A 57,671-nucleotide genomic window follows, 5' to 3' on the forward strand; every position below is an offset into this window, starting at 1 on the left:
AAGGGGGTCAGCTTAACGCGGAACTAGGGGACCAGTTTGCGCGTATTCTCCACATGACATCCGGGCAGAGGAAACCTCTTTGTTTGTATTTGCCAAGTCCACTATGCATATTTTGATGCTGTTGTTTTTATGTTTTAGCGGCGGATGCAATAAAGACCTTGCCGATGTAACACCAAGTATCTTTAATTTTAAAGTAGTTGATTATTATTCCGGTCTGCCTGTTCCGAATGCCTATGCTATATTGAGATGCGATGAAGGTTGGGCAAATTATTATTATGATGAGGTAATAGGCCAAACGGACGTCAACGGTGAGTTTCAATACACCTACAACGTTATTGACAACAGGCCTGAAGATACCATTCTAAAGTATTATATTTTATTCACGAATCAGAATTATTCAAATCCTTCCGTCAGTCCGAATTTCCCCGACAAGACTCATGTGTATAAGTCGCAAACCACTGCAGCAATTGATGTGAAGATATTTCAGTGTTCCACAATTAATCTGACCACGAAAAGAATATCACAAAACCCCTTGAATTTAGGAATGTCTTATTGCGGGTTTTGTGTTAAATCATCCGATAAACCCGATTCTAATCATGTAAACCTTCATAAGCATTATAATGAAGGGAATGTCAATGACGTTCATAGTGAGACTTTTTATGTGCCGTCCGAAATGACGCAAATTATTTTCTCAAAAGTTTGCTGGATGTGTACAACGTTTCAGGATAATGACTGGGACGGAACAGGATTTTCAAGAGACAGTCTGCATCTGGGATATCACGAATCCCGTAATTATTATATCGAATATTAGAAACCGGGAATAAAAGAGATGAAGTTAAAATCAATATCATTTTCGCTCATTTTAATTCTGCTGTTCTTAGGCAGTTGTAAACTTGATCAGGATCTTCATGCTCCTACCGTTTTCAATTTAACGGTAGCTGATGAATATACCAATGAGCCTTTATCGGGTTGCCGAATCATCCTTCATCATCACAAGTGTGCAGGTTGTGACGACACTTGCACACTTGGGTATACCGATGCCGGCGGGCAGTTTCAGTACACTTTTGATACACAACCGTCAGAAGTAAACACATATGCTCTCAGCTTCACAAAACCTGAATATTTTGATGTCAGTTGGGGATTGGCGCTGACAAACAAAACCACGGATGAATTAATCAAAATGAGTAAAAAAACCACGCTGGGTGTAAAAATCAGACGTATCACACCACCCATTGGGTGCCCTCCGGAAACTTATTTTTTAGTCTACAGTGTTTATCAGGATGGGTCATGGGATATAAGCACTTCCTTTCAAACAGATACCGTAAGCCCGACAATCTATCATTACCGATATTATAATATCCGTGCGAAAACTACGTACACCACTACCTGGTTTAATCATCTCGAATCATCGTGTACCGGAATTGTTAACTCTGCCCGCAGTTACGGCACCTTAACAACCGGCTATAATGACACCACCTATTTCAATCTTGATTATTAACAGCAAATGAAATACCTCCTTATGATGAAAAAAACTATTGTGATAATCATATTGAACCTTCTTTTCTTTTCATGCTTTGGTCAGGATTCAGTGACGAAGATATATCATCGTTTCGGAGCCGGCGTTTGTACACAGTTTTCTGTTCAAAGTATGTTTAGCAAGACGCCTTACGTGTCGTATGCGTTACCCAACCATAAATTTGCACTGGGAGTGATTATCAGCAAGAGGCCGGTTAACCAAATCACTAACATATGGCATGAATATTACAATTCCTCAATGACTACTGAAGATAAAAACAGGGTAATAGGTGCCAGTGCATCATACAGGTTTTTTCCCAATCCTGCCGGAAAGGTATTTGACCTTTACTTTGAATACAAGCTCAACTGGGTAATGATGCGCTCAATAATAGATTATCATATTGCTGAGGCGTATTTTCATTCATTCGAAAATCTTATCAGTTATGGAATGGTAATTAAACTGCCGAGATACGTTAGCTTTTTTGTCGGTCAGGGTGTAGGCATTATCTTCAATGCAGGTCGATATAGCCATTATGATAGAATCTCTCTTTATGATAAAAACAAATTCTCCGTTGGTATGTATGGAGGACTTGATTTTCATCTATGACCCGGAATTCAGAGGATCATTTTGCCCCCACCCAGACCCTTCCCCGTAGAGTGGAAGGGAGTCAAACTGTCAACTTATTTCAGGGCAAGTCAAGGTAAACCCCCTGTTAACTACTTTCTTAATAAAATTTCACACTATTATAATATACTTTTTCAAAATCATTTACTTTTGCACCAATAAATTGGCACCGATTTTGGGAAGCCGCATGAAATCTTAAACACCTCAAATATGAAAACATCAGGAAAAATCTTTATTGCAATCTTTGCACTTTGTTTGATTGTTACCTCAGCGGCATTTGCCCAGAAGGCAGCGAAGCCCTTCAAAGGAGTTATCACTTATTCAATGAGTTACTCCGGCACCATTGATGCAGCAACAGCAGCACAACAACCTAAAATGATGGTAGTTTCCGTACTTGGCAATATTACAAAAACTGAGATTAACGCCGGACCGGTTGTTATTGACATGATTACCAACGGAGACGCCAAAACCGCGACCACACTGATTGATATGATGGGTCAGAAAAAATATTACAAAATGACCACCGCGGAGATTGATGCTAAAGTTGCGGAAGCCGGCACACCCGACATCAAATACACAGAGGAAACCAAAGTAATTGCCGGTTATACCTGCAAAAAAGCTGAATATACTACCAAAGACGCGGAAGGCAACGCTACCACAACCGTTATTTATTACTGCGAAGAACTGGGCGGTGTTGATGCCAATTACGGCGGACAGTTCACCGGCCTCAAAGGAATGCCGCTTGAATACGAAGCCACACAAAACGGCGTTATTACTAAAATAAGCGCTACCGAAGTGAAAAAAGGCAAAGTAAAAGATACCGATTTCCTGGTTCCTTCCGATTATACCGAACTTACCCCGGAAGAAAAACAGCAGATTATTGACCAGTTCAGCGGAAAAGAATAACGTACAACGAATTAACAGAGTAAAATCCTCTTTGACAGGAGGATTTTATTTTTTTATTAAAAATATCCAACAGGATAAATGCCTAAAAAGGAAGCTACCAATATTAAAAATACGCTGAGGGAAGAACCTGAAGAAACTATTAAAAAGCCGGCTAAGGCGCCCAGGGAGAAAACTGCCCGTCCTAAAAAAGAACAAGCACCCAAAGCCAAGTCAGTCAATAATCCGTTCCGCGGTACCGGGCTTTTCCTGAAAAATGAGAAATTCCAGAAGGTTACCGGACTCTTCATGCTTCTTTTTTCCTTCTATCTGGCCGTTTCCTTTACATCCTACCTTTTCTCGTGGAAAGCTGACGATAACATTTTCAACCAATCACTCGGTCGCATCCTTATTGACAATACCCTGATTTCTGAAAACTGGATGGGGAAAATTGGCAGTCTGTTTGCCTACATCTTTATCAAACGCTGGTTTGGTATTGCCTCCTATTTCTTTATTTTCCTGTTCTTTATTTCCGGAATAAAACTGTTTCTCAATATCACCATTCTCCCTTTAGGAAAGTCGTACCGCTATTCCTTATTTGCCATGGTATGGATTTCCATTTTGATGGGACTCGTCTTTACGGCAGAAAATCAGCTTATTTTAGGCGGCATATTCGGGTATCAGGTGGACCTCTGGATGGCGAATGTAATTGGCAAGACAGGTATCGGACTCATTCTTTTCTTTTCACTGGCGAGCTTCCTTATTATTGAATATAACATTCACCTGAAGTGGAAGAAAAAGCCCGTTGTTATTGCTGCCGCTGAAGAAGATGATGATGAAGATGCTGTTCCGGGCAATACGCTGCGCGATGAGCTTCCGGAAGAAGAACCCGAAGTGGAGCCGGGCGAAATAGAACTTGTTGTAAATAATAAGCCCGTAGTGGAAGAAAAGCCCGACGAAGCCTTATTTGTTGAGCTGGATCCTTCCCTCGACGGTATTGAGTTTACCGTGCAGAATGCCATGGAGGAAGAACCGGAACCTGCACTGATAACAGATAATACAGAACATCCGGAACACTTCGGCATTGATACCGAATATGACCCTACGCTGGAGCTTTCATCGTATCAGTTCCCTCCTATTGAACTGCTTAAAGAATACGACAGCGGCAATGTTACCGTGCAGAACGAAGAACTTGAAGCGAATAAAAAGCGTATCATCACCACGCTGAACAATTATTCTATTTCTATTGACCGCATCAACGCTACCATCGGGCCCACGGTAACACTGTATGAAATTGTACCGTCGGCCGGCGTGCGTATTTCCAAAATCAAGAATCTGGAAGATGACATTGCGCTGAGCTTATCGGCCTTGGGCATTCGAATAATCGCACCTATGCCCGGCAAAGGAACCATTGGTATTGAAGTGCCGAATCAGAATCCGAAAATTGTTTCTATGCGCTCTATCATCACCAGCGACGATTTTCAGAATTCAAAATTCGACCTGCCTATCGGTCTCGGAAAAACTATTTCCAACAAGCCATTCATCGCCGACCTTGCCAAAATGCCTCACCTGCTTATGGCAGGCGCTACCGGACAGGGAAAGTCGGTGGGTTTGAATGCCATCATCACATCTATTGTATATAAGAAACATCCGTCGCAGGTTAAATTTGTGATGGTTGACCCGAAAAAGGTGGAACTGACGCTGTTTTCAAAAATAGAACGTCATTTTCTGGCGAAGCTTCCCGATGCCGCCGAAGCCATTATCACCGACGTACGTCAGGTGGTATGTACACTGAATGCTCTGTGTATTGAAATGGATGAACGTTACGACCTGCTGAAATCTGCCGGCGTGCGCAACATCAAAGAATACAACGGCAAGTTTATCTCGCGCAAACTGAATCCGAACGACGGTCATAAATTTCTGCCCTACATCATACTTATAGTGGATGAGTTCGCCGACCTCTTCCTGACAGCCGGAAAAGAGGTTGAATTGCCCATTACACGGCTTGCGCAGCTTGCACGTGCCATTGGCATACATCTGATTGTGGCTACACAGCGCCCGTCGGTGAATATCATTACTGGCACCATCAAAGCGAATTTCCCGGCGCGTCTTGCATTCAGAGTAATCTCCAAGGTAGACTCACGGACTATTCTGGATTCGGGAGGTGCCGACCAGCTGATCGGACGGGGCGATATGCTGCTTTCTACCGGCTCAGACCTTATTCGCTTGCAGTGCCCGTTTGTGGATACACCTGAAGTAGAAGAAATCACCGAATTTATCGGCAACCAGCGCGGCTATAACGATGCGCATCTGCTGCCCGAATGCAATGATGAAGAAGGCGAAAGCAGTAAATCTGTGGACGCCGGCGAACGCGATGACTTTTTTGAAGAAGCAGCACGCCTCATTGTTTCTCATCAGCACGGTTCCACCTCATTACTTCAGCGAAAGCTGAAACTTGGCTACAACAGAGCAGGCCGTATTGTCGACCAGCTTGAAGCAGCCGGCATTATTGGACCTTTTGAGGGCAGTAAAGCCAGAGAAGTGAAAATCAAGGATATGACATATCTGGAACAATATTTGAAAAGCCTTTCCGACAACAATATTTAATTTAATAAAACCTGAAATGAAAAAGTTGCTTTTTATCTTACCGCTCTTCCTGCTGCCCCTGATGAAGGTTCAGGCACAGGACACCAAAGCAAAAGCCATTCTTGATGGTGTATGCGCGCAAACCAAAACCTACACTACCATAGAAATCGAGTTTTCCTATACTATGGAAAACAAGAAGAAAAACATGAAAGAGACCAAGAAAGGTACTGCCTGTATGAAGGGCGATAAATACTGGCTCAGCTTTGCCGGACAAACCCTTATCAGTGATGGCAAGACCACCTGGACGTATATCAAAGAATCAAACGAAGTACAAATCAATAATGTGAATACCGGTGATGATCAGTCGCTCAACCCGAGCAAACTGCTTACTGCCTACGATAAGAGCTTCACACCAAAATTCATTAAAGAAGAAGTACGTACCGGAAAAACGCTGCAAATTCTCGACCTGACACCACTCAAATCGCGCTCGTATTATAAGATTCGTGTTGAGATTGATAAAGTGCAGAAGCAGATTGCAAACTCTATTGTGTACGATAAAGACGGCGCCACTACCTACACCTACAGTGTTTCGAAGTTCACAACGAATAAGGCCATTGCCGACACCAAGTTCACCTTTAAAACATCTGATTATCCGGGTGTTGAAGTAGTTGACCTGCGTTAATAATTGTTAACTTAGGTTAGATATCTTTCCACTGATTCTCAAAGTGACCAGAAGGTATTGTGTGCCGTTCAAACGGCACATAATACCTTGATTGTAAGCTTCCGCCATATAAAAAGAATGCGCAGCTTGTAAAAACAAGATAAATCTGTACATTTGAAATATGATTATGGATAAAGAACACATTGTTCAACTCGACGGAATTCGCTTTTTTGCTGTCAGTATGGTTATTCTGGCGCATTCCGTTCAATGGCAATGGGTGCAACCCTGGCTTACCATGCTTCCGCTGTCGCAGGGTGTCACGCTGTTCTTTGTCCTCAGCGGATTTCTGATTACCAAAATTCTACTCTCCAACCGCGATAAATACGCTGCACATAACATGGGCAAAAGCCCGTTGGTTAAGAACTTTTACATCCGGCGTTTTTTGAGAATTTTCCCTATCTATTACCTCACCATTTTCTTTCTCTATTTTATAGATTATGGAAATGCGAGAGCAATTTTTCCCTGGCTGGTAAGCTATACAACCAATATTTACCAATCGGTTCATAGTGTCGGGCTTATCAGTTTCAATCATTTTTGGTCATTGGCTGTCGAAGAGCAGTTTTATTTATTCTGGCCGTGGATAATCCTTTTTGTCAATCGTAAATACCTTGCCGGGATTATTATATCTACCATCGTTGCCGGGATACTTTCAAAGTTATACATCTTTCTTTTCGTTCAGAGCTGGATGGCAGGCGCCTATTTTACACTCAGCTGCATGCATGCACTGGGACTCGGTGCCCTGATTGCATGGATAGCGCTTTACAGGAAACCGCTCTTTCTGCAGTTGTCAAAATACTACTGGACCTACGGAAGTATGATAATTTATTTTATACTCATCTGGGTACAGCACACCTATAAAATAATGTGGTACAAGGAAATCTTTGAAGATTTTATGTTTGCAATAGCTTCAGGATTTATTGTAATCAGGGCAGCCCAGAATAAATTCACCTTCCTCAGCAGAAAAATTCTTGAACATCCGTTTGTAGTTTATGTTGGTAAAATTTCATACGGCATGTATGTTTACCACCTCTTCATGCAGCCTCTTTTTTATTACATTTCACCGCATATAGGTATCATGGTAACGGATAAATATTCAATGTTTGCGTTTACCTATCTTCTTACGTTTATACTGGCGCACATCTCATGGAAGCTGATAGAAAACCCGATTAATAATCTAAAAGGCAAATTCCCCTATTTCACGGCTCCCGGTGAAGCGTCAATCAGAAATTCATAATCCGACAGCTGTTTGCTTTGAACAGTCTTCATGAAAGCTTTTGGCGATTCAAGGGCGTGTATCTGTTTTTACAAACTTTATTCAATTCACTGTAAATCATTTTTTGCCTTGCGGCGAATTATTATCTTTGCACCCAATAATTTATCAGAAACCAAATCCAAAACCAGATAATTATATGAGCGAAACAACGATTGGAAGTGCGGCGGCACAAGCTGCTATTGGTCTTGAAGACAAATACGGTGCACACAATTACCACCCACTGCCGGTAGTGCTTGCCAAAGGCGAAGGCATTTTTGTATGGGATGTAGACGGAAAAAGATATTTTGATTTTCTGTCGGCTTACTCAGCCGTGAATCAAGGGCATTGCCACCCTAAAATTGTTGAAGCCATGGTTGAACAGGCTCGTACGCTTACCCTTACCAGCCGCGCGTTCTACAATGACTCACTCGGACCTTACGAAAAATTTGTGACGGAATATTTTGGCTACGACAAAGTGCTTCCGATGAATACCGGAGCCGAAGGCGATGAAACCGCCATCAAACTCACCCGTAAATGGGGCTATACCGTAAAAGGAATTCCTGAGAATCAGGCAAAGATTATCTGCTGCAACGATAACTTCCACGGAAGAACGACTACCATTATTTCTATGTCAACGGACCCTGACGCCTATGCCGATTTCGGACCGTTTACTCCCGGCTTTATAAAAATACCTTACAACGATTTGAATGCTTTGGCAAAAGCACTGGAAGATCCGAATGTAGCAGGTTTTCTTGTTGAGCCTATTCAGGGCGAAGCCGGTGTTTTTGTACCGGATGAAGGTTATCTGAAAAAAGCCTTTGAACTCTGCAAAGCAAAAAATGTATTGTTCATCGCCGACGAAGTGCAGACAGGCATTGCACGCACGGGCAAGCTGCTTGCCTGCGACCACGAAGGCGTGCGCCCCGATGTTCTGATTCTTGGCAAAGCACTGTCTGGTGGTGCATATCCGATATCTGCAGTATTGGCTGACGATGCAATTATGCTAACCATAAAACCCGGTCAGCATGGTTCAACTTTCGGCGGAAACCCGGTAGCAGCAAAGGTTGCTATTGCCGCACTTACCGTTGTGAAAGACGAAAAGCTGAGTGAACGTGCCGAAAAAATGGGCAACATATTCCGCGAAGGCGTAAAAGCTATAAAATCAGACATGATAGAACTGGTTCGTGGCAAGGGATTGCTGAATGCCGTCATCATCAAACCTAAAAACGGCAAGGAAGCATGGGATGTTTGCATGAAGATGGCTGAAAACGGACTGCTGGCAAAACCCACACATGGACATATTATCCGCTTTGCACCTCCTTTGATTATTACCGAAGAACAGGTTCTCGAAGCTGTAAAAATTATAGAGAAATCTATACTTTCATTTGGATAACAAATGTTTGAAAAACGAAAGCCGCATCTTCAGGGTGCGGCTTTTTTATTTTATATGACGAAATAACCCGGTTTACCTCTGCTGCAATTATTCTTCAAAATCGATGCGTACGCTGTCGGCAATCTGCAGACCAAGCAAACCTGATGCACAGCCCTGATTGATGGCAACTTCAAGGTAGCCGGTGGTACCAAACAAGGTCACGATTTCACCGGGAGGCACGTCGCTGTATGCTTTCTTTATTTCATCCGTTTCGTCGGTGCGGAAATATACAGTAAACCTCCGCCCTTTCCCGATTTCTTTAAAAGCAGCTTCGGTAATATTGGTAATACAATTATCGAAAGAGTCAATGTAGGTTACCACTCCGCGAATAATATTTTCTTCATACACGGGTTTAAAAGCCACGAGCCGGTTATAATCATTCATGGGTGAACCGGTACTTTCAATAGATGCACCGGAAGCAATCATGCAGGCCACTTTTACAAAAACATCGCGCGACGAAAAAGTGAAATAATCAGAATCCTGCGGAATGGAAATCTCAATCATTTTTTCAGGTTTCTCATCAAAAATAAGAGAGAAAATGCCGTTATCGGCTCCAATGAAATAATGTCCTTTATATAATGCAACAGCATGAACGTGTTTTACAGATGCTTCGGTATTTACGGCAATGATGTGTATGGTGCCTTCCGGAAAATGATGAAAGGCATTACGGAGTACAAAAGCTGTTTCGGTAAGATTGAAATTACCAATAGTATGCGAAATATCTACTATAGTAATAGCCGGGTCTCTGGAAAGAATGGCGCCTTTAACCGCAGCAGTGTAGTGATCTTTTGTTCCCCAGTCGCTTGTAAGAGTAATAATTGCCATATGCACACCTAATCTTGAACATTTCAAAATTAATAATATATAGGATAATACTGCCGTATTTTTTTTATAATTTTGATTTGGCGTACCTTTGTTGTTCATATTCCAATACTACCTACATCACGCATGAGCGAGAAAAATATTGTTATTGAAGTTTTCGACCCAAGAGATATTTACGGAGTTAATGAAGCCAACATCAAGCTGCTGAAAGATTTTTTTCCGAAACTTAAAGTGGTTGTAAGGGGCGATACCATTCGCCTGATTGGTGATGAAGAAGAAATAAACCGTTTCGATAAGTGCTTTGAAGCGATGATGCGCTATTACGAAAAATTCGGTATGATAAACGAACACGTCATCACGGAACTATTAAGTTCGGCCGATAACAGCGCCACAAACCCTGAGAATGGTGATGATATTCTGGTTCATGGTCGTAATGGGAACTTTATCCGTGCCAAAACGCCTAACCAACGCGTCATGGTAAGCAGCATCCGTAATCACGACATGCTTTTCGCGATAGGACCTGCAGGCTCAGGAAAAACATATACCGCAGTTGCACTTGCCGTTCGTGCATTGAAAAATAAAGAAGTAAAACGAATCATACTCACCCGACCGGCTGTAGAAGCTGGCGAAAACCTCGGTTTCCTTCCGGGTGACCTTAAAGACAAGCTCGATCCGTATCTGCAGCCCTTGTATGATGCGCTTTGGGATATGCTCCCAGCGCAGAAGCTGAAAGATTTTATTGAAGAAGGCATCATTGAAATCGCTCCGCTTGCCTTTATGCGCGGACGAACACTTGACAATGCATTTGTTATTCTTGATGAGGCGCAAAATGCGACTATCCCTCAGATGAAAATGTTTCTTACCCGCATGGGAAAATCAGCCAGATTCATTGTAACAGGCGACATCACTCAGGTTGATCTTCCCAAAAATCAGGCAAGCGGACTCATCCACGCGGCAGGAATTCTGAAAGGCGTTGAAGGTATTGCGTTTGTGATGCTGGATGAACAGGACATCATCCGACACGGATTGGTTACCACCATATTGAGAGCATACAATAACGGAGAATCGAAATGAAACGATTAATACTGGCATGTACTGCACTGCTGCTGATGCTCTCGGCTTGCGATAAGCGCTATCCCGAAGGGCCATGCCTGAGTTTTATAAAGGCTGATAACCGCATAGCGGGAAAGTGGGCAATTGCAGAATTGGCGGTAAACGACAGCACCGAAAATGTTCAGGCATTCGCTAATTATACACTTTCATTTTTCTTCAACATTGAACACCTATGCTTTGTTAATCTGGTGAGCAATAACAATGATTCTATTGTTGCACAAGGAAATGTTATTGTAAATGACCGCCGCACTATCATAGAATTTGAGATGCTGCGTACCTCCGGTAATGAAGCTGCAGCCGACAGTATTTTGCTGCGCATTCCGCCATTTGAAAGCAAAAATGAATGGGCCATCACAAGGCTCAAGCGAAAAGAGATGCATATTGCTTCGATAGTCGGTGATAAAGAATATAAAATTTCGCTCGAACTAATCAGTGACTTTGATAACATTTGATGATTTGTAATTTTCTGAAACTAAAAAACATTTTTTATGAGAAGGTTCATGTTGCTTTTGGTTGCCATTCTATCGTGCCTGAACACACAGGTTTTTTCGCAGGGTACTGCCATTAACACAACAGGCAATACACCGGATGCATCTGCAATTCTGGATGTTTCAAGCAATGCGAAAGGCATGCTGTTACCGCGGATGACACAGGTGGAACGTCTTGCCATTCCTAATCCTGCCGAAGGGCTCACTGTTTTTCAAACCGACGACGGATGCTTTTATTACTTCCGTAACGGAATCTGGTGGCGTGTATGCGGCATTCCGGATTGTACCGGTTTTAATTTCTCGGTACTTGCCGGAATCACGGGACCCAATCCGGTATATGCAGGCAGCACTATTGCTTTGACTTCAACAGTGACAGGTGGCTCCAGCCCGATAACATTCAGCTGGTCGGGACCATCCGGATTTAGCAGCACAACTCAAAACCCTGTCATTGCAGGAGCGCAACCGGCCATGAGCGGTGTATATTATGTTACCATTAACGAAGGTCACGGGTGCACGGCGTCATCGTCCATTAATGTCGGAGTATGCGGCACCACAGTTCTTGCAGGCAGCAATTCCATAGTGGTTGTGGGCAGCACGCTTAATCTTAGTGCAACGGCTTCTAACGGCACAGCTCCTTACAATTATAGCTGGACCGGTCCAAACGGTTTTTCAAGTACCGTGCAAAACCCATCAATTAGCAATGCACAAACAAACAACTCAGGTTCATACATTGTTACGGTTACCGATGCGGGTAGCTGTGTTGCAAAAGACACCGCTTCGGTAACAGTGAGCACTTGCGTGACCAATGATTCTGTGGTTTTCACTTACACGGGCGGGTCACAGAGCTGGACGGTTCCTGCGGGCATTTGTGGTAATGTTACCTTTAAAGTTTGGGGCGCTCAGGGCGGAAACGGCGGTGGAAACGGCGGTTATGCCGAAGCGAAGAAAATAGCTACTTCAGGCGACGTATATACAATTTATGTCGGCGGTCAGACCGGATTCAATGGAGGAGGAACGGGCAGCAGCAATAAAAATGGCGGCGGCGCTTCTGATATTCGCTATGGCGGTTCATCACTGAACGACCGTATTATTGTTGCCGGTGGCGGTGGTGCTCGCGGCGGTGCCGGTGAAGGCGGTGCCGGTGGCGGTGGCAACAGCTGTTCAAATGGTGCAGGTGGTGCCGGAGGCTTTTATCCGGGTGGTGTTCCCCATGCCGGACCGGGTAATCCGGGCACTTGTACATCGGGTGGTTCAGGCGGAAGTTCCTATGGCGGATGGAGTGGTGGCGGCGGTGGCGGTGGCCTGACCAGCGGTGGTGGTGGAAGCCCCAGTGGTGGTTATGGAAATGCAGGAACCGATGGAACATTCGGGACAGGAGGAAACAGGGGTTTTAACACGGGCTATCCTACCTGCGATTCAGGTGCCGGTGGCGGTGGCGGATATTATGGTGGCGGCGGTTCCGCCGACGGTCAGTGCGCTGCACTTGGCGGCGGTGGTGGCTCATCATGGGCATCATCATCACTCAGTAATATGGTATTTGTTGGTGGAGTGCAAACCGGCGACGGTCGTATTGTCATCAGATGGTAATTTTTTTTTGTTTCTAATATACACTTTAAAAGGTATTTATATGAATCGATTTCTGCTTGTGGTCGTTTCCATTTTATTGCTGAGCAATCTTCAGCTTGCCGCGCAGGGTACTGCTATCAATACGTCAGGCACAGGGCCCGACTCTTCTGCAATGCTAGATGTTACAAGTACATCCAAAGGATTACTGATTCCGCGAATGACCCAAGTGCAGAGACTCGCCATTTCAAATCCTGCCGAAGGGCTTACAGTATTTCAAACAGACGACGGTTGTTTTTATTATTTCAGAAATGGTTTATGGTGGCGCATGTGCGGAGTTCCCGATTGCACAGGATTCAACTTTTCGGTCGTGGCCGGAATCACAGGGCCCAACCCGGTTAGTGTGGGCAGCACCATTAACCTGACGTCTACCCAAACCGGCGGTATAAACCCGATAACCTATAGCTGGACAGGTCCGTCAGGCTACAGCAGTACAACACAAAACCCATCGATAGCGGGAGCATTGCCTGCTATGAGCGGAAACTACGCGGTTACAGCTACTGAAGGGCGCGGATGCACGGCATCATCGACCATTAATATTGGTGTTTGCGGTACAACAGTTATTGCAGGAAGTAATTCTGTTGTGATGGTTGGAAGTACCCTCAATCTCACGGCAGCAGCTTCAAACGGCACAGCACCCTATAACTTCAGCTGGACCGGTCCTGCAGGTTTTACAAGCACTCAGCAAAATCCGGCAATCGGCAATGCTCAGTCCATCAATGCCGGTTCATATATAGTTACAGTAACCGATGCCGGCAATTGCATTGCTAAAGATACTACCGTAGTGATCATCACGACCTGCGTTACGAATGATTCTGTTGTATTCAATTATAACGGTGGTCAGCAAAGCTGGACGGTCCCGGCAGGGATCTGCAATAATGTAACCTTCAGAGTTTGGGGTGCACAGGGAAGTAACGGAGGTGGTAACGGAGGTTATGCACAGGCTCAAACTTCGGTAACAGCCGGTCAGGTATATTATGTTTTTGTTGGCGGACAAGCGGGATACAACGGCGGCGGCGTGGGTGCAACTAACAGGAACGGAGGTGGAGCTTCCGACATACGCTTTGGAGGCTCATCACTGAATGATCGAATTATTGTAGCAGGTGGCGGTGGTGCGCTGGGCGGTGCAAACGCAGGAAGCGGCGGAATTGGAGGTGGTGGCACATCGTGTTCTAACGGAGCCGGTGGTGGCGAAGGCAGTTGTCAGGGGTGTAATCCCTACGGAGGCCCGGGGACTCCCGGAACATGCACTTCCGGTGGCAGCGCAGGCACTTCATCGGGTGGATTCACCGGTGGCGGTGGCGGTGGCGGACTGACGAGCGGCGGAGCCGGAAGCTCAGGCGGCGGTTATGGCGGAGCCGGCACAACAGGCACACTTGGTACAGGTGGTAATCGCGGAGTCAATGGAAGTTACAATTGTAATTCAGGAGCCGGTGGCGGAGGCGGATACTATGGCGGAGGCGGTACCGGCGACGGTCAGTGCGCTGCAGGAGGTGGCGGAGGTGGCTCCTCATGGGCATCATCATCACTGATAAATATGGTATTTGCCGGTGGCGCAAGGTCAGGCGATGGTAAAATCGTTATTAAATGGTAATCTGAAAAATGAAATCCCGCCTAGGGAACTTCATTAAATTCAATAACAGAAATGTACTGAACACCGGCTCCGGTTTTGAGCGTAGTGCCTGCCGGAAGCCAGATTGGACTGCCCGTAATATTGGATGCTTCGATAGCGAATCCCGTCTGTCCGTTTCCATACAAAGAACCAATAGCATCAGAAGTTGCCACATAAATGTTGATACTGTTAACAATGATAATATGGTTGGTAGTGGCATTCCCATTGGTTACTGCTGTTGTAAGCCTTGACGAAGGCAAAATATTCTCAATTTTCCAGACTTTATCTGTTGGTACGGTTTCTTCCGTTGAAGATATCAGTTTTACTTTGTTATACTGAAGCGTGTGATTTTGTGACCAGGCCATAGGCGTGATGAAAAACAGCATGCCAATTGCGAATAAAAAAGTGGTTATAAATTTCATTTGTGATATTTATTTAGTCAATCAATGATTAATAGTCTATAGACACCGAACCGTTTGTTGTAACCACTCCCCCGCTGTTCACCTGTGCAGAACCGGCATTGTAGGAACCACCGCCACCACCACAGCCATAAGTGGATTGGCATGAATAAATGTTATTACCTGCGCCACCTGAATAGCCGCCACCACCACCACCATGTGCACTTCCGCTTCCTTCGCCGCCACCGCCATAGCCACCGTTGCTATATCCTGCACCACCGTTAAGGAATGACCTTCCGCCATAGCTGCCGCCACCGTTGGTAAGATAGCCGCCACCGCCGGTACCATAAGTCTGACCCGAACAATTCTCTGTTTGACCACCATTCCCGTTGGTGCCTCCAAGCTGATTGCCTGCACTTCCACCGGTTGTGGTAACATTTCCATGCTTATTAGGATTGTCGGACCCGCCGCTTGTACTTCCGCCTCCACCTCCGGCAATGATAAGCGGTGTTACATGGGTTCCGTCGTACATGATATCGGAAGAAGCGGGATCAACCTTCACAACAAAAGTGCCGCCACCGCCACCGTTAACACCGGTTGGCATCATTCCTACTAAAATTTTCAGTACAGTTCCGCCGGCAACACTGAATGTTCCCTGCATAGAGGCTCCGTTTCCGGCAGCAATTCCTCCATTAAAGCCGCCTGCCGCGCCCCTGGCTGTGATTGTGATACTACAAACATTCGCAGGCACGGTCCATGACTGAATACTACCGGTATAGTTAAAGCTTGCAGTCTGGCTGTAAACAGTGCAGTTTGATACCGTTATCTGAGATGATGAAGTTGATGAACATCCGTTCTGAGTTACGGTCAGACTGACATTATAAGTCCCTATGGAAGCCCACTGAACAACAGGATTCTGAGCTGTACTGGTAGCCGGTGTCCCGTTTTGAAATGTCCATGAATAAGCTGCCCCGGTTACTGTTGGTGAAAATGTAACATTCTGTGCAGGTTGCGGAGATATTGGATTCGCACTGTACGTTGATACAGGAAGCGCGTTGACAACAACATTTGTTACGGAAGCACCGGTAGTGCATCCATTTAAAGTGGCAGTAACAGAGTATGTGCCGTTGTTTGATGGAGTTGCCGCAACAATCAGCGGATTTTGAAGTGTTGAAGTAAATCCATTTGGACCGGTCCAGTAGTAGGTTGCGTTAGAAATACCGGAAGCAGTAAGTTTGAGTGTATCGCCTGCACAGAAAGGGCTGTTATTTCCTGCAATGGGAGCCGGCGGCGGAATACAGTTTCCGCACAACTGATACCATAGACCATTATGATAATAATTCACACATCCACTCGTAATATTGAATATCTGCAATCCTTCAGCAGGGTTTACAATGGCGTTCCGCTGAACATCCGTAAGTCGCGGAAGCAGTACTCCTTTATTAATGAAATCAACATCCAGCCCGGCAGACGGATTGGGTGGATTTCCTGTAAGGTTAATCGCAGTGCCCTGTGCCATCAGAGAGCCTGCATTCATAATTAACATCAGCAAAATAATGACGGATAAATTTCTTTTTAATAATTTGCCCATGGTCGTTGGATTTAACTGGATTTTTTTATCAGGTAAATAAATAAACATCAATTTGTTTGTAATAAAATATCAGGTTCAACGGCTCTGATCAACATAATTCCTCAGTTGTCTAAATCATTTTATCTTATACAAAGATAAATAATTGAAGTGAACGATGGTTATGAAAGAGAAAAGTATCCAATCAAGAATTTCAATTCCCTGCCATGAAAAATTCATCAATTTACGGCCGAAATAACCAATTATCAAATTTCAATCAGTTTAAAAAATTAGGTAATACAGGCGTATTTGTTTAATTTTGTAAGCCTATATTAATATTTTATTTATGAATTACTCACTAAGAATCAGCCTCCTCATCAGCCTGTCCTTAATTTCATTAATGGCCGTTGGTCAGGGAGCTGCCGTAAATAACAACGGTTCGGCCGCTGATCCATCAGCTATTTTTGATGTTTCCAGCACGACTCAGGGACAGCTTGCTCCGCGCATGACTACTGCGCAGCGCAATGCTATTATTAACCCCGCCGAAGGACTGTTTCTTTTCAATCTTACAACAGGTTGTTTCAATTACTGGCACAATTATACATGGTTCGAATGGTGCGGTAACTGTATCCCGCCAAATCCACCAACTGCAACGAACAACGGAGGTCTTTGTTCGGGCGACACGCTGAAATTATTTGCCACCCTGATTCCTAATGCGACCTACACATGGAGTGGTCCGAACGGTTTCAGTTCAACAGCACAGAATCCGATAATTTTCAATGCCGATATTAGCCGAGCCGGAACTTACACAGTATATGCTACGGTTGGCTCCTGCTCAACAGCCAATTCAACCACGAATGTTGCAATAAATTTAACGCCATCATCTGCATATACATTCAGCCCAACAATCGGTTCACTAAATTCTAACGTTGTTTTCTCCCCTTCAGTAACCGGTGCAACTTATTCCTGGACCTTCCAGAGTGGAAGCCCTGCAAGCAGCACAGCTCAAAATCCCGCGGTTCAGTGGGCACAAACAGGGACATTCAACACCAGCCTTTCCGTAACTATAAATGGATGTACATCGGTAACGACAACAAATCCGATTACAATTAACCTCATTTCACATGGCAGCCAGACTTTTACTTATACGGGCACTCAGCAATCATGGACAGTGCCTGCGGGAGTAACATCTGTTACGATTGATGCGTATGGCGGACAAGGCGGGCAAGATGGGAATACACCACCTTATGCGGGGTCGCTTGGAGGTAGAGCACAAGGCGCTCTTTCGGTAAGTGGAGGATCGACATTATTCATCTATGTTGGAGCCAGTGGCGATAACGGCGGATACAATGGCGGCGGTGTATGTCAAGGCGGATGGGCAGGTGGAAAAGGCGGCGGCGCATCTGACGTTCGCTATGGTGGAACGACATTGGGGAACAGAGTAATTGTTGCCGGAGGTGCCGGTGGAAATGCCGGATACAGTCATGGTTTTGGCGGATGGCAAGGTGGAGTTGGAGGCATCGGTGGCGGACTTACGGGAACTGACGGACAAAATAATCCGGGAAATATGCCATATCCCTGCGGCGGAATTGGTGGGTCGCAAAGCGGCGGCGGCGCCAATGGCTGTAACAGCGGAACCAGCGGATTTATTTCAGGTGTGCCCGGTACTCTCGGACAGGGTGGCAATGGCTCCGGTGAGTCAGGAAATACAACGCCTTGTGGAAATGCCGGATCGGGTGGTGGTGGATACTATGGTGGCGGCGGCGGTGGATGGAACAACTGCGGCGGCGGCGGCGGCGGTGGCGGATCTTCTTACATTGGAGGTGTTACCGGTGGCAGCACTACGTCGGGAGTTAATACCGGCAACGGCAGCGTAACATTGACCTGGTAAAACCGCTATTTAAAAAATTGGTGTTATTCTTACATAACAGCCGTATTTTTTTTCGGATTTCGTGTATGTGAAAATCCTGATTTGATGAAATTTTTGATTCTGTAAATAATAGATTTACAGGGCTTCTTATAAATTTAGACCAGCAAAATGGCGCACTTCAAATATTCACTTTATAGCGATTTTTGGGCAGCGACTAATAAATAATTCGTACATCTAACTTCAAATAATGAGTTAATACGCTCACAATTTGAAACTTATGTTTTCATTTGCGTTTATACTATTTATCTGTTATTAACCCTGAATCTTACAATTTAGTTATTGGAAATCAATGAGTAGTAAACGATAATGCTACTAAAAGTGCAATTAATATTCTATTTTTGCATATAAATATCTGATTTAAAGCTTAGATTAACCGCATTAAAATTTCTTTAAACGCACAAAATCCATCAATATCATGGCAACAACTTGTAATATTAATGCATTGAAATCTATAGTGAAGGGGATTTCAGGCAAACTTAAATTTTTCGTATTTGCCTCTCTCATGCTTATTTCAAGCCTGGGATACTCAGCCAATCTTTATTGGATTGGAGGAGGCGGATACTGGAGCGATCCAAGCCACTGGTCACTCACAAGTGGAGGCACGGCGGGAGTTTCCATTCCCGGACCTATTACTGATGTGTATTTTGATGCCAACTCCGGATTTACTCCCGGAAGTTATGTGTATTTTGACCTGCCCGATGTTTACTGCCACAGCATGGACTGGACAGGCGCTCAGAACAATCCGGTGATGGTGGCCTCGGGAAACAGCAATCTGCTGCATATCAATGGCTCCTTAACACTGATTAATGCTATGACCCTGGCCTACTATTCATACATCTATTTTGATGGTACAAACACCGGAAATACCATAACCATGGCCGGACAATCTTTCTATTATCCGGTTTGGTTTAACGGTAACGGGGGCTCATGGATTGTGCAGGATTCACTCGTTTCAACCTCGGAAATTTATCATGATTACGGTACAATAAATACCAACGGTAAACCTCTCACCTGCCCTAACTTCTACTCCAATTCCGGAAATACCAGAGGGCTCATTTTAGGAAGTTCTAAAATTAAAGTATCAAATTATTTCATGGTGAATACCAACAACCTGAGCTTGGACGGTGGAACTTCCACCATTGAATTCACTTCTGCATCCCCCAACTACTTATACAGCAGCGGTTCTTATGTGCCGGGACAGTTCATCTACAACGTTACCTTTAACGGTCCCGGAGTCATTAACGGTGACTGGCAGGTTGACGGTACCATGTCGCTCAAAAGCGGACTCGATTATACCTTTGAAAGTAACAGAACAATTTACTTGAACGGAAATATTGCCGTAAGCGGAACTTGCGGATATAATGCCATTCTGAAGACAAATTCAGTAGGTTCGGCAGTGAATTTCATCCGCACTTCAGGAACACTTACGGCAAACGGCATCACACTAAAAGATAACTTTGCCGCTGGCGGTGCAACTTTTATTGCCAATAACTCCATAAATGCAGGCAACGTTACCGGATGGACCATTAACCAGCCTGTTCCGGGTAACTTCTACTGGATTGGAGGAGGTGGATACTGGAGCGATCCAAGCCACTGGTCACTCACCAGCGGCGGAACTCCAGGAAGTTGCATTCCCGGTGCAAACGATGATGTGTATTTTGATGCCAACTCCGGATTTACTCCCGGAAGTTATGTATATTTTGACCTGCCCGATGTTTACTGCCACAGCATGGACTGGACAGGCGCTCAGAACAATCCGGTGATGGTGGCCTCGGGAAACAGCAATCTGCTGCATATCAATGGCTCCTTAACACTGATTAATGCTATGACCCTGGCCTACTATTCATACATCTATTTTGATGGTACAAACACCGGAAATACCATAACCATGGCCGGACAATCTTTCTATTATCCGGTTTGGTTTAACGGTAACGGGGGCTCATGGATTGTGCAGGACTCTCTGGTCTCCAACAATGATATTTACTTTGATTACGGAACCATCAACACTAACGGAAAACCCCTGACATGCGGTAACTTCTATTCTAATCCGGGAAATACCAGAACCCTTATTCTGGGCAATTCCAATATCAAGGTTAACACGTATTTCCTCATCAACTCGAATGGTCTGCAAATGGATGGCGGAACTTCGACGATTAATTTCCTGTCTACTTCTACAAATTATTTATACATGACCGGCTCATACAGCAGCGGACAATTTGTTTATAACGTCAACTTCGCAGGACCGGCATATATTTATGGTGACTGGCAGATTGACGGTACACTCGCACTCAGAGGCGGGCAAATATATATTTTTGAAAGTAACCGAACGATTTACCTCAACGGAAATATTGGCAAATCGGGCAATGTCGCATTGTTCAGCGATATAAGAACGACCTCTAACGGGACTCAGGTAAATTTCATTAAAACATCGGGCTGCGTTTTCGTTGACTATGTTTCCATGCGAGATGTAAATGCCCAAGGCGGAGCCACTTTTAACTTAGGTGTTAACAGTTTAAATATGGGCAATAACAGCGGCTGGAACTTTAATGTAACTTACGGATGCGCGGTAACCTGGACAGGAAATAGCAGCAATGACTGGAATAACGGCGGTAACTGGTCGAACGGAATGGTGCCTGCAACAACTTCTGATATTACTATTCCGGCAGGGATGCCGAAGCAACCGGTAATTACCTCGGCAGCCGAATGCCACGATATCACTATACTCTCAGGCGCTGTGGTGACCATCAACCCCGGTTTTTCGCTTACCGCATCAGGTATAACCACCATGAGCGGTGCGCAGTGTATCGTAATTAAATCAAACATCAGCGGAAGCGGATCATTTATTGATAACGGAACCATCAACGGATCGGGTACCGCGAAGGTGGAACGCTTCCTCACCGCAAACGACTGGCATTATGTTTCAAAACCGCTTGTAACGGCAACTGCAGGTGTTTTCACCGGACAGTACATCAAACGCTGGAACGAGAACAGCTATTCCTGGACAAACCTTACATCGCCTTCAACAGCACTGGTTACTATGCAGGGCTATGCTGTGAAATCGGGCACCAGCAAAGCTTATAGCTTTATCGGAACATTAAATACCGGCGCCAAAACAAAGTCGCTGACACGCACTTCATCCCTGATAGCATCAAAACGCGGATGGAATCTGGTGGGTAACCCCTACCCGAGCGCCATTGACTGGGACGCAAGCAGCGGATGGACAAAGACCAGTATCAACAATGCCATTTACATCTACAACCAGAATTATTCAAACTATGCAACCTACATTGCAGGTTTGGGCACCAACGGCGGTTCGCGCTATATTGCGCCCGAACAGGGTTTCTTCGTAATCTGCAACCCATCGGCTACCGGCATGCTGGGTATGGACAACAATGTCCGTGTACACAGCAGCGCACCATTTATGAAATCGGCAGCAACGCAGGACTACATAAGGTTAGCCGTTAATAAAAATGATTTTTCGGATGAGATTATTGTGCGATTCAATACTGATGCCAGTTCTTCTTTTGACGCTGATCTGGATGCTTATAAGATTATTGACAACAGTATCACACAACTCTGGTCCATGGCGTATCCTGACCTCACCGAACAATACTCCATCAATTCCTTAGAAAACGTTCAGTCGAGCCCCGATGTGCCTGTGGCATTCAACCCTACAACTTCAGGTACGTTTACTTTAAATGCATCGGAATTTGAAAACCTCGCGGCTCAAACCGGAATTTATCTGGAAGATTTGAAAACAGGCGTTGTTACTGATTTGATTGAAAATCCAAACTATCAATTTACAGCAACCGCTGGCGATGACATCAATCGTTTTGCACTGCATTTTGCACCCTGGATGACCACCACTCCTGAAAATGCCGGCACGAACAGTGGTATTCAGATTTATCCCAATCCGAATACAGGCTCATTTACCATTATCCCTGCCAAGGAAATTGAAGGTAATGTTACCATTGAGCTTTATGATGTTCAGGGACGCATTGTTTATTCAACTGTTTGTGCAGGTTTTACAACTAAAAATATTGATGTTGACAATCTGCAACCCGGAGTGTATTCTTTGAAAATGAACGGTGGCAATTCAGTCACCTTTAACCGTATTGTGATAGGAAAATAAAATAAACCTATTTCAAGCAAATAAGTCCAAAGAGGTTGCCATTACCCTGACAACCTCTTTTTGGTTTCATATTTCACTATTATCAATTATTCATTATTAAAGCAAAATTCATCGTAACTGATTAATTTGCTTTATATTATGTCAATATTAATATTTAACAATATGGTAATTTATTTATATTTACTTCTGTTTGCATATTATTAATTTCTTTCGTATTTTTGTTTGCTTTACGAATAAAGTCTATTGTACGACTTATAAAATAACGTTCGCTGCTTACGCATTACAGCTCATTCCGATCTCACAGGCGAAACACTCCGGCATCCCGGAAATATTGATTGGTGTTGCTTATTGTTCAGAATATTCAATTGAATAAATAATAATTTACCAATAATAATCGTCTATGAAAATCAAATCATTTTTACAGATGCTACCATTATTCCTGATGGGTATTTCCGGTACAGGAGTATTCGGTCAATCACTTGGAGTGAGTGATACCGCTATGACTATTAATGCTAACGCCATGTTTCAGGTTGATGGCGGAATGTCTAAAAAGGGAGTTCTCATTCCACGTGTTTCGTGGCTTCAAAAGCCAACTACCAATCTGACTGAAGGCTTGCTCTATTATTTTAACGGTGGTGCACCCCCCATGGGGAACGGTTTCTATTATTACAATGGTTCCTCGTGGAGTCTTGTGGGCTCAGCGGGACCGACAGGACCAACCGGATTAACCGGATTGACAGGACCCGCCGGACCAACCGGTAATGATGGTATTACAGGTCCAACAGGACCCACAGGGTTGACAGGACCGGCAGGAAATGATGGTGCAACAGGACCGATAGGACCCACAGGACCTACAGGCGGCGGTGGCGGCAGTGGTATCAGTTGCGGCACAACTCTCAATGATAATTATACAATACGCGGCAATGGCAGCGGAACATGGGAATGCACCAATGCCATTAAAATAGGACCCGATGCTGCTCCTTATGCACACGTTGGAATAAACGATGATTACAATACCAGTTTTGAATTGTATATAAACGGAATGACCGGTATCGGTTCTTATCCAAGTACCAGTTCATCATACAAACTTGCGGTTGACGGAAGCACCTATATCAATGGAACCTTAGGTATAAAAAACACTTCAACCTCCTACGAACTGGCGGTTACAGGTGATACCTACCTGAATGGCTATCTGGGTGTAGGAGTTGCACCCTCCAGCTCTTACAGACTCTACGTAAGCGGCTCATCTTACCTGAACGGTGGTGTAGCAATTGGAAGTTCCAGTATCCCGAGTTCAGGATGCTTATACGTCAGTAATAACTTAGGCGTCGGCACTTCACCTTCGTCGTCTTACCCTCTTTATGTTTCAGGAAACGCCTATATTTCAAGCGGGGGACTGGGGATAGGTACCTCTCCAGGCAGTTCGGGAACACTTAAAGCCACTAGTTCTGTAACTTTTAATGGAATTTCAACATCCGGTTCCGGCTACTATTTATGTATAAACTCTTCTGGTGGATTGTACAGGGGGGCCTCCATTCCGAGCAGCATCCGCTATAAAAAAGATGTATCTGACCTCGACATAAATCCCACGAAAGTGTTACACTTAAGACCTGTTTCTTATACTTATAAGGAAACTAATGAGAAAGATATCGGGCTCATCGGAGAAGAGGTGGAAAAACTTGTCCCTGAACTTGTTGTTTATCAAAATATGCCACTTGTAGATAAAGATGGTGAGCCACTTCGGGACAATAGCGGGAATATTATTTATTCAAAAGAAAAGACTATTGAAGGGGTAAAGTATGATAAGCTCGCCATCTATCTTCTAAAAATCGTTGCCGACCAGCAGACGCAGATTGAAAAAATGCAGCAGGAAATTGATGCATTGAAAAAGCAGTAAAATGCAACAGGAATATTGTTCCATCACTTAAACACTTAAAACGATGAGAAAAACATTGATTCTCCTGATGCTGATTATAGCAACCGTCTCATATTGCAGAAGTCAGGGTGTAATTAACAAAGGCGCCAGCCTGAAAGCAGCTCCAGGCACCCTGATATTTGTTAACGGACCCAATGGTAATTATACCAATCTTTCTGACGGAAGTCTGAATGGCAATATTGATTTGGCAGGAAGACTGGAATTAAACGGCAACTGGATTAACAACTCGGGAGGCAGTGGCTTTACAGGCCCGGCAACAGATGGCACAGTGCGCTTTACCGGAACAGGAACACAAACGATTAGCGGAAGCCATGCTACCGCATTCGACAATATTGATCTGCCGGCAGGCGGACTGCATATTCTTGATGTTAATACAAATATCAGCTGTGGTGGTTTGTCTATTGCTTCAGGCGATACGCTGTTTATGAAACCGACACTTTCGCTCACCGCAAGCGGACCTACGTTTTTGGGTGGTCAAAAGTGCCTTGTACTGCCATCAACTGCGGCGGGTACGGCTTCGTTTATAGACAACGGCAGCATTACCGGTTCAGGAACCGCTGTTGTTGAGCGCTATATTACGGCAAACATCTGGCATTACTTTTCGAAACCCATTACTGTTGCTACAGCAGCCATGTTTATTGGGCAGTATATGAAATACTGGCGGGAGAACAGTTATTCATGGGTCAGCATTTCAAGTACAGGGTATTCGTTTGTAACAACACAGGGCTATGCACTCAAAAGTCTAGTAACTAAAACCTATAAATTTATCGGCACACCCAATACCGGACCCAAAAGCATGGCCGTTACGCATACATTGCAGCTGAGCCCTGCCAGCAAGCGTGGATGGAATTTTATCGGCAATCCCTACCCAAGCTCCATAGACTGGGATGCGAGCAGCGGATGGACAAAAACTAATGTGGCAGGTGCCATTTATATTTACAATCAAAACTATGGCAATTATGCCACCTATTCAGGTGGATTGGGCACAAACGGCGGCTCCCGCTATATAGCACCTGAACAATCATTTTATGTTATTTGCCCGAGTGGCAGTGGTGGTACCCTTACTATGACCAATGCTGTAAGAGTGCACAGCAACGCACCATTTATGAAATCGACAGCAGAGCAGGACTACATCAGGTTAGAAGTAAACAAGCCCGGCTATTCTGATGAGATTATTGTGCGATTCAACGCAGCTGCCGGGACAGCATTTGATGCCGATCTGGATGCTTATAAGATTATTGACAACAGTATCACACAGCTCTGGTCCATGGCGTATCCTGACCTCACCGAGCAATACTCCATCAATTCCTTAGAAAACGTTCAGTCGAGCCCCGATGTGCCTGTAGCATTCAATCCTACCATGTCAGGTACGTTTACTTTAAATGCATCGGAATTTGAAAACCTCGCAGCTCAAACCGGAATTTATCTGGAAGATTTGAAAACAGGTGTTGTTACTGATTTGGTTGAAAATCCAGCCTATCAATTTACAGCAACCGCAGGCGATGACATCAATCGTTTTATACTGCATTTTGCTCCCCGGATGACCACCACTCCTGAAAATGCCGGCACGAACAGTGATATTCAGATTTATCCGAATCCGAATACCGGTATTTTAACCCTCAGTAACGAAAGTGGAACGTCTGAACCTGCGAGTATCGAGATTTATGATGCATCGGGAAAACTTGTGTATTCTGAGCCATCAGTGAGTTTCATCCATAAAACAATTGTGCTTAATCAACTTCCGGCAGGAATTTATTTTTTGAAAGTACAAAGAGCTGATAACCTCAGTATATTGAAGTTCGTTATTGAATAACGGGAAAACTGAATACGCTTTATCGGCAAATAATCACTCATAATAGAGAAAAAAAGGGCAGCGGTATAAAATTATCTACCGCTGCGCCCATTTTTGTACTTTTGAGGATAATACTTCTTTTATGCCGAAGGTCAGAAATATCACATCCAAAGCACTTGGTGCATTCATTCATGTGATTGCCTGGTGCGGGATATTTATTTTTCCGCTGCTCAACCAGCCGGGTCCGGAAGGCACGCAACCTGACATTTCGTTCATCATCAACCACCTGTTCTTCACGAGTGTTATGATTGCATTTTTCTATCTGAATTATTCGCTTTTGATACCAAGATTTTTTGTCAAACGCAAATTTTTAGAGTATACCGGTTTTACGGTTACCATCTTCACGCTTGTAATTATAGTGCTCTCCTTTTTCACACCACTGCTTGGCATGCTGATTGCTCCGCCACAAATGCCCATGCCCGGTCATGGTTTTGGCGCCCCACCCCCGGATGAACACTGGTTTAACCCTATTTCAATTCCTGCAGCGGTTATTATCTGGATTGTAAGCACCGGCATTAAAATGACCGGTGAATGGTATAAAAGCGGTCGTCAGAAAGAGGCCATGGAAAAGGAAAAACTCAGTGCAGAGCTTGCCTACTTAAAAGCACAGATAAACCCACACTTTATTTTCAACGTATTGAACAATATTTGTTCACTGGCACGAAAAAAATCTGACGAAACGGAAGCCGCTATTATCAGGCTTTCGCAACTGCTGCGCTATAATCTTTACGATTCCGCTGAACATAAAGTCAGCCTTCAGAAGGAGATTCAATACCTTCATGATTATATTGATATCCAGAAAATGCGGTTGGGTCCTAACGTCAGCATAAACTACACTGACAATGGGAACACAGAAGATATTTTTATTGAACCCTTGTTATTTCTGCCTTTTCTTGAAAATGCATTTAAATTTGGAATAAGTACAGAAGATGAGTGCTCCATTAATATCAGCATCACCGCTGAAGAGCAATCGGTTCATTTTGTTGTATCAAATCAGGTGATGGTGAAGAAGCAGGAAAAGGGCCGGCAGGGAATAGGACTTACCAATGTACGCCGTCGCCTAAGTTTGCTGTATCCGGATAAACACAGGTTAGACATCACGATTATAGATAACGTATATACCGCGGATCTAAAAATTGAATGCCATGATTAATTGTATTGCACTGGACGACGAACCGCTGGCACTTGACTTGCTCGAGGACAACATCAATAAAATCCCCTTCCTGAACCTTGTAAAAAAATGTCATAATGTAAAAGAGGCAGCCGAAGTGCTGCAGCATGAAAAAATAGATCTTATTTTTCTCGATATTGAAATGCCCGGCATAAGCGGTATTACCTTCCTGAAAAGTATTGATAACCCGCCAATGGTTGTATTTATTACAGCACACGAACAATACGCCGTTGAAGGATTTGAAATGGATGTGCTTGATTACCTTCTGAAGCCGGTGTCATTCGAGCGTTTTTACAAAGCGGCGACCAAAGCGCTTGAATATTTTCATTTTATCAGCGGAAGCGAACCCATAAGAAACACTCCGGCAAAATATATTTTCGTCAAGGCCGATTATAAGATAATTAAAATAAATATTGAAGACATTCTGTACATCGAAGGTCTGAAAGACTACGTAAAAATACACGCCGGAGGTAAGCCCGTACTTACATTATCAAGCCTGAGGAGTATTGAAAGTAAACTACCACCACCGGAATTCGTGAGGGTTCACCGCTCATTTATTGTAGCCGTGGATAAAATAAACTCCATTTGTAAAAGCCATATTATTATTGATGAGCGAGAGATTCCGATAAGTGATAATTATCGCGAATATTTCTTTAAAACCATCGAAAAGAACAACCTATAAACCGTCGTATTCAAACTGAATACAAAAAATAATAATCGCCATGCCGGACGCAGATAAAAATCGCCATTTCATAGGTGATATCAGGCGAAACGTCTATTTACAGTATTTCAATTTCAAACTATTGTTTTCTTCGCTCATTGTATTAAAAGTGGTGTCGGACAATACATTCCGATGATGCCGGCTGAAATTAATCAATCAGAAACAGCATCCGTTTCCAAAGCGACTATAACATTTTTATAAAATTTCGTAACAGGTAAGGCAAGGTTTGAAATTAGATTTGCAATAATTAATATTACAGCCAACATGAAAAAAATTTTCCTGACCATTACAACAGTTGCTTTGTTCCTGGGAACAGCAATGCGCTTGCAGGCACAGGAAGACTTCTACGATATTCATCACGTTGCTGAAATACGCATATATTTTTCAGTTTCCAACTGGGATCATGTTCTTGACAGCCTTATTCAGGCAGGTGAAGGCGATGGCCGGCTGCTGGCCGACATTTCCGTTGACGGACATTACATAAGTGGAGTCGGCGTGCGGTACAAAGGATTCAGTTCATGGGATGAAGATCAGAAGAAAAGTCCATTTAATATCAACCTGGATTACACTATCAACAATCAGAATCATCAGGGATACAAACACATTAAACTCAGCAACGTCATTCATGATCCATCATTTGTTCGCGAAGCAATCAGTTACGAGGTTGCAGGAAAATACATGCCTGCAAGCCGTGCCAACTTTGCAAATGTTTATGTGAATGATACGCTGCTGGGGCTTTACACAAACGTAGAATCTGTTGACGAACTTTTTGTGAAAAAATATTTCGGGTCGAAAAACAATGCCTTTTTCAAAGGAAGTCCGGCCAATCTTCAATATCCGTTCGGACAAAATGCCAACCTCGCTTATACGCATGGCACAGATACAGCAGGCTATATGCCATTTTATAAATTGGAATCGGATCACGGCTGGAGCGAACTTCTGAATTTAATTTACATCCTGAATAATGACACGGCGCACCTTCCGGAAGTTCTGAATATTGACCGCACTCTGTGGATGCACGCTTTTAATTACGCGCTTGTGAATCTGGACAGCTACATCGGCTATTCCCAGAATTACTATTTATACAAGGATGAAAACGGTCGCTTCAACCCTATTTTGTGGGATTTGAACATGTCGTTCGGTAGTTTCCGACATTCCGACGGCTCTGCATTGAACCTCACAATTGCCAAGGCGGCACAACAAAATCCGCTGCAGCATTTGTATTCAACTACATTCAGTCCACGTCCGCTCACAAAAAACCTGTTCAGCAATACCCGTTACCGTAAAATGTACCTTGCGCATATCCGTACCATAATAAACGAGAACTTCAGGAATGGCGATTATTATACAAAGGCGCTCGAAGCACAGAATGTAATTGACAATTATGTACTGAACGACACCAACAAGTTTTATTCATACGCCGACTTTATTACAAATCTTGATGATGATACCGGTCCAATTTCAGATCAATATCCCGGCATCCGCTCTTTGATGGAGGCACGTATTGCATATCTGGACACATTCCCCGGCATACAGGGGGCACCGCAAATATCGTCTGTAAACAATGAACCGCTTCGCCCACAGCAAGGTGAAAATACTGTTATCAGGGCAAGCATCCGAAATGCATCCTGCGCTTTTTTATTTTACAGAAGCAGTTCAAACAGCATTTTTATCAGCACACCCATGCTTGACGACGGACTTCATAACGACAGTCTGGCCGGTGACAGCATTTATGGAGCATCTGTAGCCGTGAACGGAAAAACGCTGCAATACTATATCTGGGCAGAAAATGACAGCGCGGGGATATTCTCGCCTGAGCGTGCTGAATATGAATTTTACACCATACATCCTGCGCTGAATGCAGGCGATATTGTAATTAATGAACTTACTAATAACTGGGTGGAAATTTATAATAACACTCAGGAAGAACAGCCGTTGTCGGGAATGTACCTGGGCAATCTTTCCGGAGGGCCTTTAAAATGGGCATTCCCAGACACGGCCATTTCAGCTGGAGGATATATCATGGTGAAGACGGCAGGAAGCCGTGAGACCGGAGCAATTCTTTCAGATATTGAAATTCCAGCACACAGCGGGCAGTTGACACTTGGATATGAAGCAGGAATCAACATCGATACTGTAATGTTTGACGATGCCGTTAATGGCAAATCAATAGGACGATGGCCTAATGGTTACGGTGATTTCGTATTTATGACTCCCACGTTTGCGAAACACAATTTGTACGGAACAACTGAAAATACACAACTGTTGGTGTATCCGAACCCGGCGGTAGATAAGATTAATGTGGAATGCGAAATTGAGTCGGCAACATTGACCATTAAAGTTTTTACGGCCGATGGGCAGGTTGCATCTGATGTACAATACAGCCATAGCGCAGGAATGATAAGGGCGGTAAGTAAAGAAGTTGACCTTAGCGGGATGCAGAGCGGTGTGTATGCAGTACAGGTAATTTGCGATGATAAAATTCTGACAAGAACTTTTGTAATCCTATAAATGGAATAATACTGATTGACCAATTTTTAATGAAACGTAATAATCAACAATAAAACTTATGAAGACCATTATTCAAAAATCAATTTTCGTTATCTTCATATTGGCTGCGGCTTTAGCAAACGCACAGCAATGGGGATACTACACGCTTTATGCACCGTCGAACAGCACTACCGCCTACCTGATCGATACTGCTGATTCGCCGGTGACTTTTAAAACGTGGACCTTTTCAAGCAGTAAAAAAACAGGGTACTCCACCTACCTCGTACCCGGAGATACACTTGTAAGAAGCTATGGATATACTGCTTCCGGAGGCCTCTCCGGCGGTGGAATGACAGGTGCTGTTCAAAAAGTTTTATGGGACAACACAGTAGTGTGGGATTACCAGTACAACAGCTCCACATACTCTTTGCATCACGACATCTGCCCGATGAAAAACGGAAACGTTCTGATGATAGCCTATGAAGTAAAATCTGCGACCTTAGCTACCCAGGCAGGTGCGTCATCGGCAACCAGTGTGTGGTCGGAAAAAATAATGGAAGTAAAACCTACCGGTGCTACCACAGGAACCGTAGTCTGGGAATGGAAATTATGGGATCATCTTTGCCAGAATTATAACGCAGCGAAAGACAATTATGTGACATCAATTGTAAATAACCCTCAGCTGATGAACATCAACATCGGCACAAGTCAGGACCGTTTTCACATGAACGGTATTGACTATAATGAAGCGCTTGATCAGATTGTTGTAAGCATGCACATGACCAACGAGATTTATGTTATTGACCACAGCACCACAACGGCGGTTGCAGCGACACACACAGGCGGCAATGCCGGCAAAGGAGGAGATTTTCTGTACCGCTGGGGAAAACCGGCTAATTATGGCGCTACGGGCACGGCCATTTTCAATGTAGTTCATGATGCACACTGGGTGCCTTCAGATAACCCCAATTATCCGGGATATCTTTGCGCTTTTAATAATAAAGGCGGCACAGGCAGCAAATCAGCCTTTACCATTGTGAATCCGCCATTGAGCGGTTATACTTACAATCTGACTCTTGGTCAGGCATACACACCCTCGACGTATAATTATCAGTACACATCTGCTTACACTGCCAATGATATGGGTAATTCTCAGCAACTGCCGAACGGCAATGTGCTGATGTGTGTTCCGGGCATGGGTTCGGGAGCTATTTTTGAAGTGAACGCCGCCGGCACTACGCTCTGGTCAAAAACGGCGACATCGCCCCATGCATACCGATTTACTTTATGCGCTGTACGCGGACCGGTTGCCAGCAGCAGTGCCACATCAACAGTTGTATGCTCAGGCGCTCAAATAAGTTTAAATTCAAGTGCCCTGTCGGTTACGGAAACCAACCCGTCCTATTCATATTCATGGAATTCATCGCCGGCAGGATTTACGTCATCACTCCAAAATCCGACACTCACCGCTGGTGCAGCAGGAACCTATCGTTATAATGTAACGATTACAAATTCTGCGCTGGGTTGCTATGATACAGCCTCAGTGCTTGTAACCGTTAATGCATGCACCGATGTGGAATTGCAAAACAATAAACCACAAATCGAAATTTTTCCCAACCCCACAACAGGAATCGTAACGATAAATAATGGTGAAACGAATATTTCGGATATGCAGATTGTCGTCAGCGATGTTACCGGACGTGAAATAATGAAGATGCGGAATACGCGCACCATTGATCTTTCGGCCTTCCCCGACGGGATATACTTTATTGCAGTGTTATCGGGAGAAAACAGTCCGATAACCAGAAAAATAGTACTTTCCAGATAAATTTAAATACCAAGTAAAAGGATTGCAGCAACATTTGATTTTTTTATCTATTAAACAAAGAAGCATGAAAACCCTGACCCGGAATGCAGCCATCTTTTTCATACTGCTCATGTCATCATTTGCAAATGCACAGCAATGGGGCTATTACACCCTTTATGCCACTAAGAATGGCACTCAGGCCTATTTAATTGATACGGCGGATGCTCCCGTAATCTATAAAACATGGACCTTTTCATCAAGTAAGAAAAGTGCCTATTCATCGTACCTGATACCGGGCGATACGCTGGTAAGAAGTTACAAACCCTCAGGGAACACATGGAATACGGGTCCTTGCCATGGAGGCATTCAGAAGATTGCATGGGACGGGACCATTGCCTGGGACTATGTATACTATCAGAACGGTTCTTACAGCCCTCATCACGACATCTGCCCAATGCCCAACGGCAACGTTTTGCTAATCTGTTACGAAGCCAAAACAGCAGCAGATGCAACGCAGGCAGGATGTTCGTCCAATGCGGCTATTTACTCTGAAAAGATAATTGAAGTAAAACCAACAGGCGCCACCACAGGAACAATCGTCTGGGAATGGCATTTGTGGGATCATCTCTGTCAGAATTACAATTCTTTGAAGGATAATTATGTGACATCTATTGTTGCCAATCCACAATTAATGAACATCAACTACACCGGTACGGGAACGCTTCCCGACAGGTATCACATGAATGGTATTGACTACAATGCAAACCTCGACCAGATTGTATTCAGTATGCATTTCATGAACTCCGCATTTGTTATAGACCACAGTACAACGACTTCAGAAGCAGCCGGTCATACCGGCGGTAATTCAGGTAAGGGCGGTGATTTTCTGTACCGATGGGGCAACCCGGCATCATACGGGGCAACAGGAACGGCAATATTCAACGTAATTCATGATGCACACTGGATTTCATCAGACAACCCCAATTATCCAGACTATCTGGCTGCATTTGAAAATGATCCGGGTTCAAATTCAAAAGTGAATATTTGGAATCCGCCCGACAGCGGATACAATTACGCTCATACTTATGGCACGGCTTACGCCCCTGCGGCACCCAATTACACATTCACGTCCGTATTTACATCTAACAATGAAGGGAATTCACAGCAGCTCCCGAATGGAAATATGTTAGTGAATAATTCATTTGGCGCAGTGTATGAAGTGAATGCAGCGGGCACGCAGATTTGGACAAAAGCAGGCACGAACTCAACACACTGTTACCGTTATACCAAATGCTATGTGAGAGGACCTTCTGCAACTGCAGGCGCATCAGTTACTCAGCTGTGCAGCGGACTGCCCATTACATTAAGCTCCAGTGCGGTTTCATTAACTGAAACAAATCCCGGTTACCAGTATTCGTGGAGTTCAACACCCGCGGGATTTTCATCACCATTGCAAAATCCCACAATCACTGCACCGACTGCAGGAAATTACCACGTTGTGGTTACTATTACAAATACCACTCTTGGCTGCTCTGATACAGCATCTATAAATATACTGGTGGATGCGTGCAGCGGACTCGATGAATCTCAAAATGACTTCGCCACGCTGAATATATTTCCAAATCCGGCCACCGGAATAATAGAATTACAGGGCAATGCGTTGAATTCCCATAAATATGAAGTGGCAATTTACAGCACTCAGGGAAAACTGCTGAAAAAAGAAATGAATACAAAAAGCCTTGACTTATCGGCATTTGACAATGGTATTTATTATCTGGTACTAACGTCTGAAAATGCAGCATCAATAACCAGAAAAGTATTTATCATTAAATAGTTTAAAATAACAAATCATGAAAACAATCATAAACAGGCTTATTATTCTTGTCCTGATATTGTCGGGCAGCGCAGTAAAATCGCAGGTTTTCACAAATTACACCACCGTAGAAGGACTCCCCGACAATTTTATTATTGGGGGCGTTGCCGTTGACACAAATAATAATAAATGGTTCGGAACGGCCGTTGGCGTGGCAAAATTCGATGATGTCAATTGGACAGTTTACGATACGGCAGATGGGCTGGTGGACAATTACACGAGCTGTATAGCCGTTGATAAAAACAATAATGTTTGGGTTGGGACAAATTTTGGCGTCAGTAAATTTGATGGTTCAGCCTGGACTACATACACTACAGCAGATGGGCTGATTGATAACGGTGTGATTTATATTGCCGCAGATATAGACGGCAGTGTATGGTTTGCCACCACGGCAGGCGTTTCAAAATACGATGGCGTGACCTGGACTGATTTTACCACTACAGATGGGCTTCCATCGAATAACATCGATTATATTGCAGTTGATGCTGCCGGTAATAAATGGTTCGGGACAGTCATGGGGGGCGTTTCAATGTACGACAATTCAACATTTACAAATATTTCAATGGCCACCATGGACAGCCTGCAGGATGACAATGTGTTTGCTGTTGGTATTGATAATTCAGGTCACAAATTCATTGGTACCTGGTATGGTATATCGGAACTGGACAACGCCAATAATTGGTTTGCAAATTATGATACAGCAAGCGGATTGTACAATAACTACGTTCGTGATATCAAGGTTGATTCGAATGATAACGTATGGGTTGGACTATTTGCAGATTACAATACTCAAGGTGGAATTTCCAAATTTGATGGAAGCACCTGGACGTCATACACCATGGCAGACGGACTTGTTGACAAACAAGTAATTCGGTTGGCTGTAGATAAAAACAATGTTGTATGGATTGCAACAGGCAATGGAGTATCTAAACTGCAGGACTTTTCAGGAATTACAGAAAGCAATACAGACAATACGTTCAGGATATTTCCAAATCCCGCCACAGACCTTTTGAAGGTTGATATTTCGGGTCTGCCGCAGGAAGTAACCAACATTGAAATTTATAACGCAACTCAAAAAGTACGAGAATACAGTTTAAATAGTAATTTTGGAAGCATTTCAATTCCTGTGAATGAATTGAATGCCGGTATGTATTTCCTTAGACTGGGCAACAGCGTTGAAAAATTCATCATTACACGATAAAACAACTGAAAATGAAAAAAATATTGATCTTTATACTACCGCTTTTCTTTTTTACTGCATGCTTCACATCATGTAAAAAAGATGCCGGAACCGGCGGTAGTTCAAGCTTAACGGGAAAAGTAATGGTACATGATTATAATTCTACTTTTACAATTTTAGAAGACGAATATTACGGTCAGGAAGTGGACGTATATATAATTTACGGCGACAGTAAAACATACAGCGACCATATAAAAACCAATTATGACGGCACTTTTGAGTTTAAATATCTGCAAAAAGGCACATACCATGTGTACGCATATTCGGCAGATTCGACCCTTCAAACGAACGCTTTTATTCCGATAATTAAAGATATTGAAATCACAAAAAATAATCAGGAAGTTGAAGTTCCATTGATTACGGTTGCTAAATAGAATTCTATGAGAAAATATATTATAGCTTTAATTTGCATTCTATCCGCAGGCTTTTCAATCGCACAGAGCAAAAAAGAGATTAAAGAGAATAAGATAAAATCGGTAACGGTATGGCAGGCCGACAGCGGCGACGGAGCAACAGACGGTTATAAAAACTCCTATGAAGAATGGGACAGAAACGGAAGACAGGTTCTGAAAATTGATTACAAAAAAGATGGTACCGTAAGCAAAAAAGAAACTACTAAATACGATGCGTACGGCAACATTACCGAAGAAACCAGCTATGATCTGAAGGATGAAACGAATGAGAAAAAAACGTACAAATACAATGCAAAGAATGATAAGACCGAAGAGATTGTCACAAACCTGAAGGATAATACAATAGTAAAAAAAACTGTGTATACCTATGCCGCTGACGGCACTAAAACAGGCGAAGCAGTGTACGACGGCAATGGTAATTTAAAAGAAAAGATTGAATGTACTTACAACGGAAAAGGTTTAAAAGACAGCAGGCAAACTTATAATGCTTCAGGCAAACTTAAATCGGCACGCAAATATATTTTCGAATATTTCTGAAATTAATATTACTGACTTTCCATAAATTTATTGCCATGACCAATATTAAAATGATTTTTCTGTTCCTTTTGCTTCTTTGCCCCGGAACATCCACTATTCAGAGTAAGGCACAGTTCGGCATTCCATCCGACCAGACTACCACAACTCAGGTAGATGAAAACAATGAGAAAGAAAAAAAATCTGAAAAGAAAAAAGAGAAAGAAAAGGATAAGGAGAAGGATACCGTTGAGATTAACGCCAATTTTTTTCTGTATCTGGGCATGAACCTGCTAACGCTTGCATTAATAATTTCTTTAGTCTACTACCCCAGAAACAGGCAATACGAAAGCATTTTCACATTCCTGATGTTCAATATTATGATTTTCATGCTGACTTTTGTATTGAACAAAATAAAAATTTCCGTGGGTGCGGCATTTGGACTCTTTGCCGTATTTTCAATGCTGCGCTACAGAACCGAAGGCATTTCAATGAAAGACATGACCTATCTGTTTATTTTTATTGCAATAGGTTTGATAAGCGCCATACAACTCGATTTTGAAGAGCTCGCCATTATTAACGGAATTATTCTTGTTATTACATTCCTGCTTGACAGCAATCTTATTCTCAAGCGGGAAAGTTCCAAGATGATAAGATACGAGAACATCGACCTTGTAAAGCCTGAAAACTCTGCTGATTTACTCGAAGACCTGAGGCAGCGAACCGGTCTTAAAATACATCGTCACCAAATTGTATCTATGAATTTTCAGAATGATACGGCAGAAATAAAAATCTACTACTACGAAAATAAAAAGTAACATACTGTTTTCTCTCATTGCTCTGTTATTGGCAGGTGATTATTGCTGCGCACAGCACAGTGATGCCGGATTATGGATGAGCATGAACGGCGAAAAAAAGATTACGAAAGGATTTTCCATTTCGCTTGCGGCAGAACTCCGCATGAATAATAATATTACGCAAGTCGGAACATATTTTACGGAATTAGGCCTAAACTACCGCTTTAGCAAAAAAGTCAGGTTATCGGGAAATTATCGCTTTATGGCAAGAAGCAGAGCCGACGGCACGTACAGCAATCGCCATCGATATTACTTCGATTTAGCCTATCGCGAAAAAATAAAATCCGTAACCGTATTGTTCCGGACCCGCTTCCAGAGCCAGTATGCAGACATCTTATCTTCGCCTGAAGGAAAGGTTCCCGAATACTATTCAAGAAATAAACTTACCATAAAATATGATGCTACGAAAAAGGCAACACCGTATATTTCGACTGAATTGTTTACGCCGCTTTGCAACGTTCATGGAATTACCATTGATAACGTCCGCTATTCGGGCGGTGTGGAATACGCATTTAACAGGGTACACACGATTGATTTATTTTACATGCTGCAGCAGGAGTATAATGTGAAGAATTCCGAAACAGATCACATTATCGGCATCGGATATTATTTCACTTTCTAATCATTGATTCATTCTAAAATCCTTAATTAAACCCTGTTCTTCTATACAAATACGCCCTACATCTATTTTGCAAAATTTCCCTTTCGTTCTTTAATATATTTGTCCTCTTCGCTGCCGGATAATGACGTCGCATTATGAAAAATCAGTTCCATTGAAATGCAAAAACTCCCCCTGTTTTTCGTCTTTATCCTGGTAGCGATTTTTGTTTCCGCCCAGAACCAGCGTGAATTCAATACTCCCGGCAGCGATTGCTACGTAAAGTATACAACGTATGCACGCAATAGCGACTACCTCTCCTGCCGACGTCCATTTATCTTTATTTCGGGACGACCCGGCGAAAGCGCTGAACAAATATTTGAACATGACAGCCTCAAGAATATTCCCCGGTTTTACAATTATCTGTTTGTTATGGTTCCGGCCACAGGTCGTGACTTCAGTGCCCGGGTGGAATGCCTGATAGCTATTGCAAGTCTGGTTACCAACCATTTCGAATGCGGAAATAAAAATATTTTTCTCCAGATTAATGACGAGCAAATACTGCGAATTGATGCAGATAAATCAGCGCTAAATGAAGTGTTTACAACGATAAGGCTCAAATCCGAGGAACTATCTCAGAACGGCAAAATTGCCACAGTCAATCCCGCATTGCTTGATTTTACTGAGAATACAGCAGCCTATGCTCCGCTTCCCGAGGCCGATGAAGATGATGATTCCGATGGTGATGAACCAAACGGAGCATACATACCGGAAGAAATCAAAGCAGTAAGAATGTACTTTGGGCCACCCCGAACATACAATTTTACGCTCTCGGGAACTGTGCGTGATAAACAAACAGGCGAAGCATTGCCGTTTGCAACCGTTCTCGTAAAAGGCACTCAAAGTGGAACTACTACCAATATGGACGGCTGGTTTACACTTCAAAAAGTTCCAACCGACACAACTACTCTGATTGTACAATATGTAGGATATTCCAAAACAGAAGTCTTTCTTTCGCCACAGCTTCCGAAAACAAATTTTCTCATCGAGCTGCAGCCATCGTCACAATCGCTGAAAGAGATTGTAGTTAGCGCTGTTCGTGAAGATGTGGTTCTTGAAAATAAAGATGATGTAAGTACAATAAAAATGACTCCTCGCAAACTGGAACAACTTCCAAACCTGGGCGAACGCGATATAATGCGGTCATTCCAGTTGCTTCCCGGAATCAGCGCATCCAATGAATCATCATCCGGATTGTACGTCCGAGGCGGCACTCCGGATCAGAACCTTATTTTATACGACGGCTTTACTGTGTACCATGTTGACCACCTGTATGGATTTTTCAGTGCATTCAATTCCAATGCACTTAAGGACGTGCAACTTTATAAAGGTGGATTTGAATCACGCTTTGGCGGAAGGCTGTCAAGTGTTACGGAAATTACCGGCAAAGAGGGCAATCAAAAAAAATTCAATATGGGCATGGATGCCAGTTTGCTCAGTGTAAATGCATTTGTTGAAATTCCGATTGGAAAAAATTTCACAACCATGATAGCCTACAGGCGTTCCTACAAAAGTCCTGTTTACAATCTTATTTTCGACAAATTCAACCAGAGCAAATCCGCAGGAAATTTTGTAGGTGAAGGTCCCGGCGGTAAATTCTCTCAGGACACGAAAGTCACCTCCTATTTCTATGATTTAAACGGCAAGATGACGTATCATCCGACCAAAAAAGACATTGTTTCGCTCAGCTTTTTCAATGGAACGGATAAACTTGACAACAGTACTTCATCATCTTCATCATCCGCCGCTCCTTCAAATTTCTCAATGAATTCAACCGATCTGACACGATACGGAAATTTTGGCAGCAGCCTGAAATGGTCGCGTTCATGGAATCCGAAAATTTATGGCAATACTATTCTGAGCTTTTCAAATTATTACAGCAAAAGGGAGCGCTCTCAGGAAAGAACCATTTTTAATTCATCAGGAACAAGCAGCACGGTAAATAACGGCATCTTCGAAAACAACTATTTGCGCGATTACAGCCTGCGTTCTGACTACCAGTGGGACCTTGGTCCGCTTGCTCTTGAATTCGGAGGCTTTGGCACGTATTACGATATCAAATACAATTATGCGCAGAGCGATACAGCCTCCATTCTTGACCGCAATAATACGGGAATTCTTGCAGGTGCCTATTTACAGGATAAAATAAAATTGTGGGGTGGCCGAGTCATCATATTGCCGGGCATCAGAATGAGCTATTATGACATTACTAAAAAAGCCTATACTGAGCCGCGCATATCGCTGAACTATAACCTGACCGAACGGCTTTCACTCAAAGGTGCTTATGGTAAGTATTATCAGTTTGCCAACAGGGTAACACGTGAAGATATTCTATCGGGAAGCCGCGATTTCTGGGTACTCGCAGATGGCGGCAATACACCCGTAAGCTCCGCAATTCATTATATAGGAGGTATTTCTTACGATACCAAGAAATGGCTTTTCAGTGCCGAAGTTTATTACAAACTGCTCGAAGGACTTAATGAGTATTCGTTGCGTATAAATGCAAGTCCTTTTGGTGTTGACTATAACGAAAATTTCTTCCACGGAAAAGGTTATTCGAAAGGTGTTGAATTTCTGCTTCAAAAAAAATCGGGCAGCATGAATGGCTGGGCAAGTTACACCTTGGGAGAAGCCCGAAACTATTTTGCCGTATACTCCGATTCTTATTACCCCGCCAATCAGGACGTTACACATGAATTCAAGATTGTGCTGATGTATAACTATAAAAAGTGGGATTTTTCAGCTACCTGGATTTGGGCGTCAGGCCGACCTTATACCGCACCCAGCGGCGCATACAGCATAACGCTGCTCGATGGTTCCGAACAGGATTTCTTTACAGTTACCCAAAAAAACAGTCTCCGATTACCCGATTACCACCGTTGCGATATCTCTGTAAATTACAAGTTTGTTATGGGCCAGAAAAAGAAACGTGAGTTAGGATACATCGGGTTTTCAATATTCAACCTGTATAATCGTACGAATGTCTGGTACAAACAATACGACATTATCGACGGCAGTATTTTGGAAACCAACGTCAATTATTTAGGCATTACGCCCAACCTTACACTTTCACTAAAACTCAGGTAAGATGCCACACAAGCCAATGTTAACAGTCAGCCTGCTATTCCTGATGCTTAGCTCCTGTTCTAAAGTCGAGAATAAGGATTTTTCTGACCTGCCCATTATAGAGGCCTACCTGATGCCCGGAAGCTATCCGCAGGTGAACATAAGCAGGCAGACGCCGTTTTCGTCCAGTGCTGAGTATGCCACTGACGATATAACAAAACTCCAAATATTCCTTGGCTGTAATGGAACAGAACGTGAGCTGAGTTCGTCAGGTGACGGTGTGTATATTGACAGCTCAGAGCTGTGTGTGACCGGAGCCTCCTATACACTCCGCTTTGTATACAATTCACTAACCGTAAGTGCCGTCACTACAACACCTTCAAAACCACTTAATTTCACACAATCGGTTACGGAAATTTCGATGGAAAGACAGGACAGCACCTCGGGACCTCCGGGTACGACCATGCCCGACCCGGTAACCGTTTCCTGGGATAATACTGATGGCTCCTACTATATTGTTGTAATCGATTGCATGGAAGAAACGCTCGATCCAATCCGTGATTTTGGAGATAAAGAGCCACCCGGAAACCGTTTCAGAGAAGCTCCAACAACATCAACAGCCATGGAAATTCGACCGAATGAGTTTCAATATTTTGGCAAACACCGGCTTATACTGTATCATGTGCTACCCGATTATGCTTCACTTTACGATGTGAATAGCACGAGTTCCCAGAATCTCACCAACCCATCTACAAGCATTATCAACGGGTACGGAATTTTCACGGGGATGAATGCCGACACCCTGTATTTAAATATCCGTGAATCATCAAAATAAATTAATATGGAAACCCGGAAACAAAAACGTAAAATCCTCATCATCATGCCCGATAGAAAGAAAGCTGATGAAATCGCCATTTGTCTGACACAATCAGGATTTGAAGTTACAGATATTGTACCGTATCTGTATAACGCACTTCATTCCATTGAAAGAATAAAACCCGAGTTGCTTATAATTGAAACCGATATAAAAGCGGATGAAGCAACCTTCATTTACACTTATTTGAAAATCCCGCTTGTGCTGATATCTAATCAGCGGAGAGAGGAATTGCAGTCATTTTGCTACAGCATAAACCTGCTTGAGATTATTCACAAACCGTTTTCACTGTACGAAGTGGTGTTTAGTGTCGTCAGAACAAGTCCTGAAAATTGACATTCCGGTTTTTCATTTCAAAAAAAAGCCGCCCTTATGAGGCGGCTTTTTCAAGATAAAAATAATTTTTAGTAGCGATTGCTGCCAAATCTTGGTCTGCCGCTACCGCTTCCGCCACCACCGGTTCTTCTGAAAGAATTATCTTTTTTCTCTCTCGGTTTGGCAACAGAAACTGCAAGTACCTTACCATCGTAAGTTGCACCGTTCAATTCTTTGATTGCGTTTTGTGCATGCTCATCATTGGTCATTTCAACAAAACCAAAACCACGGGGGCGGCCTGTTGCCTGATCGGTAATAACTTTGGCGGAAGTAACTTCGCCATAATCTTCAAAAACCTGCTTCAAGTCTTCATTCTCGATATTGAAACTCAGGTTAGAAACAAAAATGTTTGTCATAATAGATTGAATTAAGTTGTTAAACTTGAGACAAACCCGGAAAGAAATACGAAGGCGTATTTACTAAATCGAAACTAACCTGCGGGATGCTAAAAGGGTTATCAGACTCAAATAATGCGCAAAGGTACTCAAAATATCAACGGTTCAGCATTTTATAAAAAAATATTTTAGCTGCTTAATCCTCTGGGCCGTTTAATTTGAGGCAAAACGCGTCCTCCCGAAGGCACTATTAAAATCAATGGAAGGCTGATATTCATCACAATTATTTCCATCCGGCATCTCACATATTTAGCTATTTTTGCTTCCCATCAAAACCAAAAGCAACTATGAGGAAAGCAATTACACTCTTTACCGTTCTGTTTCTATGCACTTTCGGGGCATTTGCACAGCAACCCGATGCAGAAGGATGCAAAGACCACCCTTCGTTTAACCGCATGCCCGGTTTTTATATTACCGAATGTAAGCAGAATTTTGATGTTGTTGAAATGTGGGTAAGTGATGAAAAGTCATTGAAAATTGAAGGTAATAAAACCCAGATTACATATTATTTTGATATGGAAAAAGGGCAACCGCCTTCGTTTTATCAGCTTACAAAGAATTTCGAAAACGCCATTGCGAAATACGGCGGAGTGCGCAAATACTTAGGTTCGCAGGAATCAACATTGTACTATAAGAATGCAGGTAAAGAAGTTTGGATACAGCTATATTCCGCATCTGATGTGGCAGAGACCTACACAATCGTAATTGTTGAAGTTGAAGCCATGAAACAGGAAATTGTTGCCAGTGATATTCTGGAAGCACTCAACAATACCGGGTCAATAGCTCTCTATATTAATTTCGATACCGGAAAAGCCACCATCAAACCGGAATCGCAAACTATCATTGATCAGGTAGCACAGATGCTTACCGAAAACCCTGCAATGAATATCAGTGTTGAAGGACATACCGACAATGTTGGCAATGCAACAACAAATCAAACTCTTTCTGAAAACCGCGCAGCAGCCGTAAAAAATGCGCTGATTGCAAAAGGCATCGACAAAGCCAGGCTGAGTTCGAAAGGCTGGGGACAAACCAAGCCCATTGCCGATAACGGCACCGACGATGGAAAAGCCAAGAACCGCAGGGTTGAGATTGTGAAGAAATAGTTTTTCAGCTGTATTTTTCTGCAGAAGAAAAATGTGCGCCAAAGAATTGATTACTGCGATATTAACCTATAGCTGTTAACATTTAATATGCATTTTCAGGCGAAGTGTGGGTAATTACCTCAATCTTTGCATTCGGGAAACATGTTCGATGTGATGATGATTTTTTTATCAATACTCTCTTTTTCATTCTTCTTTTTCTTCCTCTCAAAAAAGGCACAGCCATACTATAACCTGCTGTTAACAGCTGTTGTGGCTGCTATCAGCAGTTGGTACGCACTGCCGGTTCTGCTTGGCGGCACAACCTTTACTGAATTATTACCGTTCCAGCTGTGGGGAAAACCGCTTGAAATAAGTATCGACCGGCTTTCAGCATTTTTCATACTTATAATAAATTTCACGGTTTTTACAGGTGCATGGTTTGCAATCGGCTACATGAAAATGTATCACGAACTGCGAAAAGCAAATCATGCTGTTCACTTTTTTTCGTTCGCATGGCTGCATTTCTCGATGCTGATTGTTTGCATGGTGCAGCATGCGGTTGCATTCATGGTTGCATGGGAAATCATGTCGGTAGCTTCATTCCTGCTGGTAATTTTTGAAGGAGGAAAACCGGGCGTACTGAAAGCCGGTATCGACTACTTAGTACAAATGCACATCGGCGCGCTCTTGCTGATTGTTGGCTTTCTTATTATTTATAATGAAACAGGAAGCATGAACTGGGAAAGCCTCACGACATTTTTTTCAACCCGCAATAACATCCCGATGTTCCTGCTTTTCTTCGTTGGCTTTGGAATAAAGGCAGGCTTTGTTCCGCTGCATACATGGCTGCCCCACGCCCACCCTGCCGCACCCACCCATGTTTCAGGCATCATGTCGGGCGTAATGATAAAAATGGGGATATACGGTATCTTACGCGTATTGCTTCATGTTCAGAACGACCTGCTTACCATAGGCATTATTATTTTAGCCGTATCGGCCGTTACCGGAATTGTAGGCATCGGTACTGCCATTATTCAGCACGACATGAAAAAACTGCTTGCTTATAGCAGCATCGAAAACATTGGTATTATTGGCATGGGCATTGGCACCGGTATGATAGGCGTGGCCACTGGAAATTACAAACTGGCAGTTCTCGGATTTGGCGGCGGTTTGCTGCATGTGCTGAATCATTCCTTATTCAAGTCATTATTATTTTACACAACGGGAAGTATCTATAAAGAAACCCATACACGTGAGATTGACCGGCTGGGCGGACTGATTAAAAAAATGCCGTATACGGCACTGCTCTACCTTCTCGCAGCGATTGCCATATGCGGATTACCTCCGTTTAACGGCTTTGTTTCGGAATTCTTCCTGTACAACGGTTTTGCCGAAAGCATGATGACATCGGGCATCGGACTGAATCTGCTGATGATGTTTGCAATGCTGTTTCTTGTTGTGATTGGTGGACTCGCCATATTCTGTTTTACGCGTGCATTCGGTATTGCGTTTCTTGGAAGTCCGCGCAGCGTGCATCTTCGCGACGTTCATGAAACCGATTGGTTCTCACTGATACCACAATACATTATTCTCCTTGGTATTATTGCTATCGGCATTTATCCCGGACTTGTTTCAACTACTATTTTTAGTCTCGCTCAATTGTACACTCCGGCATTGGAACCGCTTCCGCAATATGCCGTTATGAATACGTCCTATGTTAGCTGGTTCACGTTGTCATTTATCGCAATGGTGGCCTTGCTCTATGCGGTTAAATATTTTTTCACCCGTAAAAAAATAACAGAATACAAGTCCACCTGGGGATGCGCATATTCGGGCAATGCATCCAAAATGCAGTACACTGCCTCATCGTATGCAGAGAATTATTACCACGACATGGACAATTTACTGAACAGAAAAACGGATTATGTTCCCATTTCCGACGACGAACTTTTTCCTGCACAACGCAGCTTTGGTGCACATTCAGAAAGTCTTTCGGAAGAAAAAATGTTAAAAGGAATTTCAGGATTCTTCAAAAAGATACTGACACGCTTAGCCATTGTTCAAACCGGGCAGACACAACATTATATTATTTACATGCTCGTTTTGCTCATTATTTTAGTACTGCTTACAATATTCAATCTGATATGAACGCACTGGGAATTGTTATGATTTTTCTTGCGAGCCTCGTGTTCCCGGGTATCATTACGCGCACCAAAAGCATTGCAAGCGGTTGTAAAGGTCCGGGTATCATGCAGCCTATGCGCGATATCATCCGACTGCTTAAAAAAGGTTCAGTGTACAGCACAACTACTTCATTTATTTTTAAGATTGCACCTCTTGTGTATTTTGCAAGTATTATCAGTGCAGCGCTGTTGCTGCCGTTTGGCAATCAACCGGGCATATTGTCGTTCCGCGGCGATTTCATTGCATTCAGTTATATACTCGCACTGGGCAAGTTCTTTATGATTATTGCTGCGCTTGATACAGGCAGTGCATTCGAAGGCATGGGTGCAAGCCGCGAAGCTACATATTCCATGCTTGTTGAACCTGCATTTTTCATTCTGCTTGCATCTTTTGCCATGCTGACAGGTCATACATCATTTCACGAAATCTTCAATGCGCTTTATTTCGATTCGTACATCACGGTATTTGCAGGTATTCTGGCCGCATTCAATCTTTTTCAAATTATTATGGTTGAGAACAGCCGCCTGCCTTACGACGACCCCAAGACACATCTTGAACTGACCATGGTACATGAGGTGATGGTACTTGACAACAGTGGGTTTGACCTTGGTATCATCAATTACGCATCGTCACTCAAATTCGTTATTTTCGGCACGCTTATCAGTAATTTTTTCTTCGCACCCCGTTTTCCGATATACACCGGAATAATTATTTTCATTGTAACTCAGATCGCTTTTGCAATAATGGTAGGTCTTGCAGAATCGTTCCGTGCACGATTTAAACTCAGGAATAACAATAAAGCCATCATACTGTTAACACCCATTTCAATACTTATTTTTATTAGTCTGATAATGATTGCAACTCACCAGTTTTAGTTATGGTCAATCTGTTAATCATCATATTTTTAATGACGCTGTTCTATATTTCAATATCGGGCAGGCTGTTCATTTGCATCAACCTGCTGGTACTGCAAGGACTGATACTGTTTGGAATTGCCTTGCTATCACTGGGCGAAGAAATTAACATCATCAACCTGCTGGTAGTACTTGCCGAAACGCTACTGTTTAAAGCCCTGATACTGCCCTGGTATATTAAGAAAATGGTAGTAAAGAATAAAATCAAAAGACATTTTTCGCCTTTCATTTCAGGCTTCAGGTCATTATTGGTTGTATCAGGGCTAATACTTCTCAGCTTCATTATGGGTGTGTATATGCAGAATTCGCAACTTAAAATAATTGTGCTTACGGCAGCGTTTTCAGGTATTCTGTCAGGATTATTTCTGATAGTTTCACGAAAAGAAATCATTCAGCACATCATAGGTTATATTGTTCTGGAAAACGGAATTGTTCTGCTGTCTTTCAGCATGGGAAAAGAAACGCCCATGGCAGTGAATGCCGGTATTTTGCTTGATATCCTGATAAGTATTCTGCTGTTCGGTTTGTTTATGAATAAACTTGCAGGAACCAACAAAGACCTTGAAATTGATAAGCTGAATAAACTTTCTGATTGAGGTGTTGAGTTGTTTATATGAACTTTCAAACTTTATGAACTTTACAAACTTTTTAACTTACGACTTACGACTATTTTGACTTACGACTAAAACATGGGTGTAGAGATTTATTTTGCGATTGTGCTGCTGCTTGCTATAGTGGTTTTTACGGTGAGAAAAAAAACCGTACAATTGCTGTGTGCTGCATTATTCCTCGGTGTCCAGACTATGTTTAATTATTTACTTTATGCCGATAAAGCAGCATTCAGCGGCACCTATTTCAAGGCCGATTCCCTGTCATTTATTTTTATCAGTGTTTTAACTATTACAGGATTTGTCACTATTATCAATAGTTTCGTGTATTTTTCAAAACGCCACGATAATCTTTTTCGTCGTTCCGTTTTTCTTGCATCGCTCTTCATGCTTTTTGCATGCATGTCGGGCGCATTTCTTTCAGACAACATCAATATTTTATGGATTCTTGCGGAAGCCACTACGCTCTGCATCTCCATGCTTATCTACCATGAACGCACCGGCGACGCGCTTGAAGCAACGTGGAAATATTTCTTCGTTTCAACTATCGGACTTTCACTTTCATTTATAGGAATATTGCTGCTGAACGCAGCCACCAACATTTCCGGCTTTTCGTCACTCACATTTTCATCGCTGATGTCAGGTCAGCTCCTCATCACCAACGAGTTTCTGTTTCAGGTTTCGTTCATGCTTATTGTTATCGGATTCAGCGTGAAGCTGGGTGTTTTCCCGCTGCACACTGTTTGTATTGACGCACACAGTGTCGCACCGGGACCGGTGAGCGCCATCATTTCCACATCACTTATGAATGTAGGGTTTGTTTCCGTTTTCCGATTTTTTCAGTTGTTTGCCGACACATCACTTCATACCTGGATGAGTCATGTAATGCTTATCATTGGCGGACTTTCTTTGCTTTTCGCGACTGTTTATATGCTTCGCGTCGATAATTACAAACGCCTTATTGCCTACTCCAGCATAGAGCACATGGGGCTTATTACCATGGGCATTGCCGTCGGCGGAATCGCTTATTTTGCAGTCATTATTCACCTTGTAATCCACTCGTTCATAAAAGCAGGAATTTTTTATCAGTCATCGCAATTCATCAGAATCTACAAGAGCAAACATATTGAAGATACGGGCGGATATTTCAACATAAACCCGAGCGGTGGTGTTCTGATGATACTACTGTTTCTGGTCATCATGGGAATCCCGCCATCAGGGCTGTTCTTCACAAAAATCATGATCTTTCAGTCGTTGCTGGCAAACGGATACCTGTGGTTGGTAATTATAATGTTAGTGCTGCTGGTATTCATTTTATGGGGATTCGGTTCAAATATAATGCATATACTTTTTGCTAAAACACCTGCGGCTGTAGCCGAAGAAAAGCCACATATCAGTGCATGGGAAAATGTTCCGCAGTACGCACTGCTCATATTAGCACTATATATCGGTATCAATCCGCCCGATTTTTTTGTTGCACTGGTGAATGATGCGATACAGTTTTTACCAAAATAAGCATGGAATATATTACTATAAAAAACGGCGAAACTGCGCCCCTGCAAGCAATTCCGGTACTGGAATATCAGGTATTTTATGCTCAGGTAATTGAATTGATGGAAGATAAAAACTGCCACTGCCTGAATTACTATGCTTACAAAGAATCTGAAAATTATCTGAAAATGATGTGCTGCATGGCGAATGATGCCACTTCTGACATTTTTGTCTTCAGCCACATTTATGATATTGCCAAAGGTGAATCTCCCAAATCACTGACGGCTGTAGTGCCGGGAATGCATTGTTTTGAACGTGAAATCAGTGAGAATTTCGGTATTACCTTCACGGAACAGCCGTGGGACAAGCCATTGCGATTTGCACATAACCGTTCGGACAAAAATTCCGTTATTGAGAATTATCCGTTTTACGGTATTTCAGGACATGAACTGCATGAAGTGGGCGTTGGTCCTATACATGCCGGTATCATTGAGCCCGGACACTTCCGATTTATATGCAACGGAGAAAAAGTACTGCATCTCGAAATCCATCTGGGTTACCAGCATCGCGGTATAGAACAGATGATGCTTGGCGCGAAAAGCATAACAGAACGCACGCTGCTCGCCGAAAGTATTGCCGGTGACAGCGTTGCCGCGAATACCACCGCTTTCGCGATGCTTACCGAATCTCTTAGCGGGGAAAGCGTTTCAGCAACTCTCAGCCTTGAACGCTCCATTGCTATTGAGCTTGAACGAGCAGCCATACATACCGGCGACCTGAGTGCACTGTGTACTGATATCGCTTACCAATTGGGCAGTTCGGTCTTTCAGGGATTGCGCACAACACTCATAAATACATTTTTAGGCTGGTGCGGAAACCGCTTTGCGCGAAGACTGATTCGCCCGTATTACAGCCCTTTCCCGATGAATTCGGCTTATAAAAATCTCATCAGCAAAAATCTTGAGACCTTTGAGCCGCGCTTCGATGAAATGGCCGATTATCTTTTTAATATACCCGGCGTACTTGCCCGTTTTGATGATGCAGGACACGTTACCCGTGAACAGGCAGAATTGATACAGGCTGTAGGAATGGTCGCACGGACGTCAGGTATTGCCAGGGATACAAGAAGTTCTCATCCTTACGGTCCTTTTAATAGAATAAAACACGAACCTGTTTGTGTTGATACAGGCGACGTCCACGCAAGAGCAATTTTGCGCAGACTCGAAGTTACCCAGTCGCTTGAGTACATTCGTGAGATGCTGGAAATGTGCGACGATGAACCCGGAACCCGCAAAGCCGGTCGTCCGTTTATGCCGTCAGCATTTTCTATTGCCATTACCGAGGGCTGGCGCGGAGAGCATGTACACTGCGCCATTACCGACAAACAGGGGCAACTGGCACATTATAAAATAAAAGACCCGTCGCTGCACAACTGGATGGCACTGGCATTGGCAGTCCGCAAAAATGACATTTCAGATTTTCCGGTCTGCAACAAGAGTTTCAATTTATCCTATTGCGGTTATGATTTGTAACAATAATTATACTCAATGTTCAACATTCTAAAAATAGTGAAACACCAGGGCAGGCAATACATTCCTGACCCTGCTTCCGTGAAGCTTCCGGCAACTCATCCGGGAAAGCCGGTGTTGAACGCCACGGCCTGCCAAATAAACTGCTCAGCGTGTAACGATATTTGCCCTGCTCATGCAATAGGATTAACTCCTTTATCGCTTGACCTTGGTAAATGTGTATTTTGCAGCGAATGTGAAGAACTTTGCCCCGAAAAGAAAATACATTTCACACCCGACTTTAAAATATGTTCAAACCATGATGATGGTTTGATTGTGGTTGAAGGACCCGAAAGACAAATTGTTCTCAACCCTGATATCATTCGCAACGAAATAAAACGCACCTTTGGTTCATCTCTTAAACTCAGGCTGGTGTCGGCCGGAAGTTGCAACGGTTGCGAACTTGAGCTGAATGCCTGCGGCAACGTGAACTTTGACATGGGCCGCTATGGTATTGAATTCTTAGCATCACCACGCCATTGCGACGGAATAGTGGTAACAGGCCCCATCGTTGAAAACAGCGTAAAAGCACTGGAGCTGACCTGGGAAGCCATTCCACAACCGAAAATACTGATACTTGCAGGCGCATGTGCGGTAAGTGGTGGCATGTTCGCTGACAGTCCGGCGGTTGACCGTAGTTTTCTGGCCACTCACAAACCCGACCTCCTCATTCCCGGATGCCCACCCCACCCGCTCACCATCATCAGCGGCATACTGGCATTAACAAGGTAATATAAGAATCATCCCGAAATGAAAAATATTTTCTATGCATCAAATTCGCCTGTATTAGCTTCATTTCCTGATAAATATTAGCAGACGAAGATTTATGAATTGAAATTAAATGTTCTATATTTGCCACCAATATCAACTCCAAAACTACCACCCAAAATGAAAAAACATTTTCTAAAGTTCAACCTTCTGCTGCTTACGTGCCTCACAATGCTGGGTATGACGAACAGCTGTAAAAACAAAAATATGACAAAAGAACCGCCTGCAATTAACATTGCAAACCTTGACACCACTGTAAAACCGGGCGATGACTTCTTTAAATACGCCAACGGGAACTGGATGAAAAATAATCCCATTCCAGCCGAATACAGTATCTACGGCTCATTTGAAGTATTGAAAGAAGAAAACAACAAACAACTGCGCACCATCATGGAAGAGGCAGTTGCCGACAAAAATGTAAAAGCAGGCTCGATAAAACAGAAAATCGCTGATTTTTATGCTTCGGGAATGGACTCTGCAGCTATTGAAAAATCAGGCATCAAATCACTCCAACCCGAACTTGATAAAGTTGAAGGGCTGAAAACACCCGCTGATATGATCAAGCTGCTGGCGTTCTTCCACACTTCAGGTATCACACCCATGTTTTATTTTGGATCAGGACAGGATGACAAAAACAGCACGCAGATTATCGCACAGCTATATCAGGGCGGACTTGGTTTGCCCGATAGAGATTATTATTTGTCAACGGATGATCGTTCGAAAGAGATACGCAAAGAATACGTACTCCACATTGCACGCACATTTGAACTGGCAGGTACCGCTAAAGATCAGGCAGCAAAAGATGCTGAAATTATCATGAATATTGAAACACAGCTCGCGAAAGCCTCTTCAACACGTCTTGAACTTCGCGACCCGGTTAAAAATTACAATAAAAATGACCTCGCCGGATTGAAGAAGATTGCACCCCAGTTCGACTGGGAACTTTATTTTTCAACGCTCGGTCTTAAAGCCACCAATGAAATCAATGTCGGCCAGCCTAAGTTCTTCGCTGAAATGGCAAAAATGACAGCTACTGTGCCCATGAATGAATGGAAAATCTATTTTAAATGGCATCTGCTGCACGAAGCTTCGCCATTTTTAACAGCAGCTTTCGAGAAAGAACAGTTCTCATTTTACAGCGTTGTACTTTCAGGTATCAAAGAAATGAAGCCCCGCTGGAAAAGAGTTCTGAACATGACCAGTGGTTCGCTTGGTGAAGCTGTCGGACAACTTTATGTTGAAAAATATTTTCCTGCTGAAGCAAAAGCACGGATGCTGGAACTTGTAAATAATCTTAAAGACGCACTGAAAAGCAGGATAGAAAAGCTTACCTGGATGGGCGATGCCACGAAAAAACAGGCGCTGGAGAAACTTGCAAAAATGAATATCAAGGTGGGTTATCCCGATAAATGGATTGATTATTCTTCAGTTACCATTACGAAAGATTCCTATTATCAGAATATCATGACCACATCGCGTTTTGAATTCACACGCGATATCAATAAAATCGGAAAGCCTGTTGACCGCACCGAATGGGGCATGACACCGCAAACCGTAAATGCATACTACAGCCCGAACATGAATGAAATCGTGTTCCCCGCAGCCATTCTTCAACCGCCGTTCTTCTTTTTAAAAGGTGACGACGCCGTGAATTATGGCGCCATTGGCGTTGTAATTGGTCACGAAATGACTCATGGTTTCGACGATCAGGGACGCCTCTATGATAAAGATGGTAATCTGAGAGACTGGTGGACCAAGGAAGATGCCGTGAATTTCGAGAAACAGACTCAGGTGCTTATCGACCAGTTTGACAGCTACAAAATGCTGGATTCACTGCATGTGGACGGTAAACTTACGATTGGTGAAAACATTGCCGATATGGGTGGCCTTACAGTTGCGTATGTTGCATTGCAGAAAGCCATGCAGGGAAAAGATGCAACTGCTAAAATCGACGGTTTCACTTCCGATCAGCGCTTCTTCCTGGCATATGCGCAGGTTTGGAGAGGCAATACACGCGATAAGGAACTGATGCGCCGCCTCAAAGAAGATGTTCATTCGCCCAAAGAAGCACGCGTAAACGGACAGGTTTATAATATTCCTGCTTTCTATAAAGCCTTTGACATCAAGCAATCCGATAAACGCTACAAAGCCGAAAAAGATCGTCCGGTTATCTGGTAAATTACATTCCTGCATTATCTAAGTCCTTTCCGGTAATACCGGGAAGGACTTTTTTTACAATTCAAAACTCTTTACATCTCACCGTTTCACGTTAAGTTACATTATTATGAATTTGGAAATCCTGCAGTGGACCGGATACATCGCTTCTATAATTATAGCGCTTTCAATGATGGTGAATTCCATCGTTAAATTTCGTTGGCTCAACATGACCGGCGCACTTGTACTGGCCATCTACGGCTTCATGATAAACGCCATCCCCGTAGGCATTCTCGATACTATAATTGTGATTGTTGACGTGTATTATCTTTTGATGATTTACACCAAAAAAGAAATCTTTGAAATTCTTGAAATCAGAGCCGAAAATCTCTACCTCATCCGCTTTCTTGAATTTCACAATGAGGGCATTCAGAGGCAAAGTCCGGGGTTTGTATACAAACCCGATATGAATACGGTCAGCTTCTTTATCCTGAGAAACATGTCCGTAGCAGGATTATTTCTGGCGCACCGTGAACAGGAAAATGTGCTGCGCGTTGGACTCGATTATGTAATCCCCGAATACCGAGACTTTAAGAACGGCCGCTTCGTTTATTACAGGCTTAGGGAAAAATTCATACGTACAGGTTATATAAAAGTTGTAGCCGAAGGAAATTCAAAAAACTATGTCAAATATCTGACAAAACTGGGCTTCACACCTGATGCAAAGGGATTGTATTCAAAAATGCTGGAAAATAGTCTTGAGTCGTGAGTCGAGAGTCGAGAGTCAAGAGTCGTAAGAATGACCATCCCTGAATAGCGTTGACCGATTTTACCAAGTTTAATCGATGATTGATAATTGAAATTATCCCGTCAGGGATATGATATTTCTAGAAACAGAGATGAAGTTTAAACCGGCGGCGCAAGCAGTGAAGTTATTCGGAGAACAATTATTATTTGCTGTGCAATGCAATGAATTTATTCTTCCGTTTTTTTTTGCTCATCAAGGGTTGCAATTACGGCGCTTGTTTTTTCTCCGGTACTTTTGTCTAGTCACAAAAGTACCCAAAAGGACATGGCAAAACTATGCTTCCGCCCGCTCTGCGATATTTCTGAATTCCTGACAATGCGAGTAAACTTCATTGTCGGAATTCTACGAAATATCACATTCATGCCCGCGCCTGCCCCGCAGTTTTGCCGGGCCAACGCTCTTCCAATTAATAATTATTAATTAACAATTTGTAATTTTTTTTTAGCCCCGCTAGGGGCGACCTGTTGGTAGAATGTGTATGTTTGATTAGACCCGGCGGCGCAAGCAGTGAAGTTATTCGGAGAACAATTATTATTTGCGGTGCAATGCAATGAATTTATTCTTCCGGTTTTTTTTGCTCATCAAGGGTTGCAATTACGGCGCTTGTTTTTTCTTTGGTACTTTTGTCTAGTCACAAAAGTACCCAAAAGGACATGGCAAAACTATGCTTCCGCCCGCTCTGCGATATTTCTGAATTCCTGACAATGCGAGTAAACTTCATTGTCGGAATTCTACGAAATATCACATTCATGCCCGCGCCTGCCCCGCAGTTTTGCCGGGCCAACGCTCTTCCAATTAATAATTATTAATTAACAATTTGTAATTTTTTTTTAGCCCCGCTAGGGGCGACCTGTTGGTAGAATGTGTATGTTTGATTAGACCCGGCGGCGCACGGATGATGATGGTTTGAAATGCGGAAAATTCATGCGCCGCAACGGTAGAAAGTCGGGAGTCGGGAGTCGAGGCGTAGCCGAAATCCGTCTTCGGCGGAACACATTTTCAAATTAACTAATTAACTAATTGACTAATTTTCTTCCCTGTAGTATATCTTGTAGAACTTCCGCCCGTCGGCATCCACGCCTTGCTCAATAAGTTCGCGGTCGCCATGAATATAGATGTGAAAGTTTTTATCCAGCTTCAGCACACTCTTGAAAATCCTTGCTTGCTTTTTTACCGCCTGTGCAGAAATCTCGAAACTCTCAACCACATCAAGTTCATGATTTTCACGGTATGATTCATCATAATTCCGGAACGAATTAATCAGTGTATTGTCTTTAAACACCTGCTGCTCGAAGTCATTTTTATCAAAGGTTTCATGCGTTTTAAAATAATCAACCGAACGGTTCAGCAAATCAATTTTATCCGCTTTGGTCACTTCAAATTCTTCAGAAATCTGCTTTGTGACAAAATTCTTGGCAATATTCAAAAACTCTTTGGTATGATGGTAATCGTCGCTGCAGGGTTTCAATTGCAGAAAAGTATCTTTCCAGTACTGAGCCTCAATTGATTTATTTGACTTATCAACAATGCACACTTTATAGCCGGAATCCGCATCAGTATTGATAATCAAACAGCCCTTATCCAGTTTTTCAATATTGATGCCATCTTCATAATGAATTGAAAAATCTTCATCACCGCTGTTCAGTTTCAGAAATGCCTGACGGTTTTCCGATTTAAAAATACCCACCGCATCGGTCGTTCCGCCTTCAATGGCAACCCCTGTAAAATAGGCTACAAACAGGTCGCCCGGCTTGATTTGCGGATGAATGGAAAGCTCAAATAAGTGCTTTGCCAGGTTGACAGAGTTCTTATGAAACGATTTCAGATTATCAAAAATATCCGTTGCGAAATTATAAACCGGATTCAGATTAAAATCTTCGTTTGTGAAGGTAAATGAATAGAATTCGGGCGTATTGAAGGGCGTCAGGAAAAACTTCAGCAGCAGCTCCTGAACCTTCAAATCTGAGGTATCCAGCAGGTTTTTTGAAAGCCGCAAATCTTCGCCATTGGTCTTGTTTCCCACATTATGAACCGAAACCCTTTCAACATAGCAATCCGTATAGTCAACCATAATCATTCATTTTTATTAACGGGCAAATGTAGGAATAGTTGAGGTATAATATTCGCTGCTTCATTTTTAATGATTTCTTCTAAACTTGTATAAAACAAAAAAAACAACGCTGAAAGGCAAGGCAGTTTGCATCAGTGACATGTTCCGGACTTACAGTTCTGACGAAGGAAACTGCAGCATTATATTGGAATTTGACGGGACAAATTTTACGGTGAAGTACGACTCTGAAGACTCTAAGAACTGCGCAGGGTCAAAAGAAAGTGTGGACGGTATTTATAAAAGAAAGTAATCATAACAAAGTATCATAGTGTAAAAAGCCCTGTTCAGGAATTGCTGAACAGGGCTTTGCTTAATTATCGAACTGCCTGAATGCAGCTCTTCATTAATCTATATCACCGGATTAGCGGGATATCATTACTTTCTGTGTGCTATTGATACCCTCTGACTGTAACTGAATAAAATACAATCCTTCGGGATAGGCACTGAGGTCAATCGTTGCGTTTTGTCCTGAACACGGAACCGTAAGTGTTTCAATCAGGCGACCGGTAGTTTCAAAAACCTTTACAGATGCCGAAATTCCTGATGAAGCAGGCAGCGAAACTGTAAAAATTCCGTTCGACGGGTTTGGATATACAGCAAGACCTTTTTCACGAATTCCTTCATTTATCCCGATTGAACCATCACCCATAGAAAAATAAGGTCTGATAAAACGTGCGGTCTGGATTCCTGACTGTGTCCATCCGCCTGTCGGAGTGTAGAAAAAGTTCATTCCGTTAGTAAACAAATCAGGTGACTGGGCCAGATTTATAGTTGCAGTAGTTCCTTCATAACATCCAAAAGAATACAGGCCTGCGGGCAGTGCAACCGGTGCAGGGAACTCCAGATAATATTCAAACTGTAAACTGTTAAATATCACCAGGTCACCTGTAGCAATCACTGAATCCGGAATTCCGGCAGTGGTATGTGCAACCACAGCATAGGTAGAATCGCCGTCGACAGGATTTGCACTCTGAATCCAAATGCCCTGCAGGGTATCATCAACTGCAAGTGAAAAGTTTGTCATTGCATATGCCCAGTCGGT

General features: G+C 43.2%; 44 protein-coding genes (1 of these 44 running past the window's edge). 38 read left to right on the forward strand and 6 right to left on the reverse strand.

What is annotated here, in order from left to right; translation table 11 throughout:
- Nucleotides 1–115: 115 nt before the first annotated feature.
- The 8 genes from WCM76_09585 (at nucleotide 116) to rocD (ending at nucleotide 8,974) form a co-directional block, all read left to right on the forward strand.
- Nucleotides 116–811 (forward strand): hypothetical protein, encoded by a 696-nt coding sequence (locus tag WCM76_09585; GenBank protein ID MEI6765880.1) that lies wholly within the window; start codon nucleotides 116–118, stop codon nucleotides 809–811.
- 18 nt (nucleotides 812–829) lie between these two features.
- The gene (locus tag WCM76_09590; GenBank protein MEI6765881.1) at nucleotides 830–1,498 is read left to right on the forward strand and encodes a hypothetical protein; all 669 of its coding nucleotides are present in this window, start codon (nucleotides 830–832) and stop codon (nucleotides 1,496–1,498) included.
- Between the two features lie 21 nt (nucleotides 1,499–1,519).
- Nucleotides 1,520–2,122, forward strand: a complete 603-nt coding sequence (locus WCM76_09595; GenBank protein MEI6765882.1) for a hypothetical protein — start codon at nucleotides 1,520–1,522, stop codon at nucleotides 2,120–2,122.
- A 228-nt stretch (nucleotides 2,123–2,350) separates the two neighbouring features.
- Complete coding sequence (locus WCM76_09600) at nucleotides 2,351–3,046, forward strand: hypothetical protein (GenBank protein ID MEI6765883.1); 696 nt, start codon at nucleotides 2,351–2,353, stop codon at nucleotides 3,044–3,046.
- A gap of 78 nt (nucleotides 3,047–3,124) precedes the next feature.
- Nucleotides 3,125–5,629: a DNA translocase FtsK gene (locus tag WCM76_09605; protein ID MEI6765884.1), complete on the forward strand. Its 2,505-nt coding sequence runs from the start codon at nucleotides 3,125–3,127 to the stop codon at nucleotides 5,627–5,629.
- A gap of 16 nt (nucleotides 5,630–5,645) precedes the next feature.
- The gene (locus WCM76_09610) at nucleotides 5,646–6,290 is read left to right on the forward strand and encodes an outer membrane lipoprotein carrier protein LolA (GenBank protein ID MEI6765885.1); all 645 of its coding nucleotides are present in this window, start codon (nucleotides 5,646–5,648) and stop codon (nucleotides 6,288–6,290) included.
- A gap of 166 nt (nucleotides 6,291–6,456) precedes the next feature.
- A complete protein-coding gene (locus tag WCM76_09615) occupies nucleotides 6,457–7,563 on the forward strand; it encodes an acyltransferase (GenBank protein MEI6765886.1) in 1,107 nt (368 codons plus the stop codon).
- Between the two features lie 175 nt (nucleotides 7,564–7,738).
- Nucleotides 7,739–8,974 (forward strand): ornithine--oxo-acid transaminase, encoded by a 1,236-nt coding sequence (gene rocD, locus WCM76_09620; protein MEI6765887.1) that lies wholly within the window; start codon nucleotides 7,739–7,741, stop codon nucleotides 8,972–8,974.
- 87 nt (nucleotides 8,975–9,061) lie between these two features.
- Here the strand turns inward: rocD and WCM76_09625 are convergent, their stop codons facing one another.
- Complete coding sequence (locus tag WCM76_09625) at nucleotides 9,062–9,838, reverse strand: SAM-dependent chlorinase/fluorinase (GenBank protein ID MEI6765888.1); 777 nt, start codon at nucleotides 9,836–9,838, stop codon at nucleotides 9,062–9,064.
- Between the two features lie 123 nt (nucleotides 9,839–9,961).
- On the opposite strand from WCM76_09625, the gene WCM76_09630 reads away from it, so the two are divergent.
- Genes WCM76_09630 through WCM76_09645 form a run of 4 tightly spaced genes read left to right on the forward strand, consistent with a single transcriptional unit; the run spans nucleotide 9,962 to nucleotide 14,653 of the window.
- Nucleotides 9,962–10,909: a PhoH family protein gene (locus WCM76_09630; GenBank protein MEI6765889.1), complete on the forward strand. Its 948-nt coding sequence runs from the start codon at nucleotides 9,962–9,964 to the stop codon at nucleotides 10,907–10,909.
- Nucleotides 10,906–11,400 (forward strand): hypothetical protein, encoded by a 495-nt coding sequence (locus tag WCM76_09635; GenBank protein ID MEI6765890.1) that lies wholly within the window; start codon nucleotides 10,906–10,908, stop codon nucleotides 11,398–11,400. Before WCM76_09630 ends, WCM76_09635 begins: the two co-directional genes overlap by 4 nt.
- A 36-nt stretch (nucleotides 11,401–11,436) precedes the next feature.
- Nucleotides 11,437–13,023 carry an immunoglobulin domain-containing protein gene (locus WCM76_09640; protein ID MEI6765891.1) on the forward strand — a complete coding sequence of 529 codons (1,587 nt, stop codon included), beginning with the start codon at nucleotides 11,437–11,439 and terminating at the stop codon, nucleotides 13,021–13,023.
- A gap of 40 nt (nucleotides 13,024–13,063) precedes the next feature.
- Complete coding sequence (locus WCM76_09645) at nucleotides 13,064–14,653, forward strand: hypothetical protein (GenBank protein MEI6765892.1); 1,590 nt, start codon at nucleotides 13,064–13,066, stop codon at nucleotides 14,651–14,653.
- A gap of 20 nt (nucleotides 14,654–14,673) precedes the next feature.
- On the opposite strand, the gene WCM76_09650 is transcribed toward WCM76_09645, so the two are convergent.
- Both WCM76_09650 and WCM76_09655 read right to left on the reverse strand, forming a co-directional pair.
- A complete protein-coding gene (locus WCM76_09650) occupies nucleotides 14,674–15,093 on the reverse strand; it encodes a hypothetical protein (GenBank protein MEI6765893.1) in 420 nt (139 codons plus the stop codon).
- 28 nt (nucleotides 15,094–15,121) lie between these two features.
- Entirely contained in the window at nucleotides 15,122–16,660 is a 1,539-nt protein-coding gene (locus tag WCM76_09655; protein MEI6765894.1) for a PKD domain-containing protein, read from the reverse strand.
- 322 nt (nucleotides 16,661–16,982) lie between these two features.
- On the opposite strand from WCM76_09655, the gene WCM76_09660 reads away from it, so the two are divergent.
- From WCM76_09660 to WCM76_09740, 17 genes are all read left to right on the forward strand, one after another.
- The gene (locus tag WCM76_09660; GenBank protein ID MEI6765895.1) at nucleotides 16,983–18,527 is read left to right on the forward strand and encodes a glycine-rich protein; all 1,545 of its coding nucleotides are present in this window, start codon (nucleotides 16,983–16,985) and stop codon (nucleotides 18,525–18,527) included.
- Nucleotides 18,528–18,981: 454 nt separating this feature from the next.
- On the forward strand, nucleotides 18,982–22,698 hold the full coding sequence (locus WCM76_09665; GenBank protein MEI6765896.1) for a T9SS type A sorting domain-containing protein: 3,717 nt from the start codon (nucleotides 18,982–18,984) through the stop codon (nucleotides 22,696–22,698).
- A gap of 400 nt (nucleotides 22,699–23,098) precedes the next feature.
- Nucleotides 23,099–24,595, forward strand: a complete 1,497-nt coding sequence (locus tag WCM76_09670) for a tail fiber domain-containing protein (protein MEI6765897.1) — start codon at nucleotides 23,099–23,101, stop codon at nucleotides 24,593–24,595.
- A 43-nt stretch (nucleotides 24,596–24,638) separates the two neighbouring features.
- On the forward strand, nucleotides 24,639–26,447 hold the full coding sequence (locus WCM76_09675) for a T9SS type A sorting domain-containing protein (GenBank protein ID MEI6765898.1): 1,809 nt from the start codon (nucleotides 24,639–24,641) through the stop codon (nucleotides 26,445–26,447).
- A 121-nt stretch (nucleotides 26,448–26,568) separates the two neighbouring features.
- A complete protein-coding gene (locus WCM76_09680; protein ID MEI6765899.1) occupies nucleotides 26,569–27,639 on the forward strand; it encodes a histidine kinase in 1,071 nt (356 codons plus the stop codon).
- Nucleotides 27,632–28,339 (forward strand): LytTR family DNA-binding domain-containing protein, encoded by a 708-nt coding sequence (locus WCM76_09685; protein ID MEI6765900.1) that lies wholly within the window; start codon nucleotides 27,632–27,634, stop codon nucleotides 28,337–28,339. Before WCM76_09680 ends, WCM76_09685 begins: the two co-directional genes overlap by 8 nt.
- A 303-nt stretch (nucleotides 28,340–28,642) precedes the next feature.
- Nucleotides 28,643–30,889 (forward strand): CotH kinase family protein, encoded by a 2,247-nt coding sequence (locus tag WCM76_09690; protein ID MEI6765901.1) that lies wholly within the window; start codon nucleotides 28,643–28,645, stop codon nucleotides 30,887–30,889.
- A gap of 58 nt (nucleotides 30,890–30,947) precedes the next feature.
- Nucleotides 30,948–32,696 (forward strand): aryl-sulfate sulfotransferase, encoded by a 1,749-nt coding sequence (locus tag WCM76_09695; GenBank protein MEI6765902.1) that lies wholly within the window; start codon nucleotides 30,948–30,950, stop codon nucleotides 32,694–32,696.
- Nucleotides 32,697–32,760: 64 nt separating this feature from the next.
- Entirely contained in the window at nucleotides 32,761–34,509 is a 1,749-nt protein-coding gene (locus WCM76_09700; protein ID MEI6765903.1) for a T9SS type A sorting domain-containing protein, read from the forward strand.
- 16 nt (nucleotides 34,510–34,525) lie between these two features.
- Nucleotides 34,526–35,749 carry a two-component regulator propeller domain-containing protein gene (locus WCM76_09705; protein ID MEI6765904.1) on the forward strand — a complete coding sequence of 408 codons (1,224 nt, stop codon included), beginning with the start codon at nucleotides 34,526–34,528 and terminating at the stop codon, nucleotides 35,747–35,749.
- Between the two features lie 11 nt (nucleotides 35,750–35,760).
- Entirely contained in the window at nucleotides 35,761–36,162 is a 402-nt protein-coding gene (locus tag WCM76_09710) for a hypothetical protein (GenBank protein MEI6765905.1), read from the forward strand.
- A gap of 6 nt (nucleotides 36,163–36,168) precedes the next feature.
- Nucleotides 36,169–36,738 (forward strand): hypothetical protein, encoded by a 570-nt coding sequence (locus tag WCM76_09715; GenBank protein MEI6765906.1) that lies wholly within the window; start codon nucleotides 36,169–36,171, stop codon nucleotides 36,736–36,738.
- A gap of 35 nt (nucleotides 36,739–36,773) precedes the next feature.
- Nucleotides 36,774–37,532: a DUF4956 domain-containing protein gene (locus tag WCM76_09720; protein ID MEI6765907.1), complete on the forward strand. Its 759-nt coding sequence runs from the start codon at nucleotides 36,774–36,776 to the stop codon at nucleotides 37,530–37,532.
- A gap of 28 nt (nucleotides 37,533–37,560) precedes the next feature.
- Complete coding sequence (locus WCM76_09725) at nucleotides 37,561–38,193, forward strand: DUF2490 domain-containing protein (GenBank protein ID MEI6765908.1); 633 nt, start codon at nucleotides 37,561–37,563, stop codon at nucleotides 38,191–38,193.
- A 156-nt stretch (nucleotides 38,194–38,349) separates the two neighbouring features.
- A complete protein-coding gene (locus tag WCM76_09730; GenBank protein MEI6765909.1) occupies nucleotides 38,350–41,316 on the forward strand; it encodes a TonB-dependent receptor in 2,967 nt (988 codons plus the stop codon).
- Nucleotide 41,317: 1 nt separating this feature from the next.
- Nucleotides 41,318–42,130: a DUF4249 family protein gene (locus WCM76_09735; GenBank protein ID MEI6765910.1), complete on the forward strand. Its 813-nt coding sequence runs from the start codon at nucleotides 41,318–41,320 to the stop codon at nucleotides 42,128–42,130.
- 6 nt (nucleotides 42,131–42,136) lie between these two features.
- Entirely contained in the window at nucleotides 42,137–42,505 is a 369-nt protein-coding gene (locus WCM76_09740) for a hypothetical protein (GenBank protein MEI6765911.1), read from the forward strand.
- A gap of 68 nt (nucleotides 42,506–42,573) precedes the next feature.
- On the opposite strand, the gene WCM76_09745 is transcribed toward WCM76_09740, so the two are convergent.
- On the reverse strand, nucleotides 42,574–42,900 hold the full coding sequence (locus WCM76_09745; protein MEI6765912.1) for an RNA-binding protein: 327 nt from the start codon (nucleotides 42,898–42,900) through the stop codon (nucleotides 42,574–42,576).
- 326 nt (nucleotides 42,901–43,226) lie between these two features.
- Here WCM76_09745 and WCM76_09750 point away from each other — a divergent pair, with 326 nt between their 5' ends.
- The 9 genes from WCM76_09750 to WCM76_09790 all read left to right on the forward strand — a co-directional run bounded on the left by WCM76_09750 (nucleotide 43,227) and on the right by WCM76_09790 (nucleotide 54,480).
- A complete protein-coding gene (locus tag WCM76_09750) occupies nucleotides 43,227–44,045 on the forward strand; it encodes an OmpA family protein (GenBank protein MEI6765913.1) in 819 nt (272 codons plus the stop codon).
- Between the two features lie 153 nt (nucleotides 44,046–44,198).
- Nucleotides 44,199–46,172, forward strand: a complete 1,974-nt coding sequence (locus tag WCM76_09755; protein MEI6765914.1) for a proton-conducting transporter membrane subunit — start codon at nucleotides 44,199–44,201, stop codon at nucleotides 46,170–46,172.
- On the forward strand, nucleotides 46,169–47,083 hold the full coding sequence (locus WCM76_09760; GenBank protein MEI6765915.1) for an NADH-quinone oxidoreductase subunit H: 915 nt from the start codon (nucleotides 46,169–46,171) through the stop codon (nucleotides 47,081–47,083). The genes WCM76_09755 and WCM76_09760 overlap by 4 nt, the downstream gene beginning before the upstream one ends.
- A 2-nt stretch (nucleotides 47,084–47,085) precedes the next feature.
- Nucleotides 47,086–47,718: a hypothetical protein gene (locus tag WCM76_09765; protein MEI6765916.1), complete on the forward strand. Its 633-nt coding sequence runs from the start codon at nucleotides 47,086–47,088 to the stop codon at nucleotides 47,716–47,718.
- Nucleotides 47,719–47,811: 93 nt separating this feature from the next.
- Complete coding sequence (locus WCM76_09770; protein MEI6765917.1) at nucleotides 47,812–49,245, forward strand: proton-conducting transporter membrane subunit; 1,434 nt, start codon at nucleotides 47,812–47,814, stop codon at nucleotides 49,243–49,245.
- Between the two features lie 2 nt (nucleotides 49,246–49,247).
- Nucleotides 49,248–50,753, forward strand: coding sequence for an NADH dehydrogenase subunit (locus tag WCM76_09775; protein ID MEI6765918.1), 1,506 nt, complete (start codon nucleotides 49,248–49,250; stop codon nucleotides 50,751–50,753).
- Between the two features lie 15 nt (nucleotides 50,754–50,768).
- Entirely contained in the window at nucleotides 50,769–51,521 is a 753-nt protein-coding gene (locus WCM76_09780; GenBank protein MEI6765919.1) for an NADH:ubiquinone oxidoreductase, read from the forward strand.
- A 156-nt stretch (nucleotides 51,522–51,677) separates the two neighbouring features.
- Nucleotides 51,678–53,735 carry a M13 family metallopeptidase gene (locus tag WCM76_09785; protein MEI6765920.1) on the forward strand — a complete coding sequence of 686 codons (2,058 nt, stop codon included), beginning with the start codon at nucleotides 51,678–51,680 and terminating at the stop codon, nucleotides 53,733–53,735.
- 106 nt (nucleotides 53,736–53,841) lie between these two features.
- Nucleotides 53,842–54,480: a hypothetical protein gene (locus tag WCM76_09790; GenBank protein ID MEI6765921.1), complete on the forward strand. Its 639-nt coding sequence runs from the start codon at nucleotides 53,842–53,844 to the stop codon at nucleotides 54,478–54,480.
- 1,063 nt (nucleotides 54,481–55,543) lie between these two features.
- Here WCM76_09790 and WCM76_09795 read toward each other — a convergent pair.
- Nucleotides 55,544–56,590 (reverse strand): nucleoid-associated protein, encoded by a 1,047-nt coding sequence (locus WCM76_09795; GenBank protein MEI6765922.1) that lies wholly within the window; start codon nucleotides 56,588–56,590, stop codon nucleotides 55,544–55,546.
- 400 nt (nucleotides 56,591–56,990) lie between these two features.
- Nucleotides 56,991–57,671, reverse strand: the 3' end of a protein-coding gene (locus tag WCM76_09800; protein MEI6765923.1) for a T9SS type A sorting domain-containing protein. It continues 1,332 nt past the right edge of the window; 681 of the gene's 2,013 nt are visible here — the last part of the coding sequence; its start codon lies beyond the right edge, outside the window; its stop codon occupies nucleotides 56,991–56,993.

It is taken from the genome of Bacteroidota bacterium (assembly GCA_037133915.1).
Lineage (GTDB): Bacteria > Bacteroidota > Bacteroidia > Bacteroidales > CAIWKO01 > JBAXND01.

Excerpts from the sequence above, each read along its gene's own strand:
- WCM76_09665 (MEI6765896.1), top strand. The coding sequence starts at position 18,982 with ATGGCAACAACTTGTAATATTAATGCATTGAAATCTATAGTGAAGGGG.
- WCM76_09715 (MEI6765906.1), top strand. The coding sequence starts at position 36,169 with ATGAGAAAATATATTATAGCTTTAATTTGCATTCTATCCGCAGGCTTT.
- WCM76_09690 (MEI6765901.1), top strand. The coding sequence starts at position 28,643 with ATGAAAAAAATTTTCCTGACCATTACAACAGTTGCTTTGTTCCTGGGA.
- WCM76_09585 (MEI6765880.1), top strand. The coding sequence starts at position 116 with ATGCTGTTGTTTTTATGTTTTAGCGGCGGATGCAATAAAGACCTTGCC.
- WCM76_09720 (MEI6765907.1), top strand. The coding sequence starts at position 36,774 with ATGACCAATATTAAAATGATTTTTCTGTTCCTTTTGCTTCTTTGCCCC.
- WCM76_09650 (MEI6765893.1), bottom strand. The coding sequence starts at position 15,093 with ATGAAATTTATAACCACTTTTTTATTCGCAATTGGCATGCTGTTTTTC.
- WCM76_09610 (MEI6765885.1), top strand. The coding sequence starts at position 5,646 with ATGAAAAAGTTGCTTTTTATCTTACCGCTCTTCCTGCTGCCCCTGATG.
- WCM76_09745 (MEI6765912.1), bottom strand. The coding sequence starts at position 42,900 with ATGACAAACATTTTTGTTTCTAACCTGAGTTTCAATATCGAGAATGAA.
- WCM76_09785 (MEI6765920.1), top strand. The coding sequence starts at position 51,678 with ATGAAAAAACATTTTCTAAAGTTCAACCTTCTGCTGCTTACGTGCCTC.
- rocD (MEI6765887.1), top strand. The coding sequence starts at position 7,739 with ATGAGCGAAACAACGATTGGAAGTGCGGCGGCACAAGCTGCTATTGGT.
- WCM76_09680 (MEI6765899.1), top strand. The coding sequence starts at position 26,569 with ATGCCGAAGGTCAGAAATATCACATCCAAAGCACTTGGTGCATTCATT.
- WCM76_09695 (MEI6765902.1), top strand. The coding sequence starts at position 30,948 with ATGAAGACCATTATTCAAAAATCAATTTTCGTTATCTTCATATTGGCT.
- WCM76_09770 (MEI6765917.1), top strand. The coding sequence starts at position 47,812 with ATGGGTGTAGAGATTTATTTTGCGATTGTGCTGCTGCTTGCTATAGTG.
- WCM76_09710 (MEI6765905.1), top strand. The coding sequence starts at position 35,761 with ATGAAAAAAATATTGATCTTTATACTACCGCTTTTCTTTTTTACTGCA.
- WCM76_09630 (MEI6765889.1), top strand. The coding sequence starts at position 9,962 with ATGAGCGAGAAAAATATTGTTATTGAAGTTTTCGACCCAAGAGATATT.
- WCM76_09685 (MEI6765900.1), top strand. The coding sequence starts at position 27,632 with ATGATTAATTGTATTGCACTGGACGACGAACCGCTGGCACTTGACTTG.
- WCM76_09675 (MEI6765898.1), top strand. The coding sequence starts at position 24,639 with ATGAGAAAAACATTGATTCTCCTGATGCTGATTATAGCAACCGTCTCA.
- WCM76_09655 (MEI6765894.1), bottom strand. The coding sequence starts at position 16,660 with ATGGGCAAATTATTAAAAAGAAATTTATCCGTCATTATTTTGCTGATG.
- WCM76_09795 (MEI6765922.1), bottom strand. The coding sequence starts at position 56,590 with ATGGTTGACTATACGGATTGCTATGTTGAAAGGGTTTCGGTTCATAAT.
- WCM76_09590 (MEI6765881.1), top strand. The coding sequence starts at position 830 with ATGAAGTTAAAATCAATATCATTTTCGCTCATTTTAATTCTGCTGTTC.
- WCM76_09600 (MEI6765883.1), top strand. The coding sequence starts at position 2,351 with ATGAAAACATCAGGAAAAATCTTTATTGCAATCTTTGCACTTTGTTTG.
- WCM76_09700 (MEI6765903.1), top strand. The coding sequence starts at position 32,761 with ATGAAAACCCTGACCCGGAATGCAGCCATCTTTTTCATACTGCTCATG.
- WCM76_09735 (MEI6765910.1), top strand. The coding sequence starts at position 41,318 with ATGCCACACAAGCCAATGTTAACAGTCAGCCTGCTATTCCTGATGCTT.
- WCM76_09730 (MEI6765909.1), top strand. The coding sequence starts at position 38,350 with ATGCAAAAACTCCCCCTGTTTTTCGTCTTTATCCTGGTAGCGATTTTT.
- WCM76_09790 (MEI6765921.1), top strand. The coding sequence starts at position 53,842 with ATGAATTTGGAAATCCTGCAGTGGACCGGATACATCGCTTCTATAATT.
- WCM76_09705 (MEI6765904.1), top strand. The coding sequence starts at position 34,526 with ATGAAAACAATCATAAACAGGCTTATTATTCTTGTCCTGATATTGTCG.
- WCM76_09615 (MEI6765886.1), top strand. The coding sequence starts at position 6,457 with ATGGATAAAGAACACATTGTTCAACTCGACGGAATTCGCTTTTTTGCT.
- WCM76_09625 (MEI6765888.1), bottom strand. The coding sequence starts at position 9,838 with ATGGCAATTATTACTCTTACAAGCGACTGGGGAACAAAAGATCACTAC.
- WCM76_09635 (MEI6765890.1), top strand. The coding sequence starts at position 10,906 with ATGAAACGATTAATACTGGCATGTACTGCACTGCTGCTGATGCTCTCG.
- WCM76_09640 (MEI6765891.1), top strand. The coding sequence starts at position 11,437 with ATGAGAAGGTTCATGTTGCTTTTGGTTGCCATTCTATCGTGCCTGAAC.
- WCM76_09780 (MEI6765919.1), top strand. The coding sequence starts at position 50,769 with ATGTTCAACATTCTAAAAATAGTGAAACACCAGGGCAGGCAATACATT.
- WCM76_09775 (MEI6765918.1), top strand. The coding sequence starts at position 49,248 with ATGGAATATATTACTATAAAAAACGGCGAAACTGCGCCCCTGCAAGCA.
- WCM76_09595 (MEI6765882.1), top strand. The coding sequence starts at position 1,520 with ATGATGAAAAAAACTATTGTGATAATCATATTGAACCTTCTTTTCTTT.
- WCM76_09760 (MEI6765915.1), top strand. The coding sequence starts at position 46,169 with ATGAACGCACTGGGAATTGTTATGATTTTTCTTGCGAGCCTCGTGTTC.
- WCM76_09660 (MEI6765895.1), top strand. The coding sequence starts at position 16,983 with ATGAATTACTCACTAAGAATCAGCCTCCTCATCAGCCTGTCCTTAATT.
- WCM76_09670 (MEI6765897.1), top strand. The coding sequence starts at position 23,099 with ATGAAAATCAAATCATTTTTACAGATGCTACCATTATTCCTGATGGGT.
- WCM76_09750 (MEI6765913.1), top strand. The coding sequence starts at position 43,227 with ATGAGGAAAGCAATTACACTCTTTACCGTTCTGTTTCTATGCACTTTC.
- WCM76_09755 (MEI6765914.1), top strand. The coding sequence starts at position 44,199 with ATGATGATTTTTTTATCAATACTCTCTTTTTCATTCTTCTTTTTCTTC.
- WCM76_09740 (MEI6765911.1), top strand. The coding sequence starts at position 42,137 with ATGGAAACCCGGAAACAAAAACGTAAAATCCTCATCATCATGCCCGAT.
- WCM76_09605 (MEI6765884.1), top strand. The coding sequence starts at position 3,125 with ATGCCTAAAAAGGAAGCTACCAATATTAAAAATACGCTGAGGGAAGAA.
- WCM76_09645 (MEI6765892.1), top strand. The coding sequence starts at position 13,064 with ATGAATCGATTTCTGCTTGTGGTCGTTTCCATTTTATTGCTGAGCAAT.
- WCM76_09765 (MEI6765916.1), top strand. The coding sequence starts at position 47,086 with ATGGTCAATCTGTTAATCATCATATTTTTAATGACGCTGTTCTATATT.